Below are 49,168 nucleotides of genomic sequence, written 5' to 3'. Positions count from 1 at the left end.
CGAAGTTTCTTCCTGCTGTGGCCGTTCCGGGTATTATCCCCGGTGGACTCCCCGTGTTTTTCATAGCCCAGGTGATTATCCATCTCTCCTTCGAGGATGGCTTCTACGCCCCGTTTTTGAAGTTGGCCGAGAAAAGCATAGAGCTCTTCTCCGTTTTTGAACTGCTTGAGGAATTCCTCGCTGAATGCATCTTCTTTTTTCATAGCTTTAAGTGTGTGAAGGTACCCCGAAAAAGTTATTTCCGTAATTTTTCCTGGCCTTTCAAAGGGCCCAAAAATTCCAGAATAACTTTTCCTACCATTTACACACTTATCGGGACACTACCATATAAATAATAAAATGATTATAAAAATTAATATTATTTCATTATTTTCAGAAATAAATTGATAATTACTCCTTATAAATACATTTGAAAATTCTTCAAATTTTACAAATAATATAATCAATGAGGATATATTAAATATCAATATAAGATATTCTAACAGCTCACGAAATAAATGGGTGAATTTATTTCTCAAATTCATAAATTTTCAATTTTTCAAAATTCCAACCTATTATTATTTCATTATCTCTATTCCTTATTTCAAATGGGAAATATTCATCTTCGGATCTTTCTAGTAGAATACTCTCCGCATACAAACCAGTTTTCAAATCATAAATATCTAAAAACCATTTGGAATCAATTTCGACGTAATATTCATTTTGTTTAATGGTTAATAAGTAAATTTTATCCTTAATGATAGCTCCTGAAACAAACCAGTTCTGATTTGGATTGAGCACAACATTATTGCCCGATCTGTAAACTTCTGGCATAAATTCATATCTAAAATCTTTATATAACTGAACAGTTTCCTTTTCCAAATCAATCCTGAAAAAGATAGGGGCATTCAAGCAGTAATAAATAAAGATTTCAGGGCTTTCTTGACTACCTGCAAAGTCTCCATATAATAAAAAATCCAAATCTTTCTTTTCTTCCACTCCTAAGGCAACAAGTATGTCATTTATTGAAAAATTTTTCTTGTAGGATCCGTCTGTTATATCAATCAAAACGAATTCAAAATCTCCCTTTTCGTTGATTTGTGAAGATAGAAATTTATTAATATCGTATTTAATTACATTTGATCTAGATGCAAATTTATAGCTGAGAAGTAAACTATCGGTTTCAGAATCAAATCGATTGATCAGATTCTTCCCGTAATCATAGATGGTGTAGGTACTGTCATTTTCATCATACCACCAAACTGAGCTTATCTCCCAGTTTGCCGGACCTTTCTTTCCTGTTTCCTTTATCAGTGATCCATCGTCATCGTAACTTCTGATTATTTCGTATGGTGAACCTACGATGTGAATTGAATTGTCATCAACAAATAATCTATTGATTCGCCCATCATAATTTATTTCCCCTTTACTGGTAGAAATTTTTGTTTCACTCATTATTCTAGTTTCTTTATGAACACAAGAACAAAGAATACTTAAGAAAAATAAGACTCTAAAGATTTTCATTGTTTGGGAAATAACTAGAGGTATGGTTGTGCAGGGCTTGGAATGCCCTGCACTTGTTGAATCTTACTCAGAACAAGATACTGACGGAAAAGGTCCACGAGGTGTAAGACTTGCTCCTACAGATATCTTACATCTTTCCTTTTGATCACTATCTGCGTCAGACGAACAAGGCTTTCCAGACAGCGGACAATCAATTATCCCACCAATGGTACTGCCAATACTTTTTGCGTTTGACTCTAAGGATAGGTTCACAATTCCAACTGAAATGCCAAATAAGACGGCTAAAACTTTAATTTTTTTCATGATTTGAAAATTTTTTTGTTAAACAAATTAAGACACCGGTTTTCGGTGAATAAATAAAGTAGATTGCTGCAGCATTTAAGTTCAACTAATTAACAAAAACAAAAACAATTTTTAAGTTTGATGTGAAATAATTTTTAAAAGATTGAAAATCAATAAAATAAATCTTAAAAAAATTTTAAGTTCGAGGTCAAGGATTTTCTTTTTTATACCTTTGGGCAGATCTTTTTGACCGATGCCAGACCGGAGCGATCGCATGCTATCCTAGCCCAACTCGACTCGGAGGTCTTTTTCTTTGGGGTGGAAATGGGGAAGGTGAAGAGGGAGTAAAATGAGGCTGGAGTTTTTTAAAAATTAATACTCTCTGATCAACACCTCTGCGGGAATTTTTAATTTCTCATTAAGTTTCCGAATCATAGCAAGGCTTAATTTTCGCTTTCCAGATAGGATCTCTGATTTTCTAGATCGGGCACCCAAAATTTCAGAAAGCTCGGATTCGGAGATTCCCATTTGATCCAACCGGAACTTTATCGCTTCAATTGGGTGAGGTTTTGGAATTGGGAAATGAACGTTTTCATACTCTTTGATAAGAATAGAAAGAACCTCCAACTCATCGGAAGCTTCTGACTCAGGTGCTAATTCTTGTTGCATTAAATCGTAAGCGCGCTCCAAAGCATTTTCGTATTCGCTGTTATTTTTTATTGGCTTTACCATAGCTGATGATTTTTGCGTCTATTTTGTCGTATTCCTGATGGGTTCCAAACCAAACAATAAAGACTATTTTCAATCGATATTCGATATCCACAATTAAGCGAAATGAATTTCCATGAATATTGAAAATCACTCTTTTGTCTGAGATGATCGAAGCATTGTGAAATTGCGACTTTAACTCATTTGGGCTATTCCATTCTGCGGAAAGGGCCTCTTCATGCCAAGCCAAAAGACTTTGCTTTGCTTTTGGATAAGCAATACACCATTCCTTTAGGGTTTTTACTGCAATGATCCGCATTTCCAAATATACAAAAATGTTACCAATTTGGTTACGGATTTTTTAATAAAAAAAAAGAGGCTTCGGCCTCTTTTCCTTATTTCCACAAATCTCCAGGGTATTCCCCGCTTTCGTGTAGCTTTTTCAATGCCTCGATGACCACCGGCTTGTCTTCCGTGTAGGTCACCCCAAACCAGGTTTTGCCACCGGGAAGAATCTCGAACGCCGCTTTTCCTGATTGAATCAGGTTATTGGCTACCGTTGGGATGTAAAATTCCGATTTGAGGTTTTCTAGATTGGCGGGGAGAAACGTATTCCACATTTGCTCGATGTCGTCAAAAACCTCCTGGTGAAAGCCCCAAAAATTCATAGACACAGGTGTGTTCTCTGCGATTTCAATTACTTCGCCCTCTCCACGACTGAGAATTTTCTCTCGTTCCCGTGCGATGGATGTACGCTCAGTCATTCCGATCAGTTGCCCCTTTTCATTGGTTTTGCAGACTCCCCTGCTGACGGTTCCGTTTTCGGAAAGTACATTCTGAATGGCATAGCCGACCATGGCATGTAAGTCTGGACGAACTTTCGAGGAAAGGAATTTCCCTAAGACCTCAAATGCTTCTTTTCCGTAAAAATCATCCGCATTGATCACGGCAAAGGGTTCCTTGACAGCATCTTTGGCACAAAGAACGGCGTGGGCGGTGCCGAAGGGTTTTACCCGGTCTGCTTGCTTCAATTCCGCAGGCACAAAGCTATCCAAGGATTGAATCACCCAATCCACTTCTATTTTACTCTCCAATTTTGGAACGAATTTTTCCTTGGCCACCTCCAAGATTTCCTCTCGAACGATGAAAACTACTTTTCCAAAGCCTGCCCGAATCGCATCAAAAATGGAATATTCTAAAATAGTTTCTCCACCGGGACCAAAGCCATCAATCTGCTTATTTCCGCCATATCGGCTGCCCATTCCTGCTGCTAATACTACTAAAGTTGGTTTCTGAGTCATATCCTTTTTCACTGATAAAAAACGCTGCAAAATTAAGCGAATTGCCGGGGAGCACAAGGTAAGAAGGAATTGATTTTTTATAGATAGGCTTTATTTTTAACCTTATGCCTTCAGAAATACTGATTATTTTTTATTGCAAGGGTAAAATTGAAACCAGAATTGACTTTTTGGATAAAAATTTTTTCAATCTGGGATAAAAAATAAACCTAATTTTGATTTTTATTTAATTTTTGAATTACTTTCATGCCAAATTCCTAAAGAACCTCAAAACCTATTGTGAAAATGAAATCGAGCGTGGTGTATTTCGACATATCGAAAGATCCATCCATCATGCGAGATTCTCCCGAATTAAATTCGGGACAAGCTAAGTGGCAACTTAAAAAAATTACAAGCACATGAAAAAAATAGAAGCGATCATCCGGACTTCCCGCTTCGAAGAGATTCATAATTGTCTCTCGGGCTTAGGAGTCAAATTCCTTTCTTTTTACGAAATCAAGGGGATGGGCTTTGAGCACGCTCGCCAAGAAATGTACCGAGGTGTGGCTTATGAACCTGCTTACATTCCGCGAACAAAGCTAGAGCTCATCGTACCGGATGAACTCAAAGATGGGGTCATTCAATGTATTCTCCGGGAAGGAAAAACCGGGGAAATCGGGGATGGAAAAATCTTTGTCTTCGATGTATTGGAGGCCTACCGAATCCGGAACAATGACACTGGCGAAAGCGCCCTTTAACCATCTTAAACCTATCTGAACTCTCTCAAACCTATGCAAGAATTATTTACCGTCAACAATCTATGGATGATGATGGCCACGATTCTGGTTTTCATCATGCATTTGGGTTTCGCCAGCTTGGAAGCCGGACTGACCCGAGCAAAGAATACTGTCAACATCCTCTTTAAAAACACCATCATTCCGGCCATCGGCCTACTTACTTATGCCTTGGTGGGTTTTAATTTGATGTATCCAGGAGCCGGTTTTGAAGGATCGGTCTTTGGATTTGCAGGATTTGGCCTCAGTCTGCCAGAAGGCTGGGACTCTTCAAATTATAATATCGGCTACACTTATTACACCGATTTTATTTTCCAGGCAATGTTTGCAGCAACGGCGGCGACTATCGTATCCGGAGCTGTAGCTGAGCGAATCAAATTGGGGCCTTTTATCTTCTTTTCCATTTTGTATGTAGCAATCTGCTATCCCATTGTGGGAATGTGGAAATGGGGTGGAGGATTTTTAAATACTTTAGACACTCCTTTTTATGACTTAGCTGGATCCACCATTGTCCATTCTGTGGGAGGTTGGGGAGCTTTGATTGGAGCTTCACTGCTTGGTCCGAGGGTTGGAAAATATACAGAAAAGGGCATGAGCGCCATGCCGGGCCATAATTTACCATTAGCCACCTTTGGGGTGTTTTTGCTTTGGTTTGGCTGGTTTGGTTTCAATGGAGGATCGGTATTGAGTGCAGATCCAGGTGCTGTTTCTAAAGTATTTGTGACGACTTCTATTGCAGCAGCTTCCGGAGCTTTTGGAGCTTTGTTGATTTCCTACCTTCTGTTCAAGTCATATGATATCACTATGGTTCTCAATGGAATTTTGGGTGGCCTGGTGGGAATCACTGCCGGTGCTGATCAAATGGGTGTAGGTGAATCATCCATCATTGGTTTTATAGCAGGTGGCTTGATCGTACTTGCTGTCGTTTTCTTTGATAAAGTGAAGGTGGATGACCCTGTAGGAGCGATTTCAGTTCACTTGGTTGGAGGTATTTGGGGAACCCTAGCCGTCGGAATTTTTGGTGATTTGGCTGGATGGAGCCAATTCCTTTCTCAACTAACTGGTGTTGGAGCAGTCGGATTATTCTGCGTGCTTTTCTCAGGTTTGATTTTATACACCCTGAAACGAACAGTAGGAATTCGAGTGGATCAACGAGAGGAGGTTGAAGGCCTTGATATCAATGAACACGGAATGCGTGCCTATCCTGATTTTGCTAGTAAGGATTAATTATAACCAATGATCAACTAAACGAAAAAGCAGCAGGAATTACCTGTTGCTTTTTTTATGTTGCTTCTAGGACTGATATTCTTCAAAAACCCGTGGATTCTTTCCAAGGCTTCTTAATTTTGGGCATGATGAAATGGGAACGCCTCCTGAGCCGGGGCAGATTTGGAGAAAAACCGGGGTTTATCCCCACACAAGCTGCAAGAAGTGAATTCGAAGTGGATTATGACCGGATTATTTTTTCGGCTCCCTTCCGCAATTTGCAGGATAAGACACAGGTCTTTCCCTTGCCAGAACAGGCATTTGTTCACACCCGACTGACACATAGTCTGGAAGTATCTTCTGTCGGTCGATCCTTGGGAAAAGCTGCCGGAGAGTTTCTTTTAGAGAAATACCCATCGTTATCCCAATCAGGAATTTCGGCTTCCGAAATCGGTGGTATCGTAGCGGCTGCGGCGCTGACACATGATATCGGAAATCCTCCTTTTGGTCATGCTGGTGAAGAAGCTATCTCGGATTTTTTCAAATTTCACCCCGCAGGACTTGCTTGGCAAAAGCATCTCCGTCCCGAGCAGTGGTTTGATTTATGCCAATTTGAGGGAAATGCCCAAGGTTTCCGCATGTTGGTTTCCAAACAGTACGGTTTGAAACTGACCTATGCGACATTAGCGGCTTTTACCAAGTATCCTAGACCCAGTCAAATTGCCCATCGGGATGTGGCCCGGAGAAGTCAGAAGAAATTTGGGTTTTTCATCAATCAGCTGGCAGACTTTGAGCAGATGACTGATTTTCTGGGAATAGAGAAGTCCAGTGATGAATGCTGGTTGCGTCATCCTTTGGCTTTTTTGGTAGAGGCAGCGGATGATATTTGCTACTCCATTATTGATTTGGAAGATGGCTGCACCATGGGTTTGGTGAGTTTTGAGGAGACGGTGAAGCTGCTTCAGCCCATTTTAGGGGAAAAATTTGATGCTAAAAAGCTCGAGAACCGCACCCAATCTCAAAATCTAGGCGCTTTGCGTGCTTTGGCAATTGGTGCTTTGATTCAGCAAACGGTAGAGGCTTTTGCCCAATATGAGGAAAGCATGTGCAAAGGGAATTTTGACAAGGCTCTGACCGATGTGATTCCTGCTGCCAAAGCGCTTCAAGCCATTACAGATTTGTCTGTTCAGAAGATCTACCGCTCCAAATTAGTTTTGGAAAAGGAAGCGGCAGGCTTTCAGGTACTCGAAGGACTTTTGGAGGTTTTTGGACAGGCCTTGTACCACAAATTCTACGCACCAAGCCGATTCTCCGGTCAGGATAAGAGTATTTTAAGATTGCTCCCAGAGGACTTCCCACTGAAAGGTTGGGGAGAAGAGGTAAATCCTTATCCATTACTTAGAGCACTTATCGATTATATCTCAGGGATGACCGACAAGTATGCGCTCAATCTGTACCGACGTGTAAAAGGGATCTCCTTTCCTGGAGTGTAAGGAGTTTCGGCCTTAGCCCCTATCTTTGAACCATGTGGAAAGAAATCTCCGTTCTCATTCGTAAAGAAATCACCTTAGAGTGGCGTCAAAAGTACGCGCTCAATGGGATTTTACTTTATGTGGTATCGGCAGTTTTTATCACCTACCTTTCTGTGGGAGCCAAAATGGGAAACCTTTCAATTCCTACCTGGAATGCACTCTACTGGATCATCATGCTTTTTTCGGCGGTGAATGCTGTGGCCAAAAGCTTTGTGCAAGAGCATCAGGGGCGACAACTTTACTACTACATGATCGCTTCACCGGAGGCCGTCATTCTTTCGAAAATTATCTATAATACCGGTTTGACGCTGATTTTGGCCCTTTTAGGCTATGGGGTTTTTTCGGTGATCTTGGGCAATCCAGTTCAGGATCATGGACTCTTTCTGCTGAATTTGGTACTGGGCGCTATGGGTTTTTCGGCGAGCTTGACCATGGTCTCAGGAATTGCCTCTAAGGCGGGTAATAATGCGACTTTGATGGCTATTTTGAGTTTTCCCGTCATTATCCCGATTTTGCTGATGGCTATCCGCATCTCCAAAAATGCCTTGGACGGGCTGGATTGGTCTGTTTCGGTGGATAAGTTGATAGCCTTGGCAGCGATCAATGCCATCGTAGCGGCAGCCGGGTATATTCTGTTTCCCTATTTGTGGAGAAGCTAGGGTTTTGGTCTTGGGATCATAGTATTTTTTAATGCAAAAAAGCCCACATTCTGCATGTGAGCTTTTCTAAAAGAATTTTATTGCTCCTTTATCAGTTCAATTATTTCGTTGTTCTCAGTTCCTCCATTTCTGCCAAGGCTTCATTCAGTTTTCCCAGGACCTTTCCATACATCAGTTCGACATCCTCCCGGTGTATTCGCTTTGCAAAATAGCCCATAGCTATAGCGCCTCCGATAATGAGCAGCGTGGTGGGTACATGCATTCCAAAAATCAAATTACTTGAGTTTTCTGCTACTTTCTCACGGATGGGTTCCAGTAGATCTGAAAACCAAAGACCAAAATAGAAAGTCAAAATAAAAACTGGATATACTATGCGGTAAAGGCTACCGTATTTCTCGATGGACTGCTGAATCCATTCTCTGAATGAACTCAAGTATTCAAAGCTACTTTGTCCCTTGTCCAGCTGCTTCAAGCCATCCGAATCCAACTTGGCGGAATAAGCCACAGCCAATAGTGTGATAAATATGATCAAGCCAGCCAGACCTGCCCCTGCTCCTAAGGATGCGATTAGAATCAAGCTTGCACCGATGATTATACCCCAAATGTTAATTTTAAACATGCGTTGAAACTTCTCCACTAAGTGGATAGATTTTCGGTTGTAGAGCTCGTTGACCTTTGGTGCTATCAAGGCCTCCTGCTTGAGGAAACCCTCTTTCCAGATTTGTTCAATTGACTTTTCCATCTAATTTCTTTTTTAGTCGTTCTTTAATTCGTTTGATTCTTACCCCGATATTATTCGGGTTTGTTCCCATGATTTGGGCGATTTCCTGATAGGACTTTTCTTCCAAATACAGTAGGATCACCGCACGATCAATTTCTGAGAGTTCCCGGATGGCAGCGTAAAGCTGATTTAGCGATTCATCTGAGATAGCTTGAGCATTTTCCTCCTTTTGATCTCCTGGGCTGAGCTCATTGCTTTCGTAACTTTTCTGCTTTTTGCTTTTCCGCATAAGTGTCAAGCAAACATTCAAAGTCAGCCGATAAACCCAAGTGGACCATTCAGACTGATCTTGAAAGCGATCCTTACTTTTCCAGATTTGCAGGCAGACTTCCTGGTAGTAATCCTCAAAATCCTCTTCGGTGTCTGTGTAGGCTCGACAGATTTTGATGATGATCCCAGCGTAAGGCAAAATGGAAGATTTGTAGAAGTCTCTGCTCAAGTGGTCTTTTATTAGGTTAGTGGCAGATCTTTGAAATAATTACACTCAAGGTTGATTTTTTTTCGGAAGTCGGGAAATTTCTTAGGATGTTCAATACTGTAAATGTATTTCCTGAAAAGCCAAATGGATGAAAATTAAAGTATGATTATCCACAATAATGCCCATCGCTGCATTTTTTCTACTTATCTGGCTGGGAGCATGAAGTGGGAAGTTTGAAGCATCCGGATTCTGGACCTTTAGCTTCATTTTGGCCATAATTTTCTTGATTGATGAAAGGGGGATATACTTTTTATGGAGCCTAGGAAATACTTTTTATCCGCTTATATAGATTTCATTTTCTCGCAAGAGTACTTTTTCTCATATTCCCAATCTAAAATCACCAATTCATGTTACCATTCAGATTCCTTACACCCATTTTGTTTGTTGGTTTGATCGGCATTAGCCATGCGCAAGAAGCACCTTCGCAGATCGATACCCGGATCTATGAAATTATTGAAAATACCTCTTCTGAGCGAATCGAAAAAGATATCCGAACCTTAGCGGGCTTTGGTACCAGAAATACCTTCTCCGATACGCTGTCGGACACAAGGGGAATCGGAGCAGCACGAAGATGGATTAAAGCCGAGTTTGATAAGATATCTGCTGAATGTGGAGGATGTTTGGAGGTTTTTTATCAGAAGGACTTTGTGACAGCAGAGGGTAATCTTCGTGTCCCAAAAGATGCCTATGTGGTGAATGTGGTAGCGATTTTAAGAGGAACGGATTATCCAAATTCTCATGTGATCATGTCAGGGGATATTGATTCAAGAGCTTCCGATACTATGAATTTTGAAATTGATGCCCCCGGGGCGAATGATAATGCTTCCGGTATGGCCGGCACTATAGAAGCAGCCCGAGTTTTATCTAAATATAAGTTCAAGCACAGTATTGTTTTTGCTGGATTGTCCGGAGAGGAACAGGGGCTTTTTGGAGGAAAGGGATTGGCTCAGTATTCCCGACAGAAGGATTGGGAAATCGTCGGAGTCCTGAATAATGACATGATCGGGAATATTGAAGGTGTCGATGGAGTCATTGATAACCGGACTTTCCGGATTTTTTCCGAACCTACACCCGCCAATGAGTCAGAGCAAGAGCGCAGAGCCCGAAGATTCACAGGAGGGGAAGTGGATGGAATTTCCCGTCAATTAGCTCGATATATCCACAAGCAGGTGAAAACCTATATGCCAGAAATGAACCCGATGATGATTTACCGTTTGGATCGTTTTGGCCGGGGTGGCCATCATAGACCCTTCAATGATTTGGGTTTTGCTGGAGTGAGAATCATGGAAGCGCATGAAAATTACAATCGTCAGCATCAGGATATCCGAGTAGAGGATGGGATAGCCTATGGCGATGTAATCGAAGGGGTGAATTTTGACTATGCCGAAAAACTCACCTCGGTCAATGCTATTTCCCTTGCTGGCTTAGCTTGGGCACCTCCAGCACCAAAGGATGTGCGGATAGGTGGTGCTGTTCGCCCTTCCACGACCTTGGCTTGGGAAGAAAGTAATGATCCCAATATTGCCGGGTATAAGATTTATTTCCGACTGACGACTTCCCCTACATGGGATAATTTTGTCTACGTCTCAGGCGTGAATGAGCATACTTTGGAAGGAATCGTGATCGATAACTACTACTTCGGAGTGGCAGCAGTCGGAAAAGATGGCAATGAGTCTCCGGTGGTATTTCCTTTCAGGCAGATTCGTAGGTAAAAAGATTCAAATCTTTTTTGTGATAAATCCGTGAGTGAGGACCTACCTGTCTGTCAGGTAGGCCTTCACGGTGGTAAATATTCTTCGTTCTCCCAGCTTCCTGCTTCTCACCGATTTTTGAAGAAAAAAGCCAACTGGCATTATCGCAGATCACCATCTGTTTTCCATACTTTCTCGAAGCACGGCACAAAATTCGTCGATTTTATGACGATTGATGTGCTGCATGACTACCACATGGGCCTTTTCTTCTTGCGTCGCCAATTGATATTTTTTGACGATGGCGTCTTGTGGCTTTTGGAAGGTGACGATGATTTGATTAGGATTAAAGGCTACATCTGGATAATTGAAAGACTTCAATTTCTCATACAGATAGTTAGCATTTTCTATACAGGTTTCAGCTTCTCTTTTAAAGCCTTCGATTCCCTTTTTTTGAATAATATACCAGAAGTTGATGGCTAGAAATCCATTTCTCGAACCGCTGATCGTGGTATCGTGGACTTCCAAATAAGGCACCCAGCTTGAATTTTTGAAGGTTTTGTCCTGCAGTTCCTTGGAGGAAAGGAAAATGCCGCATGGATGGATCGTTCCGGGAAACTTGTGCCCGGAGATCGCGATACTGCTTAGGCCATTTTGAAAGAGGTCCTCTTTGCTTTCTAAGAAAGGATAAATAAAACCCATCAATGCTGCATCAGCATGGAGAAAGACGTTTTCTTGTTTTATGCCGAGTTCTTTGAAGACTTTTTGTACCTCACTCAATTGATCCATCCCCCCTGTCATGGTCGTGCCGATGTTCAAGTTGATGACCAGTCCATAATTGGAATTTGTAGCATGAATTTCTGAAATTACATCTTTGAGATGGTTATAGCTCATCTCGCCCGACTCCTGACTTTGTATCTTTCGTTGCTTTATATCCAGTAAGTGGGCATTTTTTGGAATGGAGTAATGACTCGATTCTGAGAATAAAAAATAGGGTTCTTTGTTTTGGAGTTTGAAATAATCTCTTCCCATGTAGGCCCCATAAAGGTTTCCCTCGGTACCACCGCTAGTGATATAGCCCCAATGATTTTCTAATTCATACAAATCTGCCACAAAGGCCAGTACTTCTTTTTCAAATTCCTTGGTGTGCATTTTTGAATTCCCATGAATGGAGGGGTCGCCGGCATTGTTCAGGTGCAATTTGGCGAGGCCGCTTACGCCTAGAATCGCGAGATCATTATTTTGGGGGATTTCAGGGTAACCAAAATAGGTCACGGAGTTTCTGATTTGCTCAGCAAGAAATTCAGCTAGGCGAATCTCTGCGGCAGTCTGGGCTTCATATTGTGCTTGGGTCTCTATTCTCATAGTTCACAAAGGTCTGAGTATTTGATAGAATTAGCAAAATGTCCAGAAAATCATCTTATTTTCTGACTTGCCGCTTTTGTGAATTTTATATAGGAATAATTGATGAGGGGCTTTTCCGTCTCGATTGATAGCAGTATTTTGTTTAGAACTTAAGTTCTCAAAAATGACCGATTTCCACCATAGAGGTAAATTTTCACAGATTGTTAGTCTATTACTGGTTTCTTATTTCATGTTGCTTTTTCAAAGCATTGCTCAAGAAAGGGACCCTCTCAATGTGCTTTTCATTGCGGTGGATGATCTGAGACCGGAGTTGGGCGCATATGGAAAAGCCTATGCGATCACACCGCACATGGATCGCTTGGCTAGTCAAAGTTCTCTTTTCACCAATCATTATGTCACCGTTCCGACTTGTGGAGCGTCGCGTTATAGCTTGTTGGTAGGAAAGCTTCCCCAATCCCGTCAGGACCTGAGCAATATGGCAGCGGTGAATCAATTGGCGAGAAAACCAGAGTCTGAGCGAAGAAAAACCTTTATTCAGGATTTCCGGGAAAAGGGATATTACACGGTAGGAATTGGAAAAATATCCCATCATCCCGATGGCTATGTCTATGAATATGACGAGCCAAAGAGTGATTTGATAGAGCTGCCGGGGAGTTGGGATGAAATGCTTTTTAATCCCGGAAAGTGGGAGACAGGACACAATGCCTTTTTTGGCTATGCCGATGGAAGTAATCGGACAGATCGAAATAAACAAGTCAAGCCTTATGAAATGGCTGAAGTATCCGATGATGGCTATGCAGATGGGCTTTCTGCCCAGCTTGCCATCACTAAGCTTCAGGAGCTTAAAGCCAAAGATCAGCCTTTTTTTCTCGGAGTTGGCTTTTTCAAACCCCACCTTCCCTTTACTGCGCCTAAGAAATATTGGGATCTTTATGATCCGGAAGAAATACCGCTTGCACCATTTCCTGCACATCCCCAAGGCTCTTCTAGGGCTAGTCTTATACAAAGCGGTGAATTCAATCAATATGCCCTGGGTGAAGAAAAAGCTGGATTGGATCAGGCCGTCTCAGAGGATTATGCCCGAAAGCTTCGGCATGCTTATCTGGCATCCGTGAGCTATGTGGATGCTCAGATTGGGAAAGTTTTGGACGAGTTGGAGCGATTGGGTTTGGCTGAAAATACGGTGATCGTACTTTGGGGAGATCATGGCTGGCACTTAGGCGATCAGCTGGTTTGGGGTAAGCATACCCTTTTTGAATCTGCTTTGCGGTCGGTGCTGATGATCAAAGCGCCAGGAATTCCAGCCGCCAAGATTAAGCAAGTTGTCAGTACCCTGGATATTTATCCCACACTTTTGGACTTGACCGGAAATGCTGATGATTCTGATTTGGATGGAAAAAGCCTGGTCGGTCTAATGAAAAATTCTCAATCAGAAAATTGGCGAAATACGGCTTACAGCTATTTTAATCAGGGGATTTCTTTGCGCACGCCGACCCATAGGTTGACGCAATATTTCCGATCTGAATCGCAGGAATTCGAACTTTACGATTTGATCCAAGACCCCAATGAAACCCAAAATATTGCTTCTTATTCCCCTCAGGTTTTTGGGGTATTGAAAGCTTTATTGGATGCAGGGAATACGGGGCTTTTTGAAGATCAATAAGCTTTATACTTTACAGGAACTGAGATTTTGGGCTGAAGGGAGACAGCGCTAGGCAGTCGAAGTGATCCATATGATTAAGCCTTATTGGCGATTGTGATAATTGCCATTGCAGCAAACAAAAGTATAGCACCGAAAAATGCATAAAGCAAATAAGTCAAGAGTGTTCTAAAGACTCGGCCTGAGGGTTTGGCTTGGTTAAATAAGAACCAAAATACCCAAATCGTATAGCCAAGAGAGAATATGATGGAGATGTTCTCAAAAAATTGATTTTGGAAAATAGCCTCGCCTAGAATGCATAGGGAATAAAAAAGTGCCTGTTGACCCGTGATATAGCTATTGATTACGATGTGCTCTAGATAATTGTAGCCAAACTTTCGGAATGATAGAAAGGAAGCAAAAGAGTAAATCGGAAGTAAGAAAAGGGTGGATAAACGATAATTTTTCACAAACCAAGCAAGAACTATCTCGGCATTACTCTCTTGGTCAAAGTCTGATGCTCCAGACATCCAACCCGAATAAAAATCATCTAGCCAAGTACTTTGATCAGTTAGCTCGGCCAAAAGAAAGTAAACTGTCGAAAGGGTCAATAAGAATGCGAAGGGCTTGAAATAGGGCTTTCGCTTTCCCTTAAGGAAGTTTCTTAAAGAGACCCCAGGTCTTACTACCATCTCCCAAATGGTGAAAAATAAACCTCGGTCTATCTGAAAGACCGTTGTGGACAGCTCTTGAAGAAAGTTCGAAAAATTGATTCTGCCTACCTGCCGGCTTTGACCACAATGTGCACAAAAGTTGCCTTCTACCGGATTTCCGCAATTCTTACAGTTCATCTTTTGGGATTAGAGAACTTAATCTACCAAAATTTTTGAAAAAGGGATTTACTACAACTGCTCCAGCGTGATTCGATTTTCGGATTCATCACTAATCTCCCGAAAGGTAACCCGCCCGAAGCCCAAAACGATCTGATACCATTCTCCATTCAGGGTTTCAAAAAGAGGATTTTCTGAAAAAGAAATCTCAAACTCTGCTCGTCCATTCTCTCGGCGAGTAGACCAACTTCCTTCATCGAGTAATTGGGTCCCACGATATGCTTCTACCTGACCATTTGGGATAAAATTGAAATTAATCCCCTCGAAATTATTGGCTTGGTCTTGTCCATTCACCTCGAAAAAGGTCACCTGCCACTGACCCTCTGTCAGGGTATCAAAAAGGTTTTCATCTGAGCGAGGTGCTTGCCCATCTTCCGTGCAGGATATCAGAATTAAGCAAAAGAGCAGGGAAAACAATCGATTCATTAATTGGGCTTTTTCGAAGATAAACGAAGATAGCTTTTTGAAGTTTTATCTTTTGTTTTCCATATGTCTTTCTAGCCAATAGACAAATGCCTCGTCTGATTGGATTACTAATTTTATTTAGGTTAAAAGCCATACGGAAGTGCTTTACCCTTGCGAAACTAGTCCGAATTTTTCCTCCAGCACCGAAAATTCAGCTTTTGGCTGGCGTCCAAAGTGGACCTACCGCAATCACTAGGATGATTACATTAAAAAAGGCATTGATGGCATTTCCGGAAGTAATGGATCCTAAACTATCTAAAAAAAACCAAGCTAATACGCCGAAGAGAACAGCCTTTCGGGTTTCTTCAGGGGCTTTGTCATATACCAACTTTCTCAAAAACCAGATACAGACTCCCCATCCAAAAAGAAAGCCACCTGTCAATGCGGATAGAAAGCGTGTGGTGGAAGCCTCAAAATTTTCGACACCATCCAGTGGCCAGCTAAGGAGGTCCATGGTCCACTCGGCCGGAGCAGCAGTGGAAATCATCGTGCCTAAAAAAAAGACCGGGGCAAAGCTTGCTACCACCAATGAGGTGATACCAAGCCAAAATTTATGAAACTTCTGTGTCATGATTGGAAGGTTTTGATGACACGAAGTTATATCGGAGGGAATCGAATTATTAGTCGCTACCGTCCAACGGGCTCGTAAAACTTGCCGAAATACGTTTCAAGTTTTCAAAATAGGACTCGAGCCATTCTGCTGTGAAATTCTCGGGGTTTATTTGTAAGAAAAAATTCTCCAAAGCCAGATCAAAAATCCCCTCTGCTTGCTTAAAAGTCAAAGGGAGTTTGCTGTCCTTCAACCAAAGGAGGATAAAATCCTTTCCGATGAGTTGATTGGAGATCATTAAGGTATGGCTATAGCTGGACTGATGGGCATTGATTCGAAGCTGTCGGTTGAAAAGGATGTCCGTCTGATGCTCCAATAAGATTTGCATCAGCTCGGGATCGATACTTTGGGCCATTCGCTCCTTCTCTGCAATGATTTTGGACTGTTGAAGGTGATACTGCATCAGCTTTTCCACAAACCCTTCCAAATCGGCAAAGTGGTGATAAAAGGAGGATTTACTGATGCCCACCTGCTTGGATAGCTGCTCAATATTTAGACCTATTTCACCATGAATGGCAAATAACTCATAGCCCTTCTTTACCCAGATTTCTTCTCTATTATTCACTAGTTTTTAGGTAATTTTCTCCTAAAGCAGTTCGTTCGAAAATAAGTCTCTAGCCAGGACTTGAGAGGCTTCCAAACCCTTTTCCCGAAGCCAAGACAAAAAGGTTTCCACACGCTTTGGATCTATTTTTCCCCAGTCTCCTTCCTTGCCAAAGTGAGGAGCGGTCAATCGCAGGGCCTCTAGCAAATCAATGTTTTGCTCATGCTCCGGCACCAAAGGCTGAAGGATTTTCACAGCCTTCTCCGGATTTTCTTTGGCATATTGAAATCCTTCGGCGGTTGCTTTTAGAAAGGCTCGATAAGCATCTGCTTTTTCTTCGATTTGATCCCCATTGCAAGCCAATACAGGAGAAAAAGAATAAGGAATGTGATAGTCAGCCAAGCGAAAACTCCGAAGTGCTGCTCCTAGGCTTTTCACTTGCACACCCTCCCAATTCATAAATACCCAAGTCGAATCATACTCCCCCGAAAGTACCGTATTCCAAATTCCCAATTTTTCAGGATAAATTACTTCGAAGTCGCCCTTTCCTCCGTCATTTTTGATCATTTGCTGGACGATGCCATCCTCGTAGCGAGCCTCATAGGATGCATAGGTCTTGCCGTCCAAGTCTTTTGGAGATTGGATTTGGCTCTCCTTCCGCACTACGATGGCACTCAAGTCCTCTTGTAGAATCGCTGCAATGGCCTTCAGTGGAAAAGCCTCCTTTTTGGTCTGGTAGCTGATCAAACTTTCTGTGGGGCAAAGTGCAAAATCAGCCTTGCCCAATTCCACTTTCTTGGCAGGAGTCAGGGAATAATCGTCGGAAGAGGGATCTGAAATCTTTACTTCGATACCCTGATCGGCATAGAAGCCCTGGGCTTGTGCGATGAAAAAACCAATGTGATTAATATTAGGAGTCCAGTCCAAAGCTAGGTGGAGGGTGTTCATGCTTAAATCCTTTTTGGGTTATAAACGATAAGCTGGGAAAAGGTTTTCGAGGAAAAAGGGTTCGGGGCCGTCCTCTTTAAATTAATTCCTGAATTTTTAAGCTATGTTTGCTTTTCATCAGCCAGCATTCCAACAAGCTCATAATTAGTACTCCTACCTCCAGCAGCTTCTTTTTGTAGGATTCCTTTGTCTATCAAGTCATTGATATCTCTTACAGCCGAGTCTTTTGAGCATTTTGCAATTTTGGCCCATTTGGATGAAGTGAGCTTTCCATCAAATCCGTCCATCAACTTATTCAATAATTTTCTTTGTCGTTCATTGATTGGGGTGTCTAAATGCTTTTGCCAAAACTCTGCTTTATAGAAAACTCTTGTCAAAATAGTATCAGTCGATTTTAATGCGTTGATCAGGCAGTTTAAAAACCAAACAAGCCAATCTGTAATGTCTAAATTGCCCTTTTGCGTTTTTTCCAGCATCTCATAGTATTGCTTTCGTTCCATCCGAATCTGCGCCGACATGCTGTAGAAGCGTTGATTACTCTTATCAGATTGGGCAAGAATCATATCGGTCAATGCTCTTGTGATTCTACCATTTCCATCTTCAAATGGGTGGATAGTTACAAACCACAAATGCGCAACAGCGGCTTTTACAACCAATTCCATTTGTTGAGTATTAAACCAATCGATAAATCGGTTCATTTCTTCTTCAATCAAATCAGAATCAGGTGCCTGGAAATGAACCTTTTCTTTACCCAAGGCACCGGATACAACTTGCATCGGGCCTGAAGTATCTTTTCTCCAGTCTGCAACAGTGATCTTATATATTCCGCTTCTACCCGTTGGAAATAAAGCCGCATGCCAATCAAAAAGCCTTTCAGCATTTAGTGGCTCAAAGCAGTTTTGTGTTGCGTCAAGCATCATTTCCACCACACCTTCTACATGCCTATCTGATTCCATCGCAATTGCTATCTCCATTCCCAATCTTCGGGCAATAGAAGAACGTACTTGTTCAGGATTTAAAAATTCCCCTTCAATCTCTGAAGTTTTCAAAACATCCTGGGTCAATGTATCCAGGAAAGCCTCATTTTTCAAATCGAAGCCCAATGTTTCCATTTTGCCTAATAGTCTTCCTTGTAAGTTTCTTGCTTCACTGAGCAACTCCAAAAAATTATCACTATTCCAAGTAAAGTCTGGCCAAGCAGCTTTCTGATAGATATAAGTTCCCATTCAATGCAAATTAGGCATCGAAAATGATCTATATTTCTCGCATATCAAAATTATTCGTCGCCTATTTTGCATCGAATATCAATTTATTCGTCGCAGGATTTCTTCTGAGACTAGCTAGCGAGGTTTTGCTTATTGAATGGATTTTTTACCAGAAGGATGACAAATAGAGGGTGTGAAAATCAAATTTGATTCTAAAAGGGGATTTAGGAAAATATCGCATAGGTAGCTAGATAAAGCTGTAACCTCCAGCCTTTTGACTATTTGATATCAGGATAAAAAAAGTTCGGACCAAAGCTCCCTAGCGATACTCGATATCCTTAATCTCCACCGTTAAGGCCTTATTTTCCACAATGATGGAAGTGACAATGAAGAGTTCCTCGATTTTTGTAGGGGCAAAGCTTGCAAGTGGGATATTGTAATTTTTCCATTCCTTGGTTAAGGTCAGAGGAACTTTGGTTTCGCTCCCATCGGTTGGATTGGACTTGTCCTTCAAGGCGATTTGGATCGCTTCTCCCCCCTCAGTTCCTCTCATCTTGATACGAAGCGTATCAAAGCTTGAAAAGTCTCTTATGCGATTGGGGTCAATGACGCCATCACCCACATAGGAGTAATAGACTCCCCAGGCCTGCGGATAGAATTGAACGGCCGTCAGACTATCTAAAAACTGAATATTGACTCCTTTATTACCTTGGGCGCTAGCTACTCCATAGGAGTTGCCACTGGTGGTAACCCCGTTTCTCATAATTTTTGGATAGGGTCGATCACCGTACTCATCGTGTACAGCTTCCAGACTTTTCTTGATGTCCGGGGTAAAATTCTTACTTCTGCTCACAATCATTTGATGCAAGGCCCTTCCTGTTAGTATTAGATTTTCATATTTGATGATGATATCAAAATTCCATCGAAAAACAGGAATCAAAGTAGGGTGCTGAATGATTTCATCCATCAATCCCGGAAATCTTTCTCCGAATTCACTTCTCCAATCCTGAGTTCCCGGGCTAAAAAAAGCAAAGGTCCCTTCCAGTCCGGCATTTGCAAAATCTTCAAATGAGCTTTTCAGTCCGTCATTATAGTTGTTTTCAAAAATGATCAGTTCGTCCACCTGATTGTAATAATCAAAAAGAAGTATTTCCAAATCTGTACCCTGCAGTTGACTCAGGAAACCCGAGCTTTTCAAGGATTCAAATCCACTGAGGTTGGGAGTCAAATAGAGTAAGGACCAGGAATCATTGATCGCTCGGGCCATGAAATCAATATTTTCCACACTATATCGATCCTCAAAAGAGATATCCATGCCATAGACCTCTGAGGCAATTTGGTAGTAATCCGGCACCATCCGACGATTGACAAAATATACTCTCGGAAACAGCTCTAGTCGGGTTTTATTGATCCTTTCCGCTCGTCTCAAATCGCTTTCCAGATTTTGGGCAATGCTATTGAGGTAGCCTTCCAGCGCTTCCTGATTTAGTCGCTTTTGATTGGAATTGTTGATTTGGATCGCGATCAGGATTCCGATGACCACAAGAATAATTTCTCCAAAAGCATACTTGAGGTACTTGCCGATTTTATTGCTTTCTAGCAGTTCGTAGCGGATTTTCCGAAAGAGTTTGATCATGGTAAAAAAGTGCCTTGTCTGTCCTCGTGCAAGCTACACTTCTATCAATATAGGATGGCATTGGATAGATTACAATAAATTGGATAAAATATTGGTTTTCAGAGTATAGATAGACCAATATTTCCCGAGGGGTAAAGTCAGATGCTTTAGATCATGAAAAGCAAAATAGAGTCCTTAAGGTTTTGAGACTTTTCCAAAAGAATGATTCCTATACAGATTACCCAATCTCTCGAGATAATGAGGAATTGTAAATTCTAAAAAATAAAAAAGCGAAGTTTTCGGCTTCGCTTTTAGTTTGTTTTAAATAGAAAATAAGCTTTAGAGCACAAGCCCTAGCATTGATTTGAATCTATCTTTTGGCCAAGGACATTTTTCCCGATATATCGATTAATTCGGCGATTTTGGTAATCACCAAGGATGGTATTTCGATCTGATATTCCTCAGGCTTAACCTGAAACTTAAAGTCTAACTTCAGTTCGGTGCCATTCGAAACTACTTGACCTTTTACAGTCACAGGTTTGCTTACTCCATGAATGGTCAAGCTTCCTTCTGCGGTGACAGGATAGGTTCCAGGAGTCTCTAGGTCCACTTGTTCTTTGATTTTTCCTTTGAAATTGGCTGTAGGATACCTTTCACTCTCCATGTAATTTTCATTGAAGTGCTCCTGCATCAATTTGTTGGGAAAAACGAAGTCCGTGATTTTCATTTGAACCACAAGCTCCCGATTGCTGGAGTTGAGGATTGCTCCACTTTTTTTGTTTACAGCTTGAATTGTCTCTATGGGAGTATCCGAATACAAAGAAACCTCACCAAGTGTGGTTCCATATAGCGTCTGTGCATACACTTCTCCTACATGTAGGAAAAAGATCAGCATAAATAGATTGATAATCGATTTCATTTGTCTTTGTGCTTTGCGCCTTTATCAAAGCTGAATGTCCTAGCGATATTAAATCCGTAGAAAATATCTCCTTTTTCCCAAGCCCCTACTGTCTGACCAATAAACTGGTTTTCGATCATACCACGGGAGTTGGTGAAGTGAAGTTGAAATACGTGACCTCCCGTTTCGATATCCACCCCGACGGAAATAGCATCATGGTATGGATATGATTTGCCGGTAGAAGCCTCATAAGTTCCGGGATCGGTGAAGGAATGATAATACTCTCCGGACAGCGTGAACCGTTTAGTCAATTTGTATCTTCCACCTACTCCCAAGGCCCAAAGGTCGTTAGCAAGGGAAGGGTCTTCCACCTTGTTGTAATGCAGGAATGTTGGCATTACCTGGAGAGAAAGCTTTTCATTTACTTTCCGAGCGATTAAAGTTTGGCCCCAATAGGAGTAGCGCTCAAGGTTGTTGTTGAAGCGCATTTCCGAGCCGGATTGCATTGCAAAGCCAGTCTCCATTGTATTGATCGCCCATCCTGCCAATCCGGTGACAGTTACGGGAAATTTATTGGACTGTCGGAAAAGTTTGTACTTGGTATAGACATCGTAAGTCTTATCCAGTGAACTTCTCCCTGCACCGATCAGCCATTGATCGGTCAGCCCATACTCGAGTCCAAGCCTGATTTTGGCCTCGTCCAAGCCAAAGAAATTAGCTACAAAACCACTGTTTACAGCACCAAATCGGTGCGAAATCCAGAAGTTGAGGTGGTTTTTGGAAATGGTCTCGATGCTTTGCCCATTGATCAGTCTTGATGCTTTGAAAGTAGCCATGGTGTATACCGGCTCCTTTGATTGCTCCTCATTCAAGATACTGAGCAAGTCATCCTGGGCTTTTGCTTTTGTCAAGCCAAATACTCCCAAAAAACCCAAAATCAAGATAGCTTGGAGGGTGTTTTTGAAGGATGTCATTGTCCTCATAAGAAAACTTTTAGCGTAGTACCGGTTAATTCCGTTGCGTAGTTTTTGATTCCTTTTGAACCCTTGGAATTCAATCCTTTGCCTGAGGTATCAAATCTTGCCCCATGCTCAGGGCAGTAAAATTCTCCGTTTTTGTAATAAACCTTCTTTCTTCCTTCGTGCGAACAAACTTGGGTCACAGCTGCAAAGTCTGTCTGAGATACCCTAGCAATCACGATACTATTCACAATGACATAGTTGCCTACCGTATTCAGTTTGGAATAGGCAGAGGTGCTGAGATCTAAATTCAATTCATTGGCATTCCCTCCAGTACCAGGTGGTAGTGTAGGTTCCATGCTCTCATTGACGCAGCTACTCAGTCCTGAGGCTGCGCAATAAACGGCGAATAATGAAGCTCCTTTTAATCCCAAAGATTTTAGAAACTCCATGCGACTCATTTTTTCTTCCATGGTAATAGAGTTTTGAGGTGATGTGTAAAGGTCGAGCTAAGTCTCTTTAGACTTCCTTAGCTAATTCTTAAAATTCGCTTAAAACGTCTCAGACGAATTAGTTTTCCCCTTTTCTATTAGTCTACACGCGAGCTTGATTTGTAATCAAACGGTAATTTTTTTTATATAAATGTTTGATTTTTGGGTATAAGGTGATCAGTAGGAAGTCATATCATTAGAGGACTCCTGTCAAAAATTTCGCTCGTCTCAGATCGCTTTCCAGGCTTTGGGCAATGCTCTAGAGGTAGTAGCCTTCCTCACCAACCAACTTTACACCGTACCGTTCACCGAGCGAAGTCGAGGCGAACCTGATATGATTTGGATACTGGTAACAAAGCGGACATTCAAAAATTAAAATATCCTGTAGGTCAAGCCCACATAAATCACACTGTTTTTCAAGTCGCGACCTTCCGCAATGTTCTTCAATCCTTGGCTGTACCTCAGACCTATGGCCCAGTCTTCCGCCAATTTATAACCGAGGCCCACATTGATGGAAAAATCAAAAGTCTCGAAGTTCTCAAGTTGAAGCTCCTCAGGGACTGATTTAGCAGTATTGATAGTCAGCAAGCCTAGCTGTGGACCTATTTCAGAATAAAACTTCCCTTCAATCCATTTCAGCATGACAGGAATATTGATGTAAGAAATTTTATACCTGCCACTTTCTTTAGAATTTTCCCCTTGCAGTGACCAAATCATTTCCGGCTGTAGCTTAAGCTCCTTGGAGAGTTTATAGGAGGCATAAGCACCCAGTGAATAGCCAACTTTTCGATCACTCTCCGGAAGGGCATCCCTTCCCCAAAGTTCCGCAAAGTTGATCCCTGCCTTCATTCCATATTGAGCTTTATCCTCATCCGTAGTACCCATTTCCTGTGCGTAAGCCTGATAGGAAAGCAGGGTAAAACACAGGGCTATGAATGGCTTAAATGCTTTAGTCAAAAATTGATTCATAGGAAGGGTCCGGTAGACTTAAAATGTTTTAGACCAAAATACGAATTTGATTCAAAAGGGAGGAATAGGACTTATTTGGCAGCCAAAAACTCATTCACATCCAGCCAATGGATAAAGGCCTCAAACCAACGATTGCTAGTTCGGTTGGGATTTCCCAAACCGAATCCGTGACCACCGTTTTGGTAAAGGTGAAATTCTACCGGAATGCCGGCTTTGTACCAAGAATCGATCACGCCAAACTGACCTCTGAATAGAAAGTCATCAGTGGCAATCACAGAAAACATAGGAGGAGCATCAGCCGGAACATCCACCGGACCCATGCCGCCATAGATAGGACCGATAAAAGCCAACTTCATGCTTTCAGAATTTAGGGTGGAATGCATCGTCAGGCCAGCACCAGCCGAAAAACCAATCATGCCTATTCGGTCGGTATCCACTCCCCATTCTTCTGCTCGATCAAGAATCATGGCATAGGCAGCTTCAGCATCTTCGAGCTGATTGGATAGGTCTAGCTGTGGTGGCCTTGGAGGCGTGGCTTCCCTAGCCGCATCCGAGGAACTAGGTGGGGCTGGAGTTCTAGGTCGGTTCATCCAAGCACTGAAATCTTCCAGAGACTCTGGTGTTGGGTGAAGGCGATACTTCAATACGAAAGCAGCAATCCCCTGATCGGCGAGTGCCTGAGCTACTTCCCAGCCTTCATTTCCCATGGAAAGCCATCTGAAACCTCCTCCGGGGGCTACGATCACTGCAGCCCCATTGGCTTTTCCAGGTTCGGGTAAAAAAGGAGTAAGTGTTGCCGTGGTGATATTTCTGGCCATGGGGTCGCCCCATTGGCGAAACCAAGATTCGGAGGCAGGCTGATCAGCTACGCCGCCTGTTCCGAGGAGAATGGCATTTGGCTCTTCAGGGGCATCAAGTGGGTAGATGGTTCCGTCCTGGGCTAGCGTGATGTTAGCGAATAGGACTGATAAAGCTACAAGGGAGCTTTTGGCTAGGTTTTTAAGGGTTAAGGTCATGGTATAGGTTTGTATAAAGCAATTCTAATAAATTGATTTATCAGGATTTATCCTAAAGTCCAGATTTTAATTTCAAACCTACCTAACTTAAAGTTTTCAATTTCCGCTTTAGTCGAATGGCAATAATCGTCGGAATCAGGGCGATTACTAATCCAATCAAAAGCCCCTGAATCGTAAACTTCATGGTCTGCGGCGTGTCAATATCATGTCGATGGTTCCATATTTCTACAATCTTCCCTTCCTCGTTGATTCTAAAAACATTGATGATCGGAATGGTCCCTGAGCCAATCATCAGCTTCCCCATCATCGTGGAGGGGGTAAAAGTGGCTTCCCAACGGGTGGCCACCAAGTCTCCTTCTGCAATCTGATAATTGATTTTAGAGTCCCAGCTGCCATTATCCCAAAAGAGGTCTGCGGTTATTTTCTGCTCGATGGCAGGCTCCGTGACCCCTTTTCGGTCGCCGATATCATGTACGACATACTCCTCAGCCACATAGTCCACATATCGGTCTGTATTATCCGTAAACCAAAGGTCCTGATAGAAATTCTGGGCAATTTCCTTGTTCCGCTCTTCCCTGCTTTGCGGTGGGATACTGTCAGTTTGGGAAAAGGAATCCAGACAGATTCCCAGGCTCGCGATTACTAAAAATAGTTTGTTCATGGTGTATGAATTTAAATGGATAAAACGTGCTATTCATGTCAGCAGTACTCATTCTAAAAATCCCTTTGCAAATTCCCCATTTTATGTCGCCTAGCCTCCATGACAAAGTGATCTAGTGCTTCAGTTAGACTTTTCTGGAAGTCTACTTTTCTGAATTTACAGCTTTTTCTGGGTAAAAAGTCAAAATAGTCTCGCTAATTACCTGATTGTTAGGGTGCTGATTTGTGGGTATTGGCTGGTTCTTTCTCCTCAAAGAGATGCAAAATCATCCCTTTAAGAACTTTCTTGCCACCTCCTAAAGCGAAATACGCAGGCTGATGGTATCACCCACATTCACTTGGGTTTTCTTCCGGATATCAGCTTTAAGAGGTAGAAGGTAGGTGTCATGCTTTTTGTCAAACCATATGGCCGTATCCCACTCGAATCCCTTGATTTCGGCCTTAGCCTTCATCCGACCCCAACCCTCTTCCTGCCAGGAGAGGTGTTCCCGGATTTCCTGAGATAGGTCCTGAGGCAGCGAGACAAAAACCCATCCTCCCATACCGGGGGATTTCCAAACCTGTGCCGAAAAGTCGTATCTGATTCTGCCTTGCATGCGGTTTTTAGAAAAAAGCTAAGTGAAGATAGGCGAAGAAGTCTTGTGGTCAAAAGATGGGTTTTTATTTCTGGAGTACTCATCACAGGACTGAGCATATCGCTGAGGAATACCGATTAGCGTGGAGTTTAAAATTACTGAAAATAGAAAAGCGGAGTTCTAGACTCCGCTTAGATAAACGCTCTACTTATTGGGAATTGTCTAAATCAATCTTCTACCTTATCGATAGTGATTTTCTCGATTTGTAAGGGCTGGTACTTGACATAATAATTCTCATATCCAGCAATAATGGGACTGATTTTTATCTCATTGGATGAGGCCAGGAAGTCAAACATCACCTCATTAAACTGATAATTGATATACCAAATGTCATTAAACCTGCCCGTTACATTTGTCATTACTTTTTTGTTTCTATAGCTACCGGGTTTTAAGTGGATCGTCATTCGGTACCGCTTCCCCATTTCGGGTCTGAATCGTAAAACCAGGTATCTCATTTCGGGTAGAAATCCAGGTGCGCCTCGATCTAATCTTGGATAGTACTTGTTTTCAGGATGGACATCGATGCTTGTTTGGTCGGATCTGTACCATCCAAAATACTCAGCGACATACATGTCCTTGTCCCTCAGCTTTTGAGCGGTGATCTCCCAGGATTCGTTTGCCCTCAAGTTTAGCAAGTCATCCCGATTGACCCTAATTGCTGGAATGCGTGCTATGCCCTTTGGGTCGAGCTTTTTCAGTTGGGCATTCGAGATTCGATTTGAGGGCGTAACCCGAATATTTATGGGTTTTATTTTCAGATTTTTACTGCCGATTTTCCCAATGTTTCCAAATTGCTTCTTTGACATAATTACTTTATTTATAAATGAATAAAAATAGTTTTAGTGGGCTGCGCTGAGACTATCAGATTTAGACTTTTTCAGTCTGCCCTCCTAGTTAGAAATCGGACCATTTAAAGATTCTCTGACTGGATTATTGAAAATTTTTCCGAATTCGCAGTGATAAAAGTTAGCTTATTTTCTTGCCCAAAGCAAATTTCAACTACTTAAAAAATCCGTGCTATACTCTTGGTAATCAGAAGATTTTGGCAGGAAAAAGCCCTTCTAAATGCTAAACTGAAGCTTCAAATGGTCCTGAAATCCCAAAAACATAAAGTTCTAAACAGGACTGATTTTGTACCTCTGGGCCTTATTCAAGGAAAACCAATTTCGGATCTGTCTCTGGAGACGCTGATCCTTGTTCTGCTTCCTTCTCGGCCTTGTCTTTTTTGGAATAGGTAAGGGGTGTTTTTTTCTTGATCAGCACTTCTATTTTTTCCAAGGAAATCATCCCTTTTGCGATGATCGAAGGGGTCTTTGAAATGCTTCTAATCGCGGGAGCCATAGCACCTATTACAAGCATAAAGGCCAGCAATTGTCCGGGACTTCCTTTGCTTTCTGGTGAAAAAGAAATGGCAGCAAGCAAGGAGAAAGTAAGCAAAGGACCCAAAATGGCTACCCAAGCCAATCTGGAATTTTCCCAGAATTGATATTGAAGATTTGCTGTTAGTGCCTCCCCGCTTTTTTCTTGAAAAGTCCCGCTTATTTTGGTTCTTTCGGATTTAGCAAAATCTCCCTTTTGATTGGAAAAAGTCTCCGTGACGTACTTCAAAACCAGACTTTTTTTATTCCTTTTGGATCTGGTCCAGGGGATCTGTTTCGAATCAAGAAGAAAAGCGATTGGGCTCACAATTAAAAGCGTGGCCACAATGGTCAAGGTCCAAAATGGGTTTAAATAAACCAGTAAGCCCAAACCCGTCAATAGGAAGAAGGCATCCCGGAGGCCTCTATGAAAGCCATTGCATAGCATATTTCTTACTGACAATTGATCCCCAGAATACCTCAGAAGGTATTTGCCAAAACCATTCCTTTTGTAGTAATCCGAGGTCCATTGAAGCTGCCTTCGGAATAGCCTTTGCATCAAATGAAAATTGAACTTCTCAGCCTTGGTGCGTATCAGCTGCCTCTCCCAAAAATGAAGGAAGAACTTAAGCAGGATGACGACGCCAAGAATCGCAAAGAATTGTTGCAGCGAGCTAACGCTAAGCCCGAAGTCGGCAAGTAATTCTGATTTGCTGATCGAATTTTGATACATCAGGTCAAAGTACCATCCTGTCATTAGACTGAGGAAAAAGGTACTGACTGCTCCCGTCCAACCTATCAGTAGAATTACTGAAAGTCGACCCCAATGGGCAAACCAATGGCGTTTGAGAGTTTTATTTTTTAACCAGTCCATCAGTGATTTCAGGCAGATAGGAGTTGCATAGGTTTGAGATAGCTAGGGAACTCACCCATACTCAGCTGCTCCAGGTTCAAAATAGGCAAATAGCTATGTTCCTTGTTCTCATCCAAGCATTCCCTTACTTCCTGAACCAATAGTGGACTAGCTGTAAATATCCCTGCCAAAGCTGTTGCTTGGATGCCCCAGGAGTTTAGAGTTTGGACTCCATTCACCGCAGATAAACTATCTCCTGCTGAGAACACGACCTGATGCACCGAATCTATAAATTTGGAATTTTTCAAAAGCATCTTGGTCTCGCGCTGAAGTATGCCGTCTGCTATTTCAATTACCACGTAGTCAGGTCTTTTTTTCAATACATCCCGAAGGAGAGATTCATAAAGACTTAAGAGTTTTTCCTCAGAAATCAGATAGGTGGAAGGATACCCATACCTGGAAAAATCTATTGCTTCACAGGCTCCAAGATCAAAGGCCAGGTTGGCATCCTTTGGGTATGCGGTTCCCGTCAGCTTGATGTAAGCCGCTGTATGCCCCTTTTTTACAAGACCATTGATGAGGTAGGCTGCCGTGGTTGTTTTTCCACTATCCATAGCTGAGCCCAGCGAAAGCACCACTTTTGTTCTCTTAGCCAGTTCGCCGGTATAGGGAATGAGCTTCTCCTCCTTTCGTGCAATGGTATTGGCGATCTGCCCTCTTTCATCTGTGTAAATGCCGATAAGTTCCACTTTGGTAGGTCCTATCTCGTCCAGTCGCTGATGCATGGATTTTACCTGTCCGATCACCCCAGCCCCTCCGAGCATATGAAATTCACCTTTTAGATCATCAGGGACATAGCCTTCAAATTGATTGGTGGCATATCTATTTCCAAAAGCCCCCATGATCAAATCGCCCGGGATGAGCGTTGCGCTTCTCGATCCTGTCTGAATCATTTTATTCTTACCAATTTCGGTCACCATAAAGAGTCCCACATCACCGGCTTTTAAAGTGAAGTTTTGCTCTAATTCATCGATTGTAATCAATTCCATAGGTCTAATTCCATGACAGACCATTCCAATTTTGATTCGAGATTTCATCATTGTTTCTTAGTTAAAAGTTTATTGGTAGAAAATTTTCATTATGCTTGCCCTTGAGCTGGTAGCTGAGGGACATTCCAATCACATGGTAATTGTTAAATGGGCGCTGAATCCGTCCTGTATTTGGGTTTAGGACATTGATTCTATTGGTAGCTGAAACTCCAAGGTTGAACTCATGTTGATTCATGTAATAGAGTGATAATCGGATCGGATCACTGATTTTGAAATTGAAATTTGCCAGTATCCTACCCCGATGAAATCCATTGGCGGGCTTCCGGGCGATTTCTTCTCCTTCATCATTGAAATACCGAATATTTCCTCCGCCTATATTGTAAAATAGGCTGTAGGTCAAAGAAGGAGCCACTCCGAGAAATTCTAGCCTTTTGCGAAGACCCAAGCGATTGCTTAGGATTATTCGATGGTCGAATCGGCGCTCTTCTTTGCTATGGGTTTCAAATTGAACGCCACTTCGTAGGACCAATCTCCTGTTTAGCTTTTTCCGGTAGATGGCGTTGACGAAAATCCTGTTGGTCGTGCGATTGGAGGAAGGGATGCTTAGCCAGGCGGTTCCTACTCGCGTACTCCAGGTAGAATTGATTCGGTAGCCGAGACGAATTTGGTACCAGTTGAAATTATTCTTAATCTCATTGCTGATATCTGTCGAATGAAGATATGCCACTCTGGCGTCTAGGTTTTCCGTAAGTGGCATTCCTAAGCTGAAGGTGTTCCAAACTCTGGTCTTCTCTTGAGCCTGTAAGGGATTAGCCAAAAATATTGCGATGGCTAGGAGGCTGATTTTTAAATAGGAGGAGGACATATTCTTGTTTTTTATGCCTCTTGGTCGCAGTGGGAAATCAGATTGTAACCAGCCTGCCGAAAAAAATTAGGATTTATCCATCTTTTTTAACCCTCTACCCAACTTAGAAACCAAGGGTCACCGAGCGAAGTCGAGGTGAAGCCAAAGAAAATTAGCCTTCTGGCGTCATTGCGGATAATCATATTAAAAAATGGTACTACGACGACTTTAATGAAAAGAACAAAAAAACGAGTTCTATTAAAATCGGTACGGTAACAAATCATTCTACCAACGCAATAGTTTGAATTGGACTGAAATCTTTCGGTTTATGGGGCCCTGCGGGATTTTCGGTTTTGGAATGCTTTGTAAACCCGTTAAGAAAATGACTTGGTCCCGAACTTGCTTCGGGAACCCAGTCATTTTTAGGGTGGCAAAGCAGGACAAAATTCCGCTGTGCACTAGGTTTTAACATGTAGAAAGCTTCACCAGCGGAAAGAAAAGAACGGGGCCAAGACTTTTGGATACTTTTGGTCTTCAAAAGTATCGAAGGATAACCCATTCGAAGGCTTCGAGTGGTAAACTAAAGCGAAGAGGTTTTAGTCAAGGTTTTTTGTTTTTGGCAAAGCCATTCATTAATCAAAAATTGAGTCTAGACTTCTAGCACCACTAAATTCAGGATAAAACTAAAAAAATAATTAATATAATATTTTCAAACCTGTACAATCATTAAAACTGAAGCATAAAAAAAATCCGGTAAGTTTCCCTACCGGATTCTTTTCCAGCTGCTGATTTCTCAACCCCATTCCAGGGCTATACCGTAATTTCCGCTAATGAGCAACTCTCAAAGGATTCAACAAAGGCTGAAAAAAGCCTAGGAAGCGGCGGAGTATGCCTGAAATACTTCCTTCTCAAGCTCGGCAGGTAGCATGTCAAAAATCACGTGGATACGATCCTCGTTTCCATCATTCCGCGCTTCGTGCATCTCATTATTATCAAACCACCACAGTTCGCCCTCCTGCATTCGTACCTCCTCATCCCCGGTTTTCATCCAGGAGCCGAGGCTTGATTTTAGGACTAAATGATAGCGATTTCGGACCCGGTAGTATTCTCCTCGATCGATGTGCGGGTAAACCTGCTTACCAGCGGGCAAGCAAACAATCTTGGCCCTTCCCAGGATTTCATTTCTCTCCTTCGCAAATTCCTTTAGAAATTCCACAAATAAAGGATACTGTTTGCTGCCGGATGTCCATCGGCTTTCGTGTACGTCTCGACGCTTTCTATCCCCGATAGCCGATTTTCGCAGGCCTCTCAAAGGAATGGCAAGAGCCTCACGCTGAACCATAATCTTGTCTTGTCGACCCGTAGATCCGGCCCAGGCATTTTCGATGGAAGCTATTTCATCCAGAAATGGCTGGGTTGGGATATGCTGTTTGATAAGCTTGAAGTTTTTCATGGTAATCATTCGATTAAGTTGGAAATAACCTATGTGCCTCTAAGTCGCAGAAGGCCCATCGAACGTAACCGCTATCTTGAAAAAAATGTAAGCTACGCCAAAAATCGGACAGTTTTAAAGACCAAGCTCTTACCTTTAAACTGCATGAAGAAGTCAAGACCTGACTTCAGGAGGCAAGTTTACCGAAAGCAATGGTAGCTAGACAGGTAAAGAACATGAATCTAGCTGAGATGTCGATAACTCTGTTGAGCAATAAATGTGGCCTGGTAGCTGGAATAAAGGTCTAGGCTTAGTTTAACACTCTTGCTGGAGTATCCCAGCGAATTCCATCCCGCTATGTATCAGGATGGTAGGGGAATTAGGGTAGTACAAGGCGCGAAGAATTCCGATAATTATAGGAAATAGCATTGGTCCAGCGTGTAGGGAAGGCAAACCTTATCCAATTTATCTCAACGATTTGAATTTGCCGAGAAGGGGCTTAGCTTAATTTTTCGTAATTTAGTTTTGAAATAGGGTAAAATACTTCTACGAATGAATAGAATGGTGAAAAGTAAAATCTTGGTGAATTTGTTTCTATTGATACTGATATCATGGAATTCTCTTGCTCAAACTTCAAACATTGAATTTATTGTAAAAACTTCTAGGGCAAAGCTTACCGATGAAACAAGAGTATCTTCTAAGACTTTAAAAGCCTTAAATCGGGGAGATACATTAGAATTAATTGAAATAGTAATTCCTAACCTTCAAAAATCATTTAATACTGATTATTTAGAAGAATTATTAATTTCTCCTAATGGTCCTCAGGAGTGGTATAAAGTAAATCATAAAGGTACTATTGGATTTATATCTTCGTCTTTCATAGAGAAGGATTCATTAGTTGAGAAGCAAATTTCAGAGTCCAAAGCAATAATATTTGAGAGAAATCAGAGGATAAAAAATAGAAGTGATTCAATAGAAAAAGCGAGAAGAGATGCAGAACAGGAGTTATTTCTACGGCAAAAGAAAGATAGAGAAGAAAAAGAAATGGAGGAGATTCGTAAAAATGATAGTATTGCACTTATTATGCTAAAAAATGCAAAGGCACAAAATAGTAGCTTATTGAATAACTCGATACAATTAAGAAGAGATAGATTTCAAAAAAAGTATGGGAAAGAAGTAGGTGAGAAAGTTGCAAAGAAACTTATCTGGATAGGGATGACTGAAGAAATGCTTCTTGATAGTTGGGGAGAACCTGAAGATATTAATAAGACGGTAACTAGATATAGTATAAGTAAGCAATACGTTTATGGCTTAGGACAATATGTTTATGTTGTTGATGGTAAAGTAGAGGCTTGGCAAAATTAACAACTTTTAGGTTTGAAAGAGGGAATTTATGAAGGCTAGAGTTAGCCTAAAAAAAAGTTTATTTGCAAAGTAGCTGCTTAACTAAAAATCTATTTAATAATATTCACTAAACTATTTATTATAGTTTTGAATGCTAAGCAATTGAAAGGCCGATTAAAATTTGTTTCAGGTTTATTTCTTTACCTTTTGCCAAATCTACAATAAACAAATTACATTCAAAAACTGGTTTTAGATAGTATTAATTAAGAAGATACGGAAAAACTAATCGACTGGATAGTTAAACAATGAAAAAGATTTTAAATTTCAAAGGAAGAGTCATTAACGTATATTCTCAAAATATCTTTTCAAGGAAAAAACGAAAAGGATGATTAAACAGATGGTTTTATATAATGGAAGAGCCAATTTTCTTTTATCTTTCAGCTAGTGAAATGATTCCAATAAATTTTAAAACTTGGATAAGGTCACAAGAAGAGCAAAAAATGATTATTGAAAAAAATAAATTTATAAACTAGTTTTTGTCTTTAAACCTCCCATGAAAGAGAGTGAATACAAAATTTATCAAATATTGAAAAAAATATCCTAAAGTTAATATCCTACAATATCTTTTTTTAATGATAAAATAAATGACCAGTAAAAATGAAATATATTCCAATTATCCTCTTATTGATTATTTTGATTCAAATTACTTCATTCGCACAAGTAAGAAATTATAGCACTAAATCAGAATATGAAAGACAAGTTTTATTAAATGAAACAAGAAGGTTTCAAAAAACTATTATTGATAGTTTAATTTCAAAATTTGAGAAAGGGACATTTGAAGGTAGGATTATTGTTGATAATAGTCCGGTTTATTCAAAGCCAGATATCACCGGTAAAGAATTAGAAAGATTGTCTTCTGGAACACTAGTGGAGATAATAGGAGAAAAGTTCAGCTATGAAACGTTCAACCTCGAATCATTTCAGATTAAATACGAAAGCATCCAAGGGTGGGTTAAGGAAACACACATACTTGTCAATGATAATAGTAAATACTTGTTTGAATTAATTCAAAACAAAGAAAACCAACTTCCAACTCTTGATGTAAATATAAGTGAGCTAACCAAGGAGGAGAAGCATAAGCATAAAGAGATGTATTTTTCCAAAATATTCGATTTGATGGATTTTAAGTTAAACTCAGATAAATCTTTAGATTCATTGAAATCAATACATGAAAAAAGATTTTTGACTTCAAAAAAGAGGTTTCAAAAAAGGGTTAAAATAGAAAATGACGAAGAGTTGAAAAATTTTAAGAAGTCAATAGAGTTAAAAAGACTAAACTTAGAAGAAAAACAGAAATCAGAATACTTGGTTTTTATAGATTCATTAAATAAAGTTGCAAAAGAAAGAGTAGACCGCGATGAAGTTATAGAAAAAAGAAGAATAGATTCTTTGAATAATGTTCGTGACTCTTTAACAAGAATAAAAGATGAAAGAATTCGGAAAGAAAACGAAGAAAGAAAAAAGAAAGACTTAGAAGAGAAAAGAAAAAGAATTCAGGAAAGACAAGCCAGTTTAATTAATAGATTTGGAAAAATTAATGCGGATCTTATTTTTCAAGGAAAAATAAGAATAGGCATGACAGAAGAAATGCTTCTTGAAAGTTGGGGTAATCCAAAAAGAATTAATAAAACTACAACTAGGTATGGAACTAGAAAACAATATGTTTATAGTTCTAGAAAATATGTTTACATTGGAGAAAACGGTAAGATTGAAACAATTCAAACTTCAAACTAAAGAACAATCTTATGAGAATTCTTCTTAGCTTTGAGAAGATAAATCTTAACTAGTCTGATTAGATATTACGGTTTAAAAATTATTAACAGAAGAGACCTCATCTCCATCATATCTGGGATTGCTTGAAACCAAACCGAATCCGGTTTTCGCTCCACAATTTGGACAAATTTCTTTGGTTATTTTTTGGAGAGATTAATGTTTCGAATCATAGCCTTTAGGTAGCATAGTTATAAACCGTTTGATGCAGTTATAAAAGCCTTTTCCTTTATTCTTTTATATCGGTATTCTCAGTTGAAGCAAGATGGTCGTAAACCTCCTGGGCTCCGTGATCCCTCATACTTGCTCTTTCAGTATTTTGAGGGTAATCAGAATATTTTTTTGCGATGTCGTTTACAGAGAAATGAAAATTTGTATTGGTCTTGCTGCCACCAATAGACCATACTCCAATTTCACCGTTACTAAGTTTTATTCCTACAAAATAGACTTCTTCGAAATCCTTTGATTTTACAGCACAGGATTTTTCAATTGTCAGCGTCTTGTCTTTGAGCCCATACTTTACTCCTTCAAGTTGTTTTGGAGATGCGTTTTCAATGTTAACTTGTTCATTCGTCCCTGAATTTTGCTCTTGTCCACTACAAGATAATAGTAAGAAACAAGCAATAATCGTAAGGTAATTTAGATGTCTCATTTTGTATGATTTAGATTTATAAAATATTTGCTAATGTTTTCCAGCTACCAAAATTTGCAATTTCGAGGTAATTCAATTTTAATCAATCAGAAACTTTGATAGAAGTACAAATCTTGATTTAACATCTGAACCGCCATTTTTGGGTAGGTGCTGTTATGCATAGACTTTATTTTCTTTCTTTTTGGAGAATAAAAGTCAGGTTAACACAATAAAGTTGATTAGCGTTTGACACAGTCGAAAACTTGTCAACGACCTGATAGCCTTCTTCTAAGTACTTGTTTATCAAATTTAATTCAATCTCTTTATGACCAGTTTCTCTTTCAACGTCTGCTGTATTAATGTTTACTGAAACTACTTTTTGCTTTATCATATTTATTGTTTTTCTAAGGTTTTTAGTGTGTTTTCTATTTCTGTCAAGAACATTTCTTTTTTGCGTTTTGCTGCATTAGATTTTGAAATGTCAATTTTCCTAAAAGCATCTTCTTCTTTTCCGAAATTATCTACTAATGAATTTAGGGCATTCAGTTTAGCAGTTGTCTTCATTGATTTAATTTGATCAGTTAGAGCTTTTTCAGATTTTTCTTGAGCGTCTGCTGATCTTTTTAATTCTCTTCTTGTTTCAATTAGCTCAAGCCTTTGCAAAGACAGTTCTTTTCGTTGTAACAGTATAGTATAAATAATACCCGCTAATGCAAGTCCTGAGAACAATGAGTTGATAGCACCAAATGTGTCGCCAAATGTTCCTCTGTCACTTTCAAGAGGAATATAATGTCGAACGATTAAATATGATACGGACCAAACTAATGCAATTAAAATAAAAGCAAAAATTAATGGACGTAGTTTGTCATCTTTTTCTATTTTCTGATTGTCTTCTTTCATAAGCTTATGCATAACGCTCAGGCTAAAAAGCGTTGCTGTCCCGAAGGGCAGCTATGATTTTTTAGGCATTGTTGGTCACAGTTTCTATTATTAAATCGCAACTTGACATTGTCTCGTTTGTATTTTTAAAGAGCTGTTATATGTCGATTTGAATTTCTTTTTCAGCACTTGTATTTTCCCGGTGACTTTAGGAGTCCCTGTGCTCACCACAAAACTATTCTTTGTATGTCCTTTCACGTCCACACTAAGTTTCTTAATTGTTTCCTCAATCTGTTCGCATGCATATAAAACCCCCTTCCCTTTTATTTCAATATAGTTCTCATCAGAATCTGTTTTAAGCATAAAATCACATTTCTTTCCCTCCTTGAGTGCGCATCCGTCAACTCTAATCTTTTCAACTACTCGCTCATTGGGATTTAGAAAGCGCATTTCACATCTACTGTTGCCACAATCTTTAAAGACTATGATTTTATCGTTACACTTTATGATACAGCCTTCCATTATTCTATACTTAGAAGATCGTCAAAATCATTTGAAATAATATCAGATACTTTGTCTAAGTAGTATGAATCAATCAACTCATATTCGTTATCAAGGATACTTGTACATTTCTGATTTTCCAAAGCATAGGCATTAAGTGTATTAGGAGGTATACTAAATATACTATTAAATACTTTATCTATTTTCTCTTTATTGGTATCTTTTTCAGACATTACAATACCAGCCTGTAATAGATTATTGAATGAAGAAATAATATAAGGACTATGAGTAGTTAAAATAATCTGAATTTGACATCTTGAAAGTGTAAATACAGATGATATAAGCTCTACAATTTTCTTTTGTGCGGAGGGAAATAAATGAGCTTCAGGTTCTTCTATATATAGTGTTAATCCGTTTCCTGAAAAAGAAAGTCTCGTTAAAGCTTTAAGTATTAATGCCAATGGTAGAGTTTCTTGCTGTCCACTGGAAGCATAGGCTAAATTTATTCTTCTCTTATCTTCATGAATAATGTAGTCTTTGCTTTTTACTCTTTGATATTTACCTCCTAGAATTTGAATAATAAGTTCATCAACTATCCTTTCCTTTTCTTCTTTATTCCGACTTCTCCCATAATCCCTTGAAGCAATTCCTTTTATGTTTTCATAGAATGATCCAAATGAAACTAAAAATGGGTCAATAGCTTTGTTATTTGAAAGGAATGAAAATATTGAACTTTGTAGTGTGGCGAAAAAGGAACGACCGGCAGGGATAAAGATTTGTGAATAGCCACTTTCAATGGCCAAATCATTTTGAACTAAAGAAAGGTACCTCTCGAAAACCTTGAAATCAGGTCTATAAACTTCAAACTTATCTTTGGCTTGAAATTTAGCTTTGTCTCCTCTAATTAGTCTTTTGGCGTTGTTAAATTGCTTTGACACAAGTGGCGAAAATTCTAATTTGATTTTATTCTTTCCAGTTCTATATACTTTTGAATACTCTTTGTCATTGTAATGAAACGTAATTTCAAAATTATTGTCAGCCCAAGAATCAATTGGAAAATATTCTTCGAATTTAGAAATCAGTATTTTTGTTAACTCTGGCTTGCTTTTATCATCTTCAGCTGCTTCATAAAAATCTCGAAAAAAAGATTTAAAGTAGTACATCAGTTTGATAGACACACTTTTTCCACTTGCTTGCTTTCCAATGAACAGGTTGATTTTGTTTATGTCAATTTTGGTGTTTTTTAAACCACCAAAATCCTTGATTTCAATTCGTTCCATTTATGTTTTTTATTGTGCCAACTCATTTATTTATCCGCTTTTGGCGCATTTATTCACCGATTAGGACGTATAAACCCACCTTTCTTTTTTTTATCCCAAATCCTCCAAAGGCGAAATTCAGGATTTCTAATCCACCCGATTTTGATAGCATTAAAAAACCTCCCCTTCGCTCTTCTCAAAGAAAAGCATTTCAAACTAAGAATCTATACCATAAACAGGGTAATTTTTGATTTTTTGGGGCGGAAATTGGGAGGTTTTAAGAGAAATCTTGAAAAATTGAGGGATTTATAAATGACGATTGAACCTAAACCATGTAGTATTCACAGGGGAAAGTCCAGCGTCTGGAGACGCAGGATAGCGGAGATTTATATAAGCCAATCTTGTAGCTAGGCTTTATTGCCCTTCGGTCTCCAATTTCTGTTGGTTTTTATCCAAAAAATCTGAATACGAGTCCAAAAGGCTTTTTTCACTGTCTAGGATATCATTCAAGTAATACGCAAACTTTAGAAGTACTTCCTCACCACCTTTGTCCATCTCCTCATAGACAAAGTCTGTCAATCTTCTGGTTTTGGACTGGAGTAATTCTGATTGAGATTCAATATCCAAAAGCTTCGAAATAATATCATACTCCAAAAGCTCAGCCTTGTGATTGATAAAAAACCTCAAGCTTACACTCTTATTGACTGCCACTTGAAATCCACCAAAATCTGAAATCAACTCACGGGGTGTTAATTCGGGGTCTATCGGCTCATCTCCCTCTAGCTTCTTACGAAGTATTTCAAAAAGCTCAAGATGCCGATTAAAGACGGTATCCAGGTCAGGTTGACTCGACTTGATGTCATTTTCTATTGCCAGAAGGGTTTTTTCAATGTATTTCTCATTGTCCGCCTGTTCTTTGTAGTTGCCTATAGAAACGGCAATCAACACACCAATTACTACAATGGTGATTTCCTTGAAATAATCTAAAACTGGACTTCCTTTTTTCATTGTTCCTTTAGCTGACGTTCAAAGAAAAGCATTTCAAACTAAGTATCTATACCAAAAAGAAGGGATTTTTGTTTTTCCGGCGATGATGGGTTCTTCGTCAGGAGCCACCGAACAGCCGAGGTTTAGCCAAGAGTTTTATTTCTGATTCAGAAACTGATTGATTTGTTCGCCTATTTCCTGAATAGTCAATAGGACCGCTTCATTTTTGATGCGCTCGCTTGCTTCCTGATCATTCAATTCCCCGTCCATTCGTTTGGATTGGAACTCCCTGGTTACAATCGTCGAGAAGGGAATCAAGCCGGTTCTTACATCCATCATGATCAGTTGCGTGGTAGCAAAGGCCTTGATATCAGCCTTGCCAAAAACCTTATAGTTGGAGTACAAATCACTGTGAATGGAATAGATCGCCACCAGATCCGACTGGGTTCTCACAGCTATCTCACGGATGCTGGTAAAAGTTGGAGTGCTGGAGATCAGCAGGTCGGGAATCTGCGATACTTGCTGCACCCGCTCCGATCGTTTAAAACTCTCCGTAAATCGATCCAAGTACTCCTGCTGGGACTTCAAATAGGTCTCATTGTTCCAGTAATAGCTTCGTTGATTTTGCCTGCTTTCTAATTTGACAAGCGAAATCCGCAAGTTCTCAGGTAAGGAATAAGTACCCTCCAGAATCTTTCGGATATTTTCTTCCGAAATGGTGGAGGATTGATCGTCAAATAATGATTGTGTGATGGGTGGGTCTGTTTGGTAGTAAGCTTGGGACGAACTGCCAGTGCCAGTAGGTTTTACTGTCGTGCATGCATAGAATGTGAATAGCAGGAAGAGGAAAGGTGCTTGTTTCATGGTCTGGGGTTTCATGCTCTATACGGAAATCTTCTTCCTAGGGAATGTGTTTTGAAAAATATTTTTGGAGGTGGGATTTTTTAGCTATTCGAGATTTGCAATCTCGAATCCAATATCGTAGGATTTTCAATCCGGGAATTTTCTAATCCTAGCGCAAGTCTCCTGACTTTTTTAGCAATTCGGATATTATTGGATTCGAAACTGGAAAAGCCAAAAACCACCTTTTGAGTGGAATACAATCTCTTTTCTCTTCGTTCTTTTGGCTTGACCCAAAAGAACCAAAAGGTCAAGACACAGCAAAGCCTGTCTGACACCAGGCAGGCTTCCACCGCACAAGGCCGGACGCTGGCCCGCTGCTGTGTCATCCCACGCGCCCATTCCAATTATGTTCCCTTGTTACACTAGCTTAAGACTAGGGACACACCCTAGCACACCTTAGCGCAAGTCTCAGCATTTACCTACCTGGGGTAGGTTTACCTGCCTGACAGATGGCAGGTCCTGAGACTTGAATCAATTAAGGGTCTTATTGTGAAAAAATATTTCAATTTATTTCAGCTCGCTTGCGAGCTATATTTCCACTGTATTTCTTTTTTATATCGTCTCTGTCTTGCTGGCATCTTATTTCCGTTTCCAAATCAAAGATTATGGGCCAGCGCTGGTTTATGTATATCTTTTTGCCCAGCATTTCGCTCATCGTTTCGCTTCGCTCATACTGGGCTGATACATTTCGCACTTACAGCGCTTTCTATCGGATAATATCTCCTCTCTTGGCGTAAGGTCTCCCTCACCACTAGCGCAAGTCTCATGATTTACCTACCTCTGGTAGATTTACCTAACTGTGGTAGGCTTGTGCTTCAATCAATGCAGTCTCCTGACTTTTTATACCTAAAAGATTTACGAGTCTACCTTTCAATTGGGATATTTCAATTTATTTCAGCCCGCCTGCGGGCTATATTTCTACCGTATTTCTCAGCTTGTTTCGTTTTCTCTTACTGGCTGGGATATTTCTTTCGATAAGTAGACTCGACTTTGTGTGTTTTCAGGAAATATATTTCAACCTATTTCAGCCCGCCTGCGGGCCATATTTCTACCGTATTTCTTTTTCAATACGCTTGCGGGCTACATTTCCACTGTATTTCCAATATTTATTCACTGGCGATTTTTTCACCCATTCTGACAGCGGTTTCGAAATAATTTCGGGTGTTTTCGATCAGGTCTTTATCAAAGGTAAACTTCCCTGAATCAAAAAGCAGCACTATCGTCGAACCTCCAAAAGCGAAATAACCCATTTCCTCGCCTTTTTGCACGGGTGAGTCAGGCGTAAAAGTGGAGTTCAAACTCCCGACCATAGTCGCTCCTACCGGGATGATCAGCAACTCGCCTTTTCCGGCTGTTTTCAAGCGGCAGATTTCCCGTTTATTCTTGGTGAATACCTTGGTGAATTTTCTCTCCAAACTAATCGGTGAGACGGAGTAATAATCCCTTCCGATTTCATGACAAGGAGAAGGGATGCCTGGGTAAGGAAAATGATAGCGATGGTAATCATTCGGCGCCAATCTCAAAATGGCCATAGCCGCATCTTGGTATTCCTCTGCCAGCTTTTCATCCTCCAAAAACTGTTCTAGAGTAAATCGTTCTCCCTTGACAAAGAAGGAATTCACCTCGGATGCCTTTTCGAAAACCAACAGTTTTCCATCTCCGGGGGAGACTAGTCCCTCTTCTATTTTGCGTGAGCCGGGTTTGAGTTTACGGTAGAAAAAATCATTGAAGGAGGTAAATTCATCAATCTGCTTTTCGGACTCGCTCATGTCGATATTCAGCGAGCTGACGAAAGGTTCGATCCGGCTTACCGAGCTGGGGCTGTCCATTTTTTTACCGTACCAGTCCGAGATAAACTTCCGCTTGGCAATGGGCAGGACGAGCGCTTCCCCCACGGGATTTCCATACAGAAATCGCAGAATATCTTCCCCGGGTGGCCTTTCGGTTACCAGTTCCTTGGTGGCTCTATTGATGAATTGGATGTCCATTTTACAGGTTTATGCATGGTCTTTTGAGGCTCAGGCAACACATCTAAAGTTTTGCCGGCTCTTGATCAAATGCCTGGTACAAAATAAAGGTTCAAAGATGAATAATTGATCTGAAATGATAGAAAAATACTTTATGCCACCATCAAGCCGCTATTCGAGATTTAGATTGGCGCAAGTCGACGCTATTCGAGATTTGCAATCTCGAATCCAATTTCGTAGGATTTTCAATCCGGGAATTTTCTAATCCTAGCGCAAGTCTCAGGATTTACCTACTCTAGTGTATCTTATGCTAATAGCGCAAGTCTCCTGACTTGTGCTTCAATCAATGCAGTCTCCTGACTGCTACAATTAATTCGTCTCCGTCTTGCTGGCTTCTTATTTCCGTTTCCAAATCAAAGAAAAAGGGCCAGCGCTGGTTTATGTATATCTTTTTGCCCAGCATTTCGCTCATCGTTCCTCTTCGCTCATACTGGGCTGATACATTTCGCACTTTCAGCGCTTTCTATCGGATAATATCTCCTCTCTTGGCGTAAGGTCTCCCTCACCACCAGCCCAAGTCTCCTGATTTACCTACCTGGGTAGGTTTACCTAACTGTGGTAGGCTTGAGCTGATTTGAATAAAGTCTCCTGACTTTTTTAGCAATTCGGATATTATTGAATTCGAAACTGGAAAAGCCAAAAACCTCCTTTTGAGTGGATAACATTCTCTTTTCCCTTCGTTCTTTTGGCTTGACCCAAAAGAACCAAAAGGTCAAGACACAGCAAAGCCTGTCTGACACCAGGCAGGCTTCCACCGCACAAGGCCGGACGCTGGCTCGCGGCTGTGTCATCCCACGCGCCCATTCCAATTTTGCTTCTGTGTTACAAAAGCGCAAGTTTCCGGACTTGTGCTTGAGCAAATGTATTCTCCTGACTGCTCGGCTATTCGAGGTTTTTAATCTGGAATCCAATATCGTAGGATTTTCAATCCGGGAATTTTCTAATCCTAGCGCAAGTCTCAGGATTTACCTACCTCTGGCAGGTTTACCTGCCTGACAGATGGCAGGCCCTGAGACTAGAACTAATTAAGGGTCTTTTCGGGAAATATATTTTAATGTATTTCAGCCCGCTTGCGGGCTATATTTCCACTGTATTTCTATTGCAATACGCTTCCGGGCTATATTTCCACCGTATTTCTTTTTCAATGAGCTTGCGAGCTATATTTCAATTGTATTTCCATCTCCCTAGGATTTTAAATCTGCCCACCTTACAATTTGACCATTGGACTTAATAAATCGCAGATTTTCAAGTATATTGATTTTCTAATTTATAGCTGGTAACAAAAAACAAAGACTTATGACAAGAATAACTGTAGCCAAGGGCGATGGTATTGGACCTGAGATCATGGATGCCACGCTGATGATTATCAAAGCAGCGGGTGCCCAACTTGAAATTGATGAAATTGAGGTAGGGGAAAAGGTTTACCTAGCCGGAAACACCGCCGGAATCTCGGATGAGGCTTGGGAGACTATACGTAGAAATAAGATTTTTCTGAAAGCGCCAATCACTACCCCTCAGGGAGGGGGTTACAAGAGCTTGAATGTTACTACCCGAAAGACGCTCGGACTTTTTGCAAATGTGAGACCTTGTAAGAGTTTACACCCATTTATCTCCACCAAGCACCCAAATATGGATTTGGTGATCATCCGTGAAAATGAGGAGGATCTCTATGCTGGAATCGAGCATCAGCAGACCGATGAGGTGGTGCAATGTCTGAAGCTTATTAGCCGTCCGGGTTGTGAGAAAATTGTCACTTATGCCTTTGAATATGCCCGAAAATATGGTCGCAAGAAGGTCACCTGCTTTACCAAGGATAATATCATGAAGCAGACCGATGGTTTGTTTCACAAAGTATTTGACGAGATCGCTGCGAAGTATCCTGAGATAGAAAACGAGCACTGGATCATTGATATCGGGGCAGCTAAAATGGCCGACACGCCGGAGGCTTTTGATGTGATCGTGATGCCGAATCTATATGGGGACGTACTTTCCGATGTGGCTGCACAAATTACCGGTTCGGTAGGCTTGGCAGGTTCTTCTAATATAGGCCATGACCATGCCATGTTTGAGGCGATCCACGGTTCAGCCCCTCGTAGAGCGGGTCAAAACCTAGCCAATCCATCCGGTCTTTTACAGGGAGCTATTTTGATGCTGCAGCATATCGGTCAGTCTGAGATTGCCGAGAAGGTGCAAAATGCCTGGTTGAAGACCATGGAAGATGGGATTCATACCTATGATATCTTCAAGGAAGGTGTCAGCACTCAAAAGGTGGGAACCAAAGAGTTTGCTGAGGCAGTCATTGCCAACCTTGGCCAAGTGCCCAAAACCCTGAAGAAAGTTGAATTGAAGAATAGCGGTTTGATCAATATTCCCCGTCACGTCAGAGCGCCACGAGCCAAAAAGGAACTGGTTGGGGTGGATGTTTTTGTGCATTGGGAAGGTACAGATCCAAAGAAAATTGCTGAGGAGCTACAGAAAATGAACAATGATAATTTGAAGCTATCCATGATCACCAATCGAGGTGTGAAGGTATGGCCTCAGGGATTCGAGGAAACTTTCTGTACCGACCACTGGCGATGCCGATACAGTGCCGTCGAAGGAGCTACTCCATCCAAAAAGGATATTTTGGAGGTACTTGCCAAAGCTGAAGAGGTAGGTGTAGATACCATCAAAACAGAAAACCTCTACCTTTTTGATGGCGTCAGAGGCTATTCATTAGGACAAGGACAATAAATCTACTGTAGGAAATAAGTTGAAGGGCCTTTCCCAAAACGGAAAGGCTCTTTTTGCTTTTGTCGATTAAACATAAATTGAAATGAGGTTTAGATTAGTATTTCCGGTCCTTTTTTTTACGCTGATCCTGGCATCTTGTAAATCAGATGAGATTGATCAAAGCGAAGGAAGATCCAAGCCCAATATCATCCTGATAATGACCGATGACCAGGGATGGGGTGATCTTGGGATCAATGGAAACCCTGATCTCAACACCCCAAATATCGATCACTTGACAAGTAATGGGGCGAGATTTGAGCGGTTTTTTGTAAGCCCGGTTTGTTCGCCCACCCGGGCAGAGTTGCTTACGGGCAGGTATGCCGTACGTGGAGGCGTTTACTCTACTTCTGCAGGTGGAGAGCGGTTGGATCTGGATGAGACTACCATCGCTGAAGTTTTCAAGAAAGCGGGGTATCGGACGGCAGCTTATGGCAAATGGCACAATGGGATGCAGCCACCCTATCATCCCAACGCTAGGGGTTTTGATGATTTTTACGGTTTTTGCTCGGGTCATTGGGGGGATTATTTCAGCCCCATGCTGGAAAGAAATAATGAAACTGTAGAAGGAGAAGGGTTTTTGGTGGATGATTTGACAGAAAAAGGCCTGTCATTTATCGAAGCCAATAAGGATCAACCTTTTTTCCTTTACCTGCCCTACAATACCCCTCACAGCCCCATGCAAGTTCCAGATAAATGGTGGAGTAAGTTCAAAGACAAAAAACTGGATAGCTTATACCAAAATCCCGAAATGCAGGATATGGATTTTACTCGTGCTGCCTATGCGATGTGTGAGAATATTGACTGGAATGTGGGAAGGCTTATGACAAAATTGGAGGACTTAGGCATGCTGGAAAATACCATTGTCCTCTACCTATCTGATAATGGACCCAATGGTTGGCGCTGGAATGGCGGTATGCGTGGAAGGAAAGGGTCCACTGATGAGGGAGGGGTACGTTCACCGCTTGCCATCCAATGGAAAGGACAAATCGAAGCAGGAACTAGTATTCCTCAGATTGCCTTTACTCCAGATCTCTTACCTACCTTGGCTGATTTGGCAGGCATTCCGCTTGAAACCAATAAAGCCCTAGACGGGAAAAGCTTAAAACCATTATTGCTGAAGGAAGAAGGAGAATGGCCCGAAAGGCTATTAGTTAGTCATTGGGGAAATCAAACCAGTGTGCGGAGTCAGGACTTTCGTCTCGATCATGAAGATCGACTCTATCATATTCCCAGTGATCCCGGGCAGCAGGTGGATGTCTCAGAAGCCTATGAAGCCATCAAGGAGGAGTTACTCGCCAAAAAGAAAGACTGGATCGCTTCGGTCTTGGTGGAGCTGCCGGAGAATGATGCCCGTACTTTTACGATAGGACATCCCGATTTTGCCAACACTCAAATTCCGGCCCGTGATGGGCAAGCTCATGGCAATATCCAAAGATCCAATCGATGGCCTAATGACTCATTTTTTACCAACTGGACTAGTACTGAGGATAAAATCACCTGGGAAGTGGAGGTGTTGGAAGCAGGAAAATATGAGGTGGAAATCTACTATACCTGTGCTGAAGAAAATATGGCTCCCATGATGCGCTTAAGTTTGGGAAATGCATCCCAAAGTGGGCCTGTGGATTTGCCTCATGATCCGCCATTGGAAGGAATGGAATATGACCGAGTACCCAGAGGAGAGTCGTATGTAAAGGATTTCCGGCCATTCACTCTTGGGACCATTGATTTGGAAAAGGGGGTAGGAACACTAAGGTTGGAAGCCACCCAAATTCCTGGAAATCAGGCTATTGATTTTAGGTTGATGACCCTGCGTAGATTGGAGGAATGAGAACGAAAAAAGCCTTTCCAGATCGGAAAGGCTTTTTGGTTTATTTTAACTCGAAATATTGAATCGAAATGACTGCCACTTCCTACTTCAAGCTTCCTATCATATCTTCAGGCTTTACCCATTCGTCAAACTGCTCAGATGTCAACAGTCCCAGAGCAATAGCAGCTTCCCGTAGGCTAGTACCTTCTTTGTGGGCTTTTTTAGCAATGGCTGCTGCATTTTCATAGCCGATATGTGGATTCAAAGCGGTTACGAGCATCAAGGAATTTTCCAAGTGACGCTGAATCATTGGGGTGTTTGGCTCAATACCTATTGCACAGTTATCATTGAAGGAAACGCAGGCATCTCCGATCAATCGTGCTGACTGAAGGAAATTAGCTGCGATCATTGGCTTGAATACATTGAGTTCGAAATGACCATTGGATCCACCGATGGAAATGGCCACATCATTTCCCATTACCTGAGCGGCCACCATAGTCAGAGCTTCTACCTGCGTTGGGTTGACTTTTCCTGGCATGATGGAAGATCCAGGCTCATTTTCCGGAATCAAAATTTCACCGATTCCTGATCTAGGGCCGGAGGAAAGCATACGAATGTCATTAGCGATTTTCATCAGGGATACCGCCAATTGCTTAAGTGCTCCATGTGCTTCGACCATACCATCATGGGCGGCCAAAGCCTCAAATTTGTTTGGAGCAGTTACAAAAGGCTGACCGGAGAATTCAGCGATTTTCTTCGCAACTAGTTCTGCATAGCCTTTTGGCGTATTCAGTCCTGTTCCTACGGCAGTTCCTCCCAATGCCAATTCAGAAAGATGGCTTAGCGTATTTTTCAAAGCTCGCAATCCATGATCCAATTGGGCTACATATCCGCTGAACTCCTGTCCCAATGTAAGTGGAGTAGCATCCATGAAGTGGGTACGACCGATTTTTACCACATCCTTAAATGCTTTGGCTTTTGCATCCAGGGTATCGCGAAGCTTTTGTACCCCTGGAATGGTGGTTTCCACGACCATCTTGTAAGCAGCGATGTGCATTGCCGTTGGATAGGTGTCATTGGATGACTGCGACTTGTTTACATCGTCGTTTGGATGGATTTTTTTCTTTTCATCCTCCAGCGAACCGCCGAGCAGTACATGTGCCCGGTAGGCGATCACCTCATTCGAGTTCATGTTGGATTGGGTGCCCGATCCGGTTTGCCAAACGACAAGCGGGAATTGATCATCGAGTTTTCCTTCCAATATTTCATCACATACCTGAGAAATAGCATCTGCTCGATCCTGCGCCAACACACCTAGTTCGGCGTTGGTTTGGGCTGCAGCCTTTTTTAGGATGGCAAAAGCACGGATAATTTCAATTGGCATGCGGTTTTTCTCCCCGCCGATTTTGAAGTTATTGATGGACCGTTGGGTCTGTGCTCCCCAGTACTTATCTGCAGGAACCTCTACCGGGCCCATGGTATCTTTCTCGATTCGGATGCTCATGATCTATGGTTTATTGTGTTGTGAATTTTACGCTGCTAAATTAATCCCTAATGGGCTTTTTCCCTACCGCTTGTGGATTTAATCCTTGATTTGCAGGTTGATTAATTCGTGAAAATCTTCACGCGAGTTTCTCACCTGCCGGTGAAAGAAAAATAAAGCCAAAGCATAATTCAAACCCGCCAGTCCCAAGCAAATGCTTCCATTCAGGACGTTGGTCTCCAGTCCAAAATAATAGGCTGAAAATCCAATCAGAATGAAGCTCCAAAACAGGACAAAAAAGAGGGCTCCTGGGAATAGCTTGTATCGAAGAAAGAGGATGGATCCACGAGGTGTATCTTCGACCTCTCCAAGAATGAGCGGAAGGAAAGTATTGCTTCGTTGAATTACCTTGGAGATGCGGAAGGTGTTTTTCCCCACGATTCCATTGAAAGCGATGTGCTTTGGTTTTAGGTAATTGCTTTTGTCCAAAAAATTGACCTCCAAAGTCTTTTTCGAAATATGCTCCATCACCTCATCCTTGGAGTAGGAACTGACAAGCGTTTCGCTGAAAAAGGGAATGAGGTTCATGGGTTTATAACTTGTTTAAGTAGAAACGGTTCCCTAATTTACGATTTACGAAGTACGAAATACGAGTTGAATCGCAGTTTTAAGGCAAAATTCAGTCTTTTGACCCACTTTACCACTTTTCCAATCTCCAACCTAAAGATTGGCTTTGGTCGCAGTAATGTTAATGCGCAACGACGGACAAATTTTCCAATTTTTCAATTTTCTAATTTTTTAATCATTTTACCGCAATACAGGAAATTTCTACGTTGACATTTTTCGGCAGTTTGCTGACTTCTACCGTTTCCCGCGCGGGTGGATTTGTTTTGAAGTATTGTCCGTAGGCATCATTGATCGTAGCGAAATCATCCATGGATTTGATAAAAATGCTGCACTTCACTACATCTGAAAAGCCAAAGCCTGCCGCCCGGAGTACAGCCTCTAGGTTTTTCATGACGGCGTGAGTTTCCTCGGTAATATTTTCATTGATTAGTTCGCCGCTTTCAGCATCCAAGGGAATTTGGCCAGAGACGTAAAGTGTATTCCCTGCCAAAACTGCCTGTGAATAAGGACCAATGGGAGCGGGCGCCTCAGCCGTGAAGATGATTCGATTTGCCATAAGGATTTTAGATTTATCTATTTATGAAATATGAGTTATGAAGTACGAAATACGAGCAATTCAGCTTAAGTTAAAGTGAGAATCGGTCTTTTACCCAACCTTAAACTAATTTACGAAGTGACCGTCTTTGCGAGGGCTCTGAGTTAATATTTTTTAAATATCGAATGATGAACGCTGAATATCGAATGATGAAGATAGGCCAAAGATTT

The 49,168-nt window shown here is 41.2% G+C and carries 48 protein-coding genes and 1 pseudogene; 10 read left to right on the top strand and 39 right to left on the bottom strand.

From position 1 onward, the window contains the following. The 5 genes and pseudogenes from G457_RS0120495 to G457_RS0120465 all read right to left on the bottom strand — a co-directional run. Window positions 1-203, bottom strand: a pseudogene (locus G457_RS0120495) (IS256 family transposase); the annotation flags it as partial. A gap of 304 nt (window positions 204-507) precedes the next feature. Further along, on the bottom strand, window positions 508-1,434 hold the full coding sequence (locus G457_RS0120485; RefSeq protein WP_026948120.1) for a hypothetical protein: 927 nt from the start codon (window positions 1,432-1,434) through the stop codon (window positions 508-510). 723 nt (window positions 1,435-2,157) lie between these two features. After that, window positions 2,158-2,517 carry a helix-turn-helix domain-containing protein gene (locus tag G457_RS0120475; protein WP_026948119.1) on the bottom strand — a complete coding sequence of 120 codons (360 nt, stop codon included), beginning with the start codon at window positions 2,515-2,517 and terminating at the stop codon, window positions 2,158-2,160. Continuing rightward, window positions 2,495-2,812, bottom strand: coding sequence for a type II toxin-antitoxin system HigB family toxin (locus G457_RS0120470; RefSeq protein WP_026948118.1), 318 nt, complete (start codon window positions 2,810-2,812; stop codon window positions 2,495-2,497). Before G457_RS0120470 ends, G457_RS0120475 begins: the two co-directional genes overlap by 23 nt. Window positions 2,813-2,888: 76 nt before the next feature. Further along, window positions 2,889-3,794, bottom strand: coding sequence for a nucleotidyltransferase family protein (locus G457_RS0120465; RefSeq protein WP_026948117.1), 906 nt, complete (start codon window positions 3,792-3,794; stop codon window positions 2,889-2,891). 395 nt (window positions 3,795-4,189) lie between these two features. Between G457_RS0120465 and G457_RS0120455 the strand changes: the two genes are divergently transcribed. From G457_RS0120455 to G457_RS0120440, 4 genes are all read left to right on the top strand, one after another. Beyond that, a complete protein-coding gene (locus G457_RS0120455) occupies window positions 4,190-4,528 on the top strand; it encodes a P-II family nitrogen regulator (RefSeq protein ID WP_024284113.1) in 339 nt (112 codons plus the stop codon). Between the two features lie 33 nt (window positions 4,529-4,561). After that, complete coding sequence (locus tag G457_RS0120450; protein WP_026948116.1) at window positions 4,562-5,791, top strand: ammonium transporter; 1,230 nt, start codon at window positions 4,562-4,564, stop codon at window positions 5,789-5,791. Window positions 5,792-5,919: 128 nt separating this feature from the next. Next, window positions 5,920-7,263 (top strand): dGTP triphosphohydrolase, encoded by a 1,344-nt coding sequence (gene dgt, locus G457_RS0120445; RefSeq protein ID WP_026948115.1) that lies wholly within the window; start codon window positions 5,920-5,922, stop codon window positions 7,261-7,263. A gap of 32 nt (window positions 7,264-7,295) precedes the next feature. Further along, complete coding sequence (locus G457_RS0120440) at window positions 7,296-7,961, top strand: heme exporter protein CcmB (protein WP_026948114.1); 666 nt, start codon at window positions 7,296-7,298, stop codon at window positions 7,959-7,961. 100 nt (window positions 7,962-8,061) lie between these two features. Here G457_RS0120440 and G457_RS0120435 read toward each other — a convergent pair whose 3' ends face one another. From G457_RS0120435 to G457_RS23010, 3 genes are all read right to left on the bottom strand, one after another. Continuing rightward, a complete protein-coding gene (locus G457_RS0120435; RefSeq protein ID WP_026948113.1) occupies window positions 8,062-8,703 on the bottom strand; it encodes a hypothetical protein in 642 nt (213 codons plus the stop codon). Further along, entirely contained in the window at window positions 8,687-9,181 is a 495-nt protein-coding gene (locus G457_RS0120430) for an RNA polymerase sigma factor (protein ID WP_026948112.1), read from the bottom strand. The genes G457_RS0120435 and G457_RS0120430 overlap by 17 nt, the downstream gene beginning before the upstream one ends. A 90-nt stretch (window positions 9,182-9,271) precedes the next feature. Continuing rightward, the gene (locus G457_RS23010; protein ID WP_155847210.1) at window positions 9,272-9,427 is read right to left on the bottom strand and encodes a hypothetical protein; all 156 of its coding nucleotides are present in this window, start codon (window positions 9,425-9,427) and stop codon (window positions 9,272-9,274) included. A 140-nt stretch (window positions 9,428-9,567) separates the two neighbouring features. Here G457_RS23010 and G457_RS0120420 point away from each other — a divergent pair, with 140 nt between their 5' ends. After that, window positions 9,568-10,932 carry a M28 family peptidase gene (locus G457_RS0120420; RefSeq protein WP_026948111.1) on the top strand — a complete coding sequence of 455 codons (1,365 nt, stop codon included), beginning with the start codon at window positions 9,568-9,570 and terminating at the stop codon, window positions 10,930-10,932. A 150-nt stretch (window positions 10,933-11,082) separates the two neighbouring features. Here the strand turns inward: G457_RS0120420 and G457_RS0120410 are convergent, their stop codons facing one another. Next, window positions 11,083-12,273 (bottom strand): histidine decarboxylase, encoded by a 1,191-nt coding sequence (locus tag G457_RS0120410; RefSeq protein WP_026948110.1) that lies wholly within the window; start codon window positions 12,271-12,273, stop codon window positions 11,083-11,085. A gap of 163 nt (window positions 12,274-12,436) precedes the next feature. Between G457_RS0120410 and G457_RS0120405 the strand changes: the two genes are divergently transcribed. Further along, window positions 12,437-13,936, top strand: coding sequence for a sulfatase (locus G457_RS0120405; protein WP_026948109.1), 1,500 nt, complete (start codon window positions 12,437-12,439; stop codon window positions 13,934-13,936). A gap of 74 nt (window positions 13,937-14,010) precedes the next feature. Here G457_RS0120405 and G457_RS22060 read toward each other — a convergent pair whose 3' ends face one another. The 19 genes from G457_RS22060 to G457_RS22450 form a co-directional block, all read right to left on the bottom strand. Further along, a complete protein-coding gene (locus G457_RS22060) occupies window positions 14,011-14,763 on the bottom strand; it encodes a DUF3667 domain-containing protein (protein ID WP_051260940.1) in 753 nt (250 codons plus the stop codon). A 51-nt stretch (window positions 14,764-14,814) separates the two neighbouring features. After that, the gene (locus G457_RS0120395) at window positions 14,815-15,228 is read right to left on the bottom strand and encodes a hypothetical protein (RefSeq protein WP_026948108.1); all 414 of its coding nucleotides are present in this window, start codon (window positions 15,226-15,228) and stop codon (window positions 14,815-14,817) included. Between the two features lie 190 nt (window positions 15,229-15,418). Beyond that, window positions 15,419-15,838: a hypothetical protein gene (locus G457_RS0120390; RefSeq protein ID WP_026948107.1), complete on the bottom strand. Its 420-nt coding sequence runs from the start codon at window positions 15,836-15,838 to the stop codon at window positions 15,419-15,421. A 49-nt stretch (window positions 15,839-15,887) separates the two neighbouring features. Beyond that, window positions 15,888-16,442 carry a TetR/AcrR family transcriptional regulator gene (locus G457_RS0120385; RefSeq protein WP_026948106.1) on the bottom strand — a complete coding sequence of 185 codons (555 nt, stop codon included), beginning with the start codon at window positions 16,440-16,442 and terminating at the stop codon, window positions 15,888-15,890. Between the two features lie 21 nt (window positions 16,443-16,463). Then, a complete protein-coding gene (locus tag G457_RS0120380; protein WP_026948105.1) occupies window positions 16,464-17,369 on the bottom strand; it encodes an ABC transporter substrate-binding protein in 906 nt (301 codons plus the stop codon). 101 nt (window positions 17,370-17,470) lie between these two features. Next, window positions 17,471-18,595, bottom strand: a complete 1,125-nt coding sequence (locus tag G457_RS0120375) for a Fic family protein (protein WP_026948104.1) — start codon at window positions 18,593-18,595, stop codon at window positions 17,471-17,473. A gap of 298 nt (window positions 18,596-18,893) precedes the next feature. Beyond that, a complete protein-coding gene (locus tag G457_RS22455) occupies window positions 18,894-20,210 on the bottom strand; it encodes a DUF6090 family protein (protein WP_026948103.1) in 1,317 nt (438 codons plus the stop codon). Between the two features lie 349 nt (window positions 20,211-20,559). Next, window positions 20,560-21,108, bottom strand: coding sequence for a YceI family protein (locus tag G457_RS0120365; protein WP_026948102.1), 549 nt, complete (start codon window positions 21,106-21,108; stop codon window positions 20,560-20,562). Further along, window positions 21,105-22,070 (bottom strand): DUF5777 family beta-barrel protein, encoded by a 966-nt coding sequence (locus G457_RS0120360; RefSeq protein WP_248602887.1) that lies wholly within the window; start codon window positions 22,068-22,070, stop codon window positions 21,105-21,107. The genes G457_RS0120365 and G457_RS0120360 overlap by 4 nt, the downstream gene beginning before the upstream one ends. Beyond that, a complete protein-coding gene (locus G457_RS0120355) occupies window positions 22,067-22,519 on the bottom strand; it encodes a Rieske 2Fe-2S domain-containing protein (protein ID WP_051260939.1) in 453 nt (150 codons plus the stop codon). Before G457_RS0120355 ends, G457_RS0120360 begins: the two co-directional genes overlap by 4 nt. A gap of 390 nt (window positions 22,520-22,909) precedes the next feature. After that, entirely contained in the window at window positions 22,910-23,506 is a 597-nt protein-coding gene (locus G457_RS0120345) for a porin family protein (protein WP_026948099.1), read from the bottom strand. A 71-nt stretch (window positions 23,507-23,577) separates the two neighbouring features. After that, complete coding sequence (locus tag G457_RS0120340) at window positions 23,578-24,522, bottom strand: alpha/beta hydrolase (RefSeq protein WP_026948098.1); 945 nt, start codon at window positions 24,520-24,522, stop codon at window positions 23,578-23,580. An 82-nt stretch (window positions 24,523-24,604) separates the two neighbouring features. Continuing rightward, the gene (locus tag G457_RS0120335; RefSeq protein WP_026948097.1) at window positions 24,605-25,183 is read right to left on the bottom strand and encodes a nuclear transport factor 2 family protein; all 579 of its coding nucleotides are present in this window, start codon (window positions 25,181-25,183) and stop codon (window positions 24,605-24,607) included. Between the two features lie 295 nt (window positions 25,184-25,478). Then, window positions 25,479-25,778 (bottom strand): DUF1905 domain-containing protein, encoded by a 300-nt coding sequence (locus G457_RS0120330; protein WP_035484459.1) that lies wholly within the window; start codon window positions 25,776-25,778, stop codon window positions 25,479-25,481. A 206-nt stretch (window positions 25,779-25,984) separates the two neighbouring features. After that, window positions 25,985-26,623 (bottom strand): hypothetical protein, encoded by a 639-nt coding sequence (locus G457_RS0120325; RefSeq protein ID WP_026948095.1) that lies wholly within the window; start codon window positions 26,621-26,623, stop codon window positions 25,985-25,987. 340 nt (window positions 26,624-26,963) lie between these two features. Continuing rightward, on the bottom strand, window positions 26,964-28,049 hold the full coding sequence (locus G457_RS0120320; RefSeq protein ID WP_081701493.1) for an ABC transporter transmembrane domain-containing protein: 1,086 nt from the start codon (window positions 28,047-28,049) through the stop codon (window positions 26,964-26,966). A gap of 8 nt (window positions 28,050-28,057) precedes the next feature. Then, window positions 28,058-29,128 (bottom strand): P-loop NTPase family protein, encoded by a 1,071-nt coding sequence (locus tag G457_RS22050; RefSeq protein WP_155847209.1) that lies wholly within the window; start codon window positions 29,126-29,128, stop codon window positions 28,058-28,060. 10 nt (window positions 29,129-29,138) lie between these two features. After that, on the bottom strand, window positions 29,139-29,942 hold the full coding sequence (locus G457_RS0120305) for a DUF2490 domain-containing protein (RefSeq protein WP_026948093.1): 804 nt from the start codon (window positions 29,940-29,942) through the stop codon (window positions 29,139-29,141). An 850-nt stretch (window positions 29,943-30,792) separates the two neighbouring features. After that, on the bottom strand, window positions 30,793-31,374 hold the full coding sequence (locus G457_RS22450) for an aspartyl/asparaginyl beta-hydroxylase domain-containing protein (RefSeq protein WP_051260937.1): 582 nt from the start codon (window positions 31,372-31,374) through the stop codon (window positions 30,793-30,795). A gap of 531 nt (window positions 31,375-31,905) precedes the next feature. On the opposite strand from G457_RS22450, the gene G457_RS0120290 reads away from it, so the two are divergent. Both G457_RS0120290 and G457_RS0120280 read left to right on the top strand, forming a co-directional pair. Further along, entirely contained in the window at window positions 31,906-32,718 is an 813-nt protein-coding gene (locus G457_RS0120290; RefSeq protein WP_026948091.1) for a hypothetical protein, read from the top strand. 636 nt (window positions 32,719-33,354) lie between these two features. Next, window positions 33,355-34,491, top strand: coding sequence for a hypothetical protein (locus G457_RS0120280; protein WP_026948090.1), 1,137 nt, complete (start codon window positions 33,355-33,357; stop codon window positions 34,489-34,491). 265 nt (window positions 34,492-34,756) lie between these two features. On the opposite strand, the gene G457_RS0120275 is transcribed toward G457_RS0120280, so the two are convergent. The 8 genes from G457_RS0120275 to asd all read right to left on the bottom strand — a co-directional run bounded on the left by G457_RS0120275 (window position 34,757) and on the right by asd (window position 41,675). After that, window positions 34,757-35,179: a hypothetical protein gene (locus tag G457_RS0120275; protein WP_026948089.1), complete on the bottom strand. Its 423-nt coding sequence runs from the start codon at window positions 35,177-35,179 to the stop codon at window positions 34,757-34,759. A 166-nt stretch (window positions 35,180-35,345) separates the two neighbouring features. After that, complete coding sequence (locus G457_RS0120270) at window positions 35,346-35,549, bottom strand: hypothetical protein (protein WP_026948088.1); 204 nt, start codon at window positions 35,547-35,549, stop codon at window positions 35,346-35,348. A gap of 2 nt (window positions 35,550-35,551) precedes the next feature. Continuing rightward, window positions 35,552-36,058 (bottom strand): hypothetical protein, encoded by a 507-nt coding sequence (locus G457_RS0120265; protein WP_035484470.1) that lies wholly within the window; start codon window positions 36,056-36,058, stop codon window positions 35,552-35,554. 90 nt (window positions 36,059-36,148) lie between these two features. Continuing rightward, window positions 36,149-36,487, bottom strand: a complete 339-nt coding sequence (locus tag G457_RS22445) for a hypothetical protein (RefSeq protein ID WP_162142724.1) — start codon at window positions 36,485-36,487, stop codon at window positions 36,149-36,151. 71 nt (window positions 36,488-36,558) lie between these two features. After that, a complete protein-coding gene (locus G457_RS0120255) occupies window positions 36,559-37,818 on the bottom strand; it encodes an ATP-binding protein (protein WP_026948086.1) in 1,260 nt (419 codons plus the stop codon). Window positions 37,819-38,211: 393 nt separating this feature from the next. After that, a complete protein-coding gene (locus tag G457_RS0120245) occupies window positions 38,212-38,805 on the bottom strand; it encodes a DUF6090 family protein (protein ID WP_026948085.1) in 594 nt (197 codons plus the stop codon). Window positions 38,806-38,940: 135 nt separating this feature from the next. Then, window positions 38,941-39,648, bottom strand: coding sequence for a hypothetical protein (locus G457_RS0120240; RefSeq protein WP_026948084.1), 708 nt, complete (start codon window positions 39,646-39,648; stop codon window positions 38,941-38,943). Between the two features lie 1,145 nt (window positions 39,649-40,793). Then, window positions 40,794-41,675 carry an archaetidylserine decarboxylase gene (asd, locus tag G457_RS0120230; RefSeq protein ID WP_026948082.1) on the bottom strand — a complete coding sequence of 294 codons (882 nt, stop codon included), beginning with the start codon at window positions 41,673-41,675 and terminating at the stop codon, window positions 40,794-40,796. Between the two features lie 1,335 nt (window positions 41,676-43,010). Here asd and G457_RS0120220 point away from each other — a divergent pair. Both G457_RS0120220 and G457_RS22035 read left to right on the top strand, forming a co-directional pair. Continuing rightward, window positions 43,011-44,447 carry an NADP-dependent isocitrate dehydrogenase gene (locus G457_RS0120220; RefSeq protein ID WP_026948080.1) on the top strand — a complete coding sequence of 479 codons (1,437 nt, stop codon included), beginning with the start codon at window positions 43,011-43,013 and terminating at the stop codon, window positions 44,445-44,447. Between the two features lie 82 nt (window positions 44,448-44,529). Then, window positions 44,530-46,314 (top strand): arylsulfatase, encoded by a 1,785-nt coding sequence (locus tag G457_RS22035; RefSeq protein WP_051260935.1) that lies wholly within the window; start codon window positions 44,530-44,532, stop codon window positions 46,312-46,314. 82 nt (window positions 46,315-46,396) lie between these two features. Here G457_RS22035 and fumC read toward each other — a convergent pair whose 3' ends face one another. The 3 genes from fumC to G457_RS0120200 all read right to left on the bottom strand — a co-directional run bounded on the left by fumC (window position 46,397) and on the right by G457_RS0120200 (window position 48,959). After that, complete coding sequence (gene fumC / locus G457_RS0120210) at window positions 46,397-47,797, bottom strand: class II fumarate hydratase (RefSeq protein WP_024284058.1); 1,401 nt, start codon at window positions 47,795-47,797, stop codon at window positions 46,397-46,399. Window positions 47,798-47,875: 78 nt separating this feature from the next. Further along, on the bottom strand, window positions 47,876-48,364 hold the full coding sequence (locus tag G457_RS0120205; RefSeq protein ID WP_051260934.1) for a hypothetical protein: 489 nt from the start codon (window positions 48,362-48,364) through the stop codon (window positions 47,876-47,878). A gap of 214 nt (window positions 48,365-48,578) precedes the next feature. Next, window positions 48,579-48,959 (bottom strand): RidA family protein, encoded by a 381-nt coding sequence (locus tag G457_RS0120200; RefSeq protein WP_026948078.1) that lies wholly within the window; start codon window positions 48,957-48,959, stop codon window positions 48,579-48,581. Between the last annotated feature and the right edge of the window lie 209 nt (window positions 48,960-49,168).

The sequence above is a fragment of the Algoriphagus marincola DSM 16067 genome, from assembly GCF_000429405.1.
GTDB lineage: Bacteria > Bacteroidota > Bacteroidia > Cytophagales > Cyclobacteriaceae > Algoriphagus > Algoriphagus marincola.
Note: the sequence above shows the minus strand (reverse complement) of the source record. Positions and strands in the feature narration are given on the sequence as shown.

Excerpts from the sequence above, each read along its gene's own strand:
- G457_RS0120290 (WP_026948091.1), top strand. The coding sequence starts at position 31,906 with ATGAATAGAATGGTGAAAAGTAAAATCTTGGTGAATTTGTTTCTATTG.
- G457_RS0120450 (WP_026948116.1), top strand. The coding sequence starts at position 4,562 with ATGCAAGAATTATTTACCGTCAACAATCTATGGATGATGATGGCCACG.
- G457_RS0120410 (WP_026948110.1), bottom strand. The coding sequence starts at position 12,273 with ATGAGAATAGAGACCCAAGCACAATATGAAGCCCAGACTGCCGCAGAG.
- G457_RS22035 (WP_051260935.1), top strand. The coding sequence starts at position 44,530 with ATGAGGTTTAGATTAGTATTTCCGGTCCTTTTTTTTACGCTGATCCTG.
- G457_RS22445 (WP_162142724.1), bottom strand. The coding sequence starts at position 36,487 with ATGCGCTTTCTAAATCCCAATGAGCGAGTAGTTGAAAAGATTAGAGTT.
- G457_RS0120200 (WP_026948078.1), bottom strand. The coding sequence starts at position 48,959 with ATGGCAAATCGAATCATCTTCACGGCTGAGGCGCCCGCTCCCATTGGT.
- G457_RS0120245 (WP_026948085.1), bottom strand. The coding sequence starts at position 38,805 with ATGAAAAAAGGAAGTCCAGTTTTAGATTATTTCAAGGAAATCACCATT.
- G457_RS0120335 (WP_026948097.1), bottom strand. The coding sequence starts at position 25,183 with ATGAACAAACTATTTTTAGTAATCGCGAGCCTGGGAATCTGTCTGGAT.
- G457_RS0120465 (WP_026948117.1), bottom strand. The coding sequence starts at position 3,794 with ATGACTCAGAAACCAACTTTAGTAGTATTAGCAGCAGGAATGGGCAGC.
- G457_RS0120420 (WP_026948111.1), top strand. The coding sequence starts at position 9,568 with ATGTTACCATTCAGATTCCTTACACCCATTTTGTTTGTTGGTTTGATC.
- G457_RS22455 (WP_026948103.1), bottom strand. The coding sequence starts at position 20,210 with ATGATCAAACTCTTTCGGAAAATCCGCTACGAACTGCTAGAAAGCAAT.
- G457_RS0120275 (WP_026948089.1), bottom strand. The coding sequence starts at position 35,179 with ATGAGACATCTAAATTACCTTACGATTATTGCTTGTTTCTTACTATTA.
- G457_RS22050 (WP_155847209.1), bottom strand. The coding sequence starts at position 29,128 with ATGATGAAATCTCGAATCAAAATTGGAATGGTCTGTCATGGAATTAGA.
- G457_RS0120390 (WP_026948107.1), bottom strand. The coding sequence starts at position 15,838 with ATGACACAGAAGTTTCATAAATTTTGGCTTGGTATCACCTCATTGGTG.
- G457_RS0120380 (WP_026948105.1), bottom strand. The coding sequence starts at position 17,369 with ATGAACACCCTCCACCTAGCTTTGGACTGGACTCCTAATATTAATCAC.
- G457_RS0120375 (WP_026948104.1), bottom strand. The coding sequence starts at position 18,595 with ATGGGAACTTATATCTATCAGAAAGCTGCTTGGCCAGACTTTACTTGG.
- G457_RS0120360 (WP_248602887.1), bottom strand. The coding sequence starts at position 22,070 with ATGAGGACAATGACATCCTTCAAAAACACCCTCCAAGCTATCTTGATT.
- G457_RS0120320 (WP_081701493.1), bottom strand. The coding sequence starts at position 28,049 with ATGGACTGGTTAAAAAATAAAACTCTCAAACGCCATTGGTTTGCCCAT.
- G457_RS0120255 (WP_026948086.1), bottom strand. The coding sequence starts at position 37,818 with ATGGAACGAATTGAAATCAAGGATTTTGGTGGTTTAAAAAACACCAAA.
- G457_RS0120205 (WP_051260934.1), bottom strand. The coding sequence starts at position 48,364 with ATGAACCTCATTCCCTTTTTCAGCGAAACGCTTGTCAGTTCCTACTCC.
- G457_RS0120340 (WP_026948098.1), bottom strand. The coding sequence starts at position 24,522 with ATGACCTTAACCCTTAAAAACCTAGCCAAAAGCTCCCTTGTAGCTTTA.
- G457_RS0120305 (WP_026948093.1), bottom strand. The coding sequence starts at position 29,942 with ATGTCCTCCTCCTATTTAAAAATCAGCCTCCTAGCCATCGCAATATTT.
- G457_RS0120270 (WP_026948088.1), bottom strand. The coding sequence starts at position 35,549 with ATGATAAAGCAAAAAGTAGTTTCAGTAAACATTAATACAGCAGACGTT.
- G457_RS23010 (WP_155847210.1), bottom strand. The coding sequence starts at position 9,427 with ATGAAGCTAAAGGTCCAGAATCCGGATGCTTCAAACTTCCCACTTCAT.
- G457_RS0120405 (WP_026948109.1), top strand. The coding sequence starts at position 12,437 with ATGACCGATTTCCACCATAGAGGTAAATTTTCACAGATTGTTAGTCTA.
- G457_RS0120265 (WP_035484470.1), bottom strand. The coding sequence starts at position 36,058 with ATGAAAGAAGACAATCAGAAAATAGAAAAAGATGACAAACTACGTCCA.
- G457_RS22060 (WP_051260940.1), bottom strand. The coding sequence starts at position 14,763 with ATGAACTGTAAGAATTGCGGAAATCCGGTAGAAGGCAACTTTTGTGCA.
- G457_RS0120325 (WP_026948095.1), bottom strand. The coding sequence starts at position 26,623 with ATGTCAAAGAAGCAATTTGGAAACATTGGGAAAATCGGCAGTAAAAAT.
- G457_RS0120435 (WP_026948113.1), bottom strand. The coding sequence starts at position 8,703 with ATGGAAAAGTCAATTGAACAAATCTGGAAAGAGGGTTTCCTCAAGCAG.
- asd (WP_026948082.1), bottom strand. The coding sequence starts at position 41,675 with ATGGACATCCAATTCATCAATAGAGCCACCAAGGAACTGGTAACCGAA.
- G457_RS0120240 (WP_026948084.1), bottom strand. The coding sequence starts at position 39,648 with ATGAAACAAGCACCTTTCCTCTTCCTGCTATTCACATTCTATGCATGC.
- G457_RS0120280 (WP_026948090.1), top strand. The coding sequence starts at position 33,355 with ATGAAATATATTCCAATTATCCTCTTATTGATTATTTTGATTCAAATT.
- G457_RS0120440 (WP_026948114.1), top strand. The coding sequence starts at position 7,296 with ATGTGGAAAGAAATCTCCGTTCTCATTCGTAAAGAAATCACCTTAGAG.
- G457_RS0120485 (WP_026948120.1), bottom strand. The coding sequence starts at position 1,434 with ATGAGTGAAACAAAAATTTCTACCAGTAAAGGGGAAATAAATTATGAT.
- fumC (WP_024284058.1), bottom strand. The coding sequence starts at position 47,797 with ATGAGCATCCGAATCGAGAAAGATACCATGGGCCCGGTAGAGGTTCCT.
- G457_RS22450 (WP_051260937.1), bottom strand. The coding sequence starts at position 31,374 with ATGAAAAACTTCAAGCTTATCAAACAGCATATCCCAACCCAGCCATTT.
- G457_RS0120475 (WP_026948119.1), bottom strand. The coding sequence starts at position 2,517 with ATGGTAAAGCCAATAAAAAATAACAGCGAATACGAAAATGCTTTGGAG.
- G457_RS0120455 (WP_024284113.1), top strand. The coding sequence starts at position 4,190 with ATGAAAAAAATAGAAGCGATCATCCGGACTTCCCGCTTCGAAGAGATT.
- G457_RS0120345 (WP_026948099.1), bottom strand. The coding sequence starts at position 23,506 with ATGAATCAATTTTTGACTAAAGCATTTAAGCCATTCATAGCCCTGTGT.
- G457_RS0120220 (WP_026948080.1), top strand. The coding sequence starts at position 43,011 with ATGACAAGAATAACTGTAGCCAAGGGCGATGGTATTGGACCTGAGATC.
- dgt (WP_026948115.1), top strand. The coding sequence starts at position 5,920 with ATGAAATGGGAACGCCTCCTGAGCCGGGGCAGATTTGGAGAAAAACCG.
- G457_RS0120470 (WP_026948118.1), bottom strand. The coding sequence starts at position 2,812 with ATGCGGATCATTGCAGTAAAAACCCTAAAGGAATGGTGTATTGCTTAT.
- G457_RS0120330 (WP_035484459.1), bottom strand. The coding sequence starts at position 25,778 with ATGCAAGGCAGAATCAGATACGACTTTTCGGCACAGGTTTGGAAATCC.
- G457_RS0120395 (WP_026948108.1), bottom strand. The coding sequence starts at position 15,228 with ATGAATCGATTGTTTTCCCTGCTCTTTTGCTTAATTCTGATATCCTGC.
- G457_RS0120355 (WP_051260939.1), bottom strand. The coding sequence starts at position 22,519 with ATGGAAGAAAAAATGAGTCGCATGGAGTTTCTAAAATCTTTGGGATTA.
- G457_RS0120365 (WP_026948102.1), bottom strand. The coding sequence starts at position 21,108 with ATGAAATCGATTATCAATCTATTTATGCTGATCTTTTTCCTACATGTA.